At 60.6% G+C, this 57,671-nt stretch carries 49 protein-coding genes (1 of these 49 running past the window's edge); 22 read left to right on the top strand and 27 right to left on the bottom strand.

Annotated features, from left to right (window positions below):
• From VH599_17545 to VH599_17525, 5 genes are all read right to left on the bottom strand, one after another.
• Positions 1-779 carry the beginning of an FAD-dependent oxidoreductase gene (locus tag VH599_17545; protein HEY7350127.1) on the bottom strand. Its footprint begins 1,042 nt before the window's first position, so 779 of the gene's 1,821 nt are visible here — the first part of the coding sequence; its start codon is at positions 777-779; its stop codon lies beyond the left edge, outside the window.
• A 296-nt stretch (positions 780-1,075) separates the two neighbouring features.
• Positions 1,076-2,536: a lysine--tRNA ligase gene (gene lysS, locus VH599_17540; GenBank protein HEY7350126.1), complete on the bottom strand. Its 1,461-nt coding sequence runs from the start codon at positions 2,534-2,536 to the stop codon at positions 1,076-1,078.
• A 212-nt stretch (positions 2,537-2,748) separates the two neighbouring features.
• Positions 2,749-3,234, bottom strand: coding sequence for a DUF5654 family protein (locus tag VH599_17535; GenBank protein HEY7350125.1), 486 nt, complete (start codon positions 3,232-3,234; stop codon positions 2,749-2,751).
• A 141-nt stretch (positions 3,235-3,375) separates the two neighbouring features.
• Positions 3,376-3,843: a transcription elongation factor GreA gene (greA, locus tag VH599_17530; protein ID HEY7350124.1), complete on the bottom strand. Its 468-nt coding sequence runs from the start codon at positions 3,841-3,843 to the stop codon at positions 3,376-3,378.
• A gap of 120 nt (positions 3,844-3,963) precedes the next feature.
• Positions 3,964-4,761: a biotin--[acetyl-CoA-carboxylase] ligase gene (locus VH599_17525; GenBank protein ID HEY7350123.1), complete on the bottom strand. Its 798-nt coding sequence runs from the start codon at positions 4,759-4,761 to the stop codon at positions 3,964-3,966.
• Between the two features lie 696 nt (positions 4,762-5,457).
• Between VH599_17525 and VH599_17520 the strand changes: the two genes are divergently transcribed.
• From VH599_17520 to VH599_17495, 6 genes are all read left to right on the top strand, one after another.
• Entirely contained in the window at positions 5,458-6,057 is a 600-nt protein-coding gene (locus tag VH599_17520; protein HEY7350122.1) for an IS607 family transposase, read from the top strand.
• Positions 6,041-7,294: a transposase gene (locus VH599_17515; GenBank protein HEY7350121.1), complete on the top strand. Its 1,254-nt coding sequence runs from the start codon at positions 6,041-6,043 to the stop codon at positions 7,292-7,294. The genes VH599_17520 and VH599_17515 overlap by 17 nt, the downstream gene beginning before the upstream one ends.
• A gap of 154 nt (positions 7,295-7,448) precedes the next feature.
• A complete protein-coding gene (locus VH599_17510; GenBank protein ID HEY7350120.1) occupies positions 7,449-8,213 on the top strand; it encodes an alpha/beta fold hydrolase in 765 nt (254 codons plus the stop codon).
• A 156-nt stretch (positions 8,214-8,369) separates the two neighbouring features.
• Positions 8,370-9,170 (top strand): zinc ribbon domain-containing protein, encoded by an 801-nt coding sequence (locus VH599_17505; GenBank protein HEY7350119.1) that lies wholly within the window; start codon positions 8,370-8,372, stop codon positions 9,168-9,170.
• Between the two features lie 35 nt (positions 9,171-9,205).
• Complete coding sequence (locus tag VH599_17500; GenBank protein HEY7350118.1) at positions 9,206-10,132, top strand: ADP-ribosylglycohydrolase family protein; 927 nt, start codon at positions 9,206-9,208, stop codon at positions 10,130-10,132.
• Between the two features lie 206 nt (positions 10,133-10,338).
• Positions 10,339-10,776, top strand: coding sequence for a BlaI/MecI/CopY family transcriptional regulator (locus tag VH599_17495; protein HEY7350117.1), 438 nt, complete (start codon positions 10,339-10,341; stop codon positions 10,774-10,776).
• A 98-nt stretch (positions 10,777-10,874) separates the two neighbouring features.
• Here VH599_17495 and mnmE read toward each other — a convergent pair whose 3' ends face one another.
• The 4 genes from mnmE to VH599_17475 are packed head-to-tail and all read right to left on the bottom strand — an operon-like array spanning position 10,875 to position 15,107.
• Positions 10,875-12,362 (bottom strand): tRNA uridine-5-carboxymethylaminomethyl(34) synthesis GTPase MnmE, encoded by a 1,488-nt coding sequence (mnmE, locus tag VH599_17490; GenBank protein ID HEY7350116.1) that lies wholly within the window; start codon positions 12,360-12,362, stop codon positions 10,875-10,877.
• A 15-nt stretch (positions 12,363-12,377) separates the two neighbouring features.
• A complete protein-coding gene (locus tag VH599_17485; protein ID HEY7350115.1) occupies positions 12,378-13,370 on the bottom strand; it encodes a tetratricopeptide repeat protein in 993 nt (330 codons plus the stop codon).
• A 36-nt stretch (positions 13,371-13,406) separates the two neighbouring features.
• Complete coding sequence (locus VH599_17480; protein HEY7350114.1) at positions 13,407-13,988, bottom strand: Uma2 family endonuclease; 582 nt, start codon at positions 13,986-13,988, stop codon at positions 13,407-13,409.
• 42 nt (positions 13,989-14,030) lie between these two features.
• Positions 14,031-15,107, bottom strand: a complete 1,077-nt coding sequence (locus VH599_17475; GenBank protein HEY7350113.1) for a ThiF family adenylyltransferase — start codon at positions 15,105-15,107, stop codon at positions 14,031-14,033.
• Positions 15,108-15,360: 253 nt separating this feature from the next.
• On the opposite strand from VH599_17475, the gene VH599_17470 reads away from it, so the two are divergent.
• The 4 genes from VH599_17470 to VH599_17455 all read left to right on the top strand — a co-directional run bounded on the left by VH599_17470 (position 15,361) and on the right by VH599_17455 (position 18,662).
• On the top strand, positions 15,361-15,834 hold the full coding sequence (locus tag VH599_17470; GenBank protein HEY7350112.1) for a response regulator: 474 nt from the start codon (positions 15,361-15,363) through the stop codon (positions 15,832-15,834).
• Positions 15,835-15,864: 30 nt separating this feature from the next.
• Positions 15,865-16,389: a response regulator transcription factor gene (locus VH599_17465; protein HEY7350111.1), complete on the top strand. Its 525-nt coding sequence runs from the start codon at positions 15,865-15,867 to the stop codon at positions 16,387-16,389.
• A 143-nt stretch (positions 16,390-16,532) separates the two neighbouring features.
• On the top strand, positions 16,533-17,888 hold the full coding sequence (locus VH599_17460; protein HEY7350110.1) for a glutamine synthetase family protein: 1,356 nt from the start codon (positions 16,533-16,535) through the stop codon (positions 17,886-17,888).
• Positions 17,889-17,897: 9 nt separating this feature from the next.
• The gene (locus tag VH599_17455; GenBank protein HEY7350109.1) at positions 17,898-18,662 is read left to right on the top strand and encodes a glucose 1-dehydrogenase; all 765 of its coding nucleotides are present in this window, start codon (positions 17,898-17,900) and stop codon (positions 18,660-18,662) included.
• A gap of 27 nt (positions 18,663-18,689) precedes the next feature.
• On the opposite strand, the gene VH599_17450 is transcribed toward VH599_17455, so the two are convergent.
• The 7 genes from VH599_17450 to VH599_17420 all read right to left on the bottom strand — a co-directional run bounded on the left by VH599_17450 (position 18,690) and on the right by VH599_17420 (position 28,992).
• A complete protein-coding gene (locus VH599_17450; GenBank protein HEY7350108.1) occupies positions 18,690-19,661 on the bottom strand; it encodes a polysaccharide deacetylase family protein in 972 nt (323 codons plus the stop codon).
• Between the two features lie 26 nt (positions 19,662-19,687).
• Entirely contained in the window at positions 19,688-21,379 is a 1,692-nt protein-coding gene (locus tag VH599_17445) for a serine/threonine-protein kinase (GenBank protein HEY7350107.1), read from the bottom strand.
• A gap of 71 nt (positions 21,380-21,450) precedes the next feature.
• Positions 21,451-23,229 carry a serine/threonine-protein kinase gene (locus VH599_17440; GenBank protein HEY7350106.1) on the bottom strand — a complete coding sequence of 593 codons (1,779 nt, stop codon included), beginning with the start codon at positions 23,227-23,229 and terminating at the stop codon, positions 21,451-21,453.
• Between the two features lie 458 nt (positions 23,230-23,687).
• A complete protein-coding gene (locus VH599_17435; GenBank protein HEY7350105.1) occupies positions 23,688-25,232 on the bottom strand; it encodes a serine/threonine-protein kinase in 1,545 nt (514 codons plus the stop codon).
• A 102-nt stretch (positions 25,233-25,334) separates the two neighbouring features.
• Positions 25,335-25,943: a DJ-1/PfpI family protein gene (locus tag VH599_17430; protein ID HEY7350104.1), complete on the bottom strand. Its 609-nt coding sequence runs from the start codon at positions 25,941-25,943 to the stop codon at positions 25,335-25,337.
• Positions 25,944-26,101: 158 nt separating this feature from the next.
• A complete protein-coding gene (locus VH599_17425) occupies positions 26,102-28,285 on the bottom strand; it encodes a thioredoxin domain-containing protein (GenBank protein HEY7350103.1) in 2,184 nt (727 codons plus the stop codon).
• A gap of 317 nt (positions 28,286-28,602) precedes the next feature.
• Positions 28,603-28,992: a hypothetical protein gene (locus VH599_17420; GenBank protein ID HEY7350102.1), complete on the bottom strand. Its 390-nt coding sequence runs from the start codon at positions 28,990-28,992 to the stop codon at positions 28,603-28,605.
• A 378-nt stretch (positions 28,993-29,370) separates the two neighbouring features.
• Between VH599_17420 and VH599_17415 the strand changes: the two genes are divergently transcribed.
• From VH599_17415 to VH599_17390, 6 genes are all read left to right on the top strand, one after another.
• Positions 29,371-30,564, top strand: a complete 1,194-nt coding sequence (locus tag VH599_17415) for a transposase (protein HEY7350101.1) — start codon at positions 29,371-29,373, stop codon at positions 30,562-30,564.
• A 32-nt stretch (positions 30,565-30,596) separates the two neighbouring features.
• A complete protein-coding gene (locus VH599_17410; GenBank protein ID HEY7350100.1) occupies positions 30,597-31,205 on the top strand; it encodes an MBL fold metallo-hydrolase in 609 nt (202 codons plus the stop codon).
• Positions 31,206-31,252: 47 nt separating this feature from the next.
• Positions 31,253-32,449, top strand: coding sequence for an acetate/propionate family kinase (locus VH599_17405; GenBank protein ID HEY7350099.1), 1,197 nt, complete (start codon positions 31,253-31,255; stop codon positions 32,447-32,449).
• 2 nt (positions 32,450-32,451) lie between these two features.
• The gene (locus VH599_17400; protein ID HEY7350098.1) at positions 32,452-34,884 is read left to right on the top strand and encodes a phosphoketolase family protein; all 2,433 of its coding nucleotides are present in this window, start codon (positions 32,452-32,454) and stop codon (positions 34,882-34,884) included.
• A gap of 71 nt (positions 34,885-34,955) precedes the next feature.
• Complete coding sequence (locus VH599_17395) at positions 34,956-36,830, top strand: hypothetical protein (GenBank protein HEY7350097.1); 1,875 nt, start codon at positions 34,956-34,958, stop codon at positions 36,828-36,830.
• 22 nt (positions 36,831-36,852) lie between these two features.
• Positions 36,853-37,155, top strand: a complete 303-nt coding sequence (locus tag VH599_17390) for a hypothetical protein (GenBank protein HEY7350096.1) — start codon at positions 36,853-36,855, stop codon at positions 37,153-37,155.
• A 2-nt stretch (positions 37,156-37,157) separates the two neighbouring features.
• On the opposite strand, the gene VH599_17385 is transcribed toward VH599_17390, so the two are convergent.
• On the bottom strand, positions 37,158-37,385 hold the full coding sequence (locus VH599_17385; GenBank protein ID HEY7350095.1) for a hypothetical protein: 228 nt from the start codon (positions 37,383-37,385) through the stop codon (positions 37,158-37,160).
• 314 nt (positions 37,386-37,699) lie between these two features.
• Here VH599_17385 and VH599_17380 point away from each other — a divergent pair, with 314 nt between their 5' ends.
• Positions 37,700-39,124 (top strand): hypothetical protein, encoded by a 1,425-nt coding sequence (locus VH599_17380; protein HEY7350094.1) that lies wholly within the window; start codon positions 37,700-37,702, stop codon positions 39,122-39,124.
• Positions 39,125-39,242: 118 nt separating this feature from the next.
• Here VH599_17380 and VH599_17375 read toward each other — a convergent pair whose 3' ends face one another.
• Positions 39,243-40,340 (bottom strand): hypothetical protein, encoded by a 1,098-nt coding sequence (locus VH599_17375; GenBank protein HEY7350093.1) that lies wholly within the window; start codon positions 40,338-40,340, stop codon positions 39,243-39,245.
• A gap of 552 nt (positions 40,341-40,892) precedes the next feature.
• Here VH599_17375 and VH599_17370 point away from each other — a divergent pair.
• From VH599_17370 to VH599_17360, 3 genes are all read left to right on the top strand, one after another.
• On the top strand, positions 40,893-41,756 hold the full coding sequence (locus VH599_17370) for a bifunctional DNA primase/polymerase (protein ID HEY7350092.1): 864 nt from the start codon (positions 40,893-40,895) through the stop codon (positions 41,754-41,756).
• Positions 41,757-41,944: 188 nt separating this feature from the next.
• The gene (locus VH599_17365; protein ID HEY7350091.1) at positions 41,945-43,096 is read left to right on the top strand and encodes an acyl-CoA dehydrogenase family protein; all 1,152 of its coding nucleotides are present in this window, start codon (positions 41,945-41,947) and stop codon (positions 43,094-43,096) included.
• A complete protein-coding gene (locus tag VH599_17360) occupies positions 43,096-44,277 on the top strand; it encodes a CaiB/BaiF CoA-transferase family protein (GenBank protein ID HEY7350090.1) in 1,182 nt (393 codons plus the stop codon). Before VH599_17365 ends, VH599_17360 begins: the two co-directional genes overlap by 1 nt.
• A gap of 170 nt (positions 44,278-44,447) precedes the next feature.
• On the opposite strand, the gene VH599_17355 is transcribed toward VH599_17360, so the two are convergent.
• The 4 genes from VH599_17355 to VH599_17340 form a co-directional block, all read right to left on the bottom strand.
• Positions 44,448-45,386 (bottom strand): metal ABC transporter permease, encoded by a 939-nt coding sequence (locus VH599_17355; protein ID HEY7350089.1) that lies wholly within the window; start codon positions 45,384-45,386, stop codon positions 44,448-44,450.
• A complete protein-coding gene (locus VH599_17350) occupies positions 45,383-46,288 on the bottom strand; it encodes a metal ABC transporter permease (protein HEY7350088.1) in 906 nt (301 codons plus the stop codon). Before VH599_17350 ends, VH599_17355 begins: the two co-directional genes overlap by 4 nt.
• The gene (locus VH599_17345) at positions 46,269-47,192 is read right to left on the bottom strand and encodes a metal ABC transporter ATP-binding protein (GenBank protein ID HEY7350087.1); all 924 of its coding nucleotides are present in this window, start codon (positions 47,190-47,192) and stop codon (positions 46,269-46,271) included. Before VH599_17345 ends, VH599_17350 begins: the two co-directional genes overlap by 20 nt.
• Positions 47,193-47,285: 93 nt before the next feature.
• On the bottom strand, positions 47,286-48,272 hold the full coding sequence (locus tag VH599_17340) for a zinc ABC transporter substrate-binding protein (GenBank protein HEY7350086.1): 987 nt from the start codon (positions 48,270-48,272) through the stop codon (positions 47,286-47,288).
• A 458-nt stretch (positions 48,273-48,730) separates the two neighbouring features.
• Between VH599_17340 and VH599_17335 the strand changes: the two genes are divergently transcribed.
• Positions 48,731-49,228: a transcriptional repressor gene (locus VH599_17335; protein HEY7350085.1), complete on the top strand. Its 498-nt coding sequence runs from the start codon at positions 48,731-48,733 to the stop codon at positions 49,226-49,228.
• Between the two features lie 20 nt (positions 49,229-49,248).
• Here the strand turns inward: VH599_17335 and VH599_17330 are convergent, their stop codons facing one another.
• From VH599_17330 to VH599_17310, 5 genes are all read right to left on the bottom strand, one after another.
• Positions 49,249-51,153: a HAMP domain-containing sensor histidine kinase gene (locus VH599_17330; protein HEY7350084.1), complete on the bottom strand. Its 1,905-nt coding sequence runs from the start codon at positions 51,151-51,153 to the stop codon at positions 49,249-49,251.
• A 115-nt stretch (positions 51,154-51,268) separates the two neighbouring features.
• Entirely contained in the window at positions 51,269-52,774 is a 1,506-nt protein-coding gene (gene glpK / locus VH599_17325; protein HEY7350083.1) for a glycerol kinase GlpK, read from the bottom strand.
• Between the two features lie 36 nt (positions 52,775-52,810).
• Positions 52,811-53,497, bottom strand: a complete 687-nt coding sequence (plsY, locus tag VH599_17320; protein ID HEY7350082.1) for a glycerol-3-phosphate 1-O-acyltransferase PlsY — start codon at positions 53,495-53,497, stop codon at positions 52,811-52,813.
• 121 nt (positions 53,498-53,618) lie between these two features.
• On the bottom strand, positions 53,619-55,139 hold the full coding sequence (locus VH599_17315) for a carboxylesterase/lipase family protein (protein ID HEY7350081.1): 1,521 nt from the start codon (positions 55,137-55,139) through the stop codon (positions 53,619-53,621).
• Positions 55,140-55,358: 219 nt separating this feature from the next.
• Complete coding sequence (locus VH599_17310; protein HEY7350080.1) at positions 55,359-57,281, bottom strand: beta-L-arabinofuranosidase domain-containing protein; 1,923 nt, start codon at positions 57,279-57,281, stop codon at positions 55,359-55,361.
• Between the two features lie 198 nt (positions 57,282-57,479).
• Between VH599_17310 and VH599_17305 the strand changes: the two genes are divergently transcribed.
• Positions 57,480-57,671 (top strand): selenium-binding protein SBP56-related protein (locus tag VH599_17305; GenBank protein ID HEY7350079.1); only part of this gene is annotated, 192 nt, incomplete at its 3' end.

Below are 57,671 nucleotides of genomic sequence, written 5' to 3'. Positions count from 1 at the left end.
ACGCGCTTGCCGACATAGACCGGCTCGCCAAAGTTGACTTTCTCCAGGAACGGCAGGCCGCTCATCACGCCTTCCAGATCGTGGCCGGGGACAAGCTGGCGCTTGTCGTCGGTCATGTCGTTGGACATCTGGCAGCCAGCGGCGATATACACGGCGTCATACTGCTTGAGCAGGTCGGTGAGCGAGATGTCCTTGCCCACCGTCGTGTTCATGACCATCTTGACGCCCATGTCTTCCATGTACTCGTCGCACTCTTCGATGGTGACATCGCGCGGCAAACGCCAGATGGGGATGCCGCCAACCATCATACCGCCTGCCGTTGGGTAGCTGTCATAGATGGTGACGGGATAGCCCATGAGGCGCAGATCGCGGGCGCAGGCCAGGCCAGCCGAGCCAGCGCCAATAATGGCAACCGTCTTGGTTTTGGTGATAGGCGGCGTCTCGGCGCGGTGCCGGTACTCGCGGTGGTCGGCGGCGGCGCGCTTCAGCCAGCAAATCGTCACCTGCCGGCCATCAATCTTGTTGCGGCGGCAGACCGGCTCGCAGGGCTTGGCGCAGGTGCGGCCCAGCACGCCAGGCACGACATTGGCGTTGCGATTGAGCAGGTAGGCTTCGTCAAAGCGGCCCTGGGAGATCAGACCGATGTAGGTCGAGACATCGGTATGCGCCGGGCAGCCCACCTGGCAGGGAATATTGGTTTTGTACCAGTCTGGTTCCCAGCTTTCCGACTCATATTTGAGTTCTTCTTCCTGGTTTTCATTGTTCTCAATTTCGGCCATCAGGCGTCTTCCCTTTCCGGTGGCAACAATGTGTGCAATGGGCGGGTATCTATGGGCTGGCCCGCCATATACCCATCCTTCTTAAGAAGGTATTGCTCACGCTTGCGGGTCTGTATTGGAAGAAAGAGCAAGAATGACAGCATACATACTGTACTCTGTTCTGCTCGCAGGTGTGAAGCGGTGTGTTGTCGGAGAGTTGATCGCCCTATCACTCTCCAGGCAATGCGGCAGAGAGCCACTATTCTATTGGAAAATATACCACAGCGCGCCTGGCCGCGACAAGAGACGCCGGGCGGTCAGTCGCGCAGGGTGGGGAAGAGAATGACATCCCGAATGGTTTCCTGATTGGTCAGGAGAATGGCGAGCCGGTCAACGCCGATGCCCAGGCCGCCTGTGGGCGGCATGCCATGCTCCAGCGCCTCCAGATAATCTTCGTCCAGCATCTGCGCCTCTTCATCACCCCGCGCGCGCTGGCGCGCCTGGTCCTCGAAGCGGGCGCGCTGTTCCAGCGGGTCGTTGAGTTCGGTATAGGCGTTGCCCAACTCGAAGCCCGCGACGAACGGCTGAAATCGCTCCACCGTGTCGGGATCATCTTCCCGCTGCTTGGCAAGCGGCGACACATCCAGCGGATAGTCCGTCAGGAAGAGCGCCTGCTTCAGCGGCGGCAGCCCTTTCTTCATCATTTGCCCTTTCAGATCATCAACGAGCTTGCCCCAGCCTGCCTTCTCATCTACCTCATAGCCCTGTATTCGCATGACTTCTGCCAACTCGTCACGCTCTCGGTAGCGGTTGACATCAACACCCATGAATTCGGCAATGGCTTCGCGCAGGGGCATGCGTATCCAGGGCGGCTCCACGTTCACCTCGAAATCCTGATAGGCGAAGCGTGTCGCGCCCTTGACCTTGATGGCAATTTCGGCGATCATCTCTTCGACCAGCCGCATCATGCTCAGGTAGTCGCCGTAGGCTTGATAGCATTCCATCACCGTAAAGTCAGGTTGATGGACGCGATCAATGCCCTCGTTGCGGAAGTTCTTCCCGATCTCATAGACACGCTCGATGCCGCCCGCGATGAGCCGCTTGAGATACAGTTCTGTGGCGATGCGCAGGTAGAAATCGCGGTCCAGCGCGTTATGATGCGTGATAAATGGTCGCGCGCTTGCCCCGCCATAGAGCGGCTGAAGCGTCGGTGTCTCCACCTCTAGAAAGCCATGCGTGTCCAGATAGTGGCGCATGGCGCTAATGGTCTGGCTGCGCGCCACAAAAACAGGCAGCACTTCGCTGCGGTTGGCAATGAGATCGAGGTAACGCTTGCGATAGCGCAGTTCGACATCCTGCAAGCCGTGGTATTTGGCGGGCAGTGGTTGCAGCGCCTTGCTCAGCAGCCGGTAGCGGTGGACCTTGAGGGTGCGCTCGCCCATTCTGGTGACAAACAGATGGCCGCTGGCCTCGATGAAATCGCCGTTATCCAGGCGGCGCACGCCGGTATAGGCTTGCTCGCCCAGATCGTCGCGCCTGAAATAGACCTGCATGCGCCCGCTGCCGTCTTCGATGTGCATGAAGGTCGTTTTGCCCATATCGCGCGAAAGGACAATGCGGCCTACCAGGGTAATCTCGGCTTCTTCCGCCTGGAGGGCGTCAAACTGGTCCAGGGTTTCCTGGATGGTATGGGTGCGTTGGGCGTGCGTTGGGTACGGGTTGACGCCTTCGGCCCGCCAGGCGCTCAGCTTTTCTAATCGAACTTCTCGCTCTTCCATTCTACGGTTCGCCTCGCTCTTAATTGTGCAGTTGTCGTCTTCTTGAGAGGTTTTAGGGGTGTTGCAGAGAGATCATGTTGTATTGTATCACCGCGCCCTTTGCGAGTTCTCCTAAAAAAGCGGGCGGCGCTGCACGTTATCGGCTGCCCTGGAAAAAGAGAGGCCGAGGCGTTAGCCTCGGCCTGCCCAGGAATAGACGCTGAGGAACTGGTTCACCCTTCGATGTGTCCACCATCGCCAATTATTGATTTCTTGCCCCACCGGCCATTCAGCTTGCCGAGGTAATAGATAACAATCACGGCAATCAAGGTGACAATAACGGCGTAGATGAGTGTTCCGACTACCTGACTCCCTGCATTAGGAACATACTCTTCAATAAGGGCCTTGATGGCCTCGTTCCAGGCCAGTGCGGCTACCAGACCGAAGGCTGAGGTTGCCAGCGTGGTCATGGTTGCGAGCAAAACCCTACCAGCGTCTTTGCTCTGACTTTCAAGCTGCTTGACCTGGCTCTGCAACTGCTTGATCGTCTCTGCCTGCTGCAAGGCGCTCATCTGCGTGCCTACCTGGGCGACCAGGCGATTGGGCGTTGACCTTTTGGCCCCTGGCTTGCCAGCCTGTTGGGCTGCGGCTGCCTCATGATGCGCCGCTGCCTCGGTGGCGGTAACAGGCGTCTGCCCTGTCATCGGATGCTCATCCATTTGAGAAAGAGTCTCCTTTCGATGAGGGGGTAAATGTTGAGCAATGAAAAGCAGAAAAAATATCGGAGGCGGTTTGCCTCCGATATAGTATAACATGGCCTGTCTACTCGCGGAAGAGGTTCGCGGCGACAACCGCCCGATTTACTCCAGGTCCAGTACCGTATAGGTACGCACGCCGCTGGGCGTCGAGACCGTCACGCTGCTGCCAACCTTGCAGCCCATCAGCGCCCGCCCCACCGGCGACTCGTTGGAAATCTTCCCCTTGGAAGGATTGGCCTCGATGGGGTCAACAATGTCATAGCGGAACTCGCGGTTGTCTTCGTTGCGCAGGTGAACATGAGACCCCAGGGTGATCTCCTGGCCGCCCTGTTTGAGTTTCAATTCCTTGGCCGACGCCAGCACCCATTGCAGCCGCGCGATCTCGCTTTCAATCCTGGCCTGCTCATTCTTGGCCTCTTCATAGGCGGCATTATCCGTAACATCGCCCGCCTCTCTGGCATCGTGAATAGATTCAGCGATCTCTGGCCGCTTAATGGTAAGCAGATATTCCAGGCGCTGCGCGTTTTCTTGTCGGCCTTCCGGTGTCAAATAAACATCCTGCGTCTCCATGTAACCTCCTTCTCTGGCGGTTCCCCTTCCGCCAGCAGCAGTGTCAAGAGCAATCAGCGCCCCATTGCGCTGATCTGGTGCGCTGGCTGAATGACGCCAGGCGCTGACGTGATCGCTGCGCTAGCGCATCTCGACATCGCCCCAGGTGATCTGAGTGGTGGCGCCATCCAATTGACGGACCAGCAAGGCGCCATCCCCGTCCACTCCAATTGCCATCCCCTCGATAAGCCGCTCTCCCTGCTGGATGCGGACCCATCGCCCCAGGGTGGAGAGATGATCTCGCCAGTGTTTCCAGATACGCCAGGCGCCATCGGCGCCGCCGTGTTGGAGCATCTCGTAGCCCTCGTCGAAGCGTTCCAGAAGGACGCCGATCAATCCTTCACGGTTCACGTTCTCGCAGCCCTGCTCCGCTATGGTGGTTGCGCGCTCGACAAGTTCCGGCGCCTCCTTCTTGAACGAACCATGCACATTCAGACCAATGCCCACCACAGCGCAGAGACGATCATCGGCCCCACTCGTGGTTTCAATCAAAATGCCGCAAATCTTCTTCCCCGCAACCAGCACGTCGTTCGGCCATTTAATCTCCGGGTCCAGGTCGCTGGTGAGCGCAATCGCCTCGCGCACAGCCAGGGCTGCGCACATGACCAGGAAATGCGCTGGAAACGTGGGGTAGACGATGATGGAAAGCAGCGCCTGCTGGCCTGGCAGGGCTTGCCAGTGTCGCCCCTGGCGTCCGCGCCCGCCTGGCTGGTCATCGGTCAGCACAACGGTGCCCTCGGCAGCGCCCTCTTGCGCCAGCGTGAGGGCCAGCGTGTTGGTGGACTCGATGACGGGTCGGTAGACCAGCGTTTTGCCCAGGTGTGTGTTATGGAGGTTGTTTTCTATGTCTGCGATATTGAGCAGGGGAAAACTATCCATGAGAGCTTGCGCTTTCTGTTCACCTGTTCTGTCGCCTGTGTGGCTATCCATCTCTGTATCCCTGGACTGGCTTCGCGGAGAGAATGTTTCCACTGTTTCTGCGAAGTTATTGTATCCTTTTTACCCTACCCATATCGGGTTGAATGATTGGGAACCAACAATGAGACGAGCAAAGCCAGACCGGAATGCCCGCAGCAGCCGGGGGGACCGGAAGAGGATAGAACGGCCAGCGCCAGATTCAACGAGCGCCTGGGTGAAAAACGGCTCCGCAGAGCTGCGGAGCGGTGGCACTACAAGCATCATGCTACAGAAAGAAGCTGCGAGAGAGAAAGACTGGAGAGAAGGCGTTTTAGCCTTCTCTCCAGGCGTGCCGCGCAGGCAGGGGCGTTTGCCCCTCCGACTCGGCAAAAGATACTGGCTAGCGCCAGAACCCTCCGCTCAGGGTAGGTGCGTGGCGAGTCGCCGTACTGCCTGCGCAGCGTATAGGTTCACTCATGCTTTGCACCACCTCCTTTCGTTGGCGTAATCATACCCTGAAAATGCTCTGGTGTCAAGGGTAAGAGCATCCTTCTGTGCCTTTGCGCCGAAAGATATTGCTGGCATTGCAGAAAACTGGTATTATAAACGTTCGCAAGATGCATAGTCTATTCTAGCATATCCTTGACTATCCTTACAAGGCTGTGCTAGAATAAGGACATGAAACTTGCTGACTACGCTAAACAGATGGGTGTGCGCTATGAGACAGCCTGGCGCTGGTTCAGGGATGGCAAAATCCAGGGCCAGCGTGTCGGGCCACACACCATCATCATCACGGAAGGGCAGGCCACGCCGGAAGAGAAGCCACGCCGTGTTGCTATTTATGCCCGCGTCTCCAGTGCCGAGAACAAGCCCAACCTGGATAGCCAGGCAGAGCGGCTTGTGGCCTATTGTGCCGCCAAAGGCTATCAGGTCGCCAAAGTGGTAAAAGAAGTCGGCTCTGGCGTGAATGACGCCCGGCCCAAACTGCTGGCGTTGTTGGAAGATCAAGCCATCGGTCTGATTGTGGTCGAGCATAAGGACCGGGCGACCCGTTTTGGGTTTCGCTATCTCGACACGCTCTTACGCAGCCAGGGCCGCGCTATTGAGGTGGTGAACGAGGCCGTGAATGGGCAGGAAGACTTGTTGGCGGACCTGACAGCCATTCTCTACTCGTTTACGGCGCGGCTCTATGGGCAGCGGCGGGCCAAACGCAAAACGGAAAGCATTATCCGCAGCTTGGAAGCAGGCGAAAGTGAGGCGGATGATGCAACGGACTGAGCAGCACAGCATCAAACGTTCGGACCCCCGCTTTGCCCCCATTGACGTGGCAGCCTTTGCAGCGAAGAATCTCTACAATGCCGCGCTGTATCTGGTCCGGCAGTCCTTCATCTTTGAGCACCGCTATCTGCCGTTTGAGACGGTGTATCATCAGATGAAGGGCCATGAGGCATACAAAGCCTTGCCTGCCAAAGTCGCTCAGCAGGTGCTTCGCTTGCTGGATAAGAACTGGCAGAGCTACTTTGCTGCCTGTGAAGCCTACCGGGAAGACCCGTCCAAGTTTCGCAAGCACCCGAAAATGCCGCACTATAAGCACAAGACCGATGGGCGGTACGCCCTGGTCTACACGATTCAGGCGCTTTCCCGGCCCGGCTTGAAGCGTGGGCTGATTCAGCCATCCATGCTGCCTATCACAGTGCAAACGCGGGCCGCCCATATCGCCCAAGTCCGCATCGTGCCCCGTATCGGCTTCTATGTGGTCGAAGTGGTCTACGAATGTCAGGAAGCGGCCCCATCTGGCAATCCTTCCCTCTCCGCAGCGGTAGATATTGGCGTAGACAATCTCGCGGCGCTAACCTCAAACAAGAAGGGCTTTGTGCCCCGGCTTGTTAACGGGCGTCCGATCAAGTCTACCAACCAGTTCTACAACAAGCGCAGAGCGGAACTGCAAGAGGCATTAGGCACGACGGGTACAACGGCCCGCATGGAGCGCTTCACCGCCAAACGCACGCGCCGTATCAATCACTACCTGCACACCGCGAGCAAGGCGATCATTGCCCTGCTGGTAGCGGAGGGGATAGGCACGCTGGTGGTGGGCAAAAACCCTGGCTGGAAACAGGAAGCGGAGTTAGGCCGGGTCACCAATCAGCACTTTGTTGGATTGCCCCATGCCCGCTTTATCGCCATGCTGGAATACAAAGCAAAGCTGGCAGGCATTCGCTTTGTGCTGCAAGAGGAAAGCTACACGAGCCGGACCAACTTCTTAGACAGCGACCCCATCCCCACCTACGACCCCACGCGCAAGGAGCCGTCGGTATTTAGCGGCAAGCGCATCAAGCGGGGCCTGTATCGTGCCAAGGATGGGCGCTGCCTGAATGCGGATGTGAACGGGGCGTACAACATCTTGCGGAAAGCACTCCCTGACGCTTTTAGCAAGGGGATAGAGGCGCTTGTAGTTGCGCCCGTATGGTTAACGCTTGCCTGGTCAGTCCAGCCCTGTGTGCTGGGGGCGGCGTGAACCGTACCAACCAATCAGTAGTTCGCTATTGGTTTGGAACTATAAAACCACCAGCCCTTTGCTAACCCTGCTACCTGAAGCATCGTAATAACTACTGAAAAACGCTGCGCCAGAGGGCGCAAGCAGAAGCCCCCTTTTCCTGAAAGGACTGTTTGTGGCACGCTATGCAATTACCCCGGCAGAAGAAATTGCCGTTGGACCCAATGAAGTTCCCGCGATGCTTATTCGGCCTCGCGCCGACGGCCCCCAGCCCGCCGCTGTTATTCAGCATGGCTATGGGGCGGATAAAACCGATCTGCTGCCGCTGGGCGAATATCTGGCCGAGCGCGGCTTTATGGCGCTGCTTCCTGATGCCTGGGGGCATGGCGAGCGCATGCCCTTGCACGGCCCCAGCTATCTGAATACCCTGAGCGCCGATTTTATTGCCGAGACAGTGATTCGCAGCGCCGATGATATGAAAGCCTGCCTGGATTATCTCAGCGCGCGCCCGGATGTGCGCTCTGACGCCATCTCCGTTGGCGGCTTTTCAATGGGCGCGGGGATCGCTTTGATGACGGGCCTGCGTGATGCGCGCGTGGCGGCGGTAGTCTCGCTGGCCGGAGCCTCGCCCCAAGACCTGTTGCTGCTGCGCTTGCCGGGGCTGCCCCCGCCGGGCGAAGAGCTTCGGCGCTGGGCTGCTGCGCAAGACCTGGCCCACGACCTGGCGAACTATGCTCCGCGCCCACTGCTGCTGATTCATGGTCGCCAGGATGATATGGTTTCGCCCCAGGCGTCGCAGCGCATCTATGACACGGCCCTGCCGTTCTATCAGGATCATCCAGATCGGCTGGCGCTCAAATGGTATGAGGTCTCGCATATGATTACAGTACCCATGATTGTGGATGCGGTGGAGTGGATTGCGCCTTTTTTTGATCGCTAACGCGCGGCTTGCCCTGCTTTGCATGCTGGCTCAAATCGGCTATAATAGGCGAAGCCTGGCTCTGACCTGTCGGCCCACGACACCTGCCCAGGCGCTTGAGCATCCTGTTCGCCGCTCTGCGCGCTCTGGCAGAGCGGGCGATGAGGGAGTGTGTGTATGGGTTCTGATCCTTCGGCTCCACCGTGTCCCCGCTGCGGCACGCCATTTCCTATCACAGCGCGCGTTTGCCGTAGCTGTGGGCTGACCCAGGAAGTGGCGCAAGACCCGTTCTGGCGCTCATCTGTTGCTGCTGGCAATCAGCCGCAGAGCCAGTCTAACGCGGCTCAGCAGCCTTATGGGGCTGCGCCGCAGCCCGGAGACCCCTTCGCGCATGCGCGGCGCGGCCAGTCCTATCAAGCCTATTCAGCCGGTTACGCCGATGAACCGCCGCCCAAACGCCCCTTCTGGCGCTCGCTGTGGGCGCTGATGGTGGTATTTTTCCTGCTGCTGCTGGTGGTGGGTGTCAGCGCCTTCGCCATCTTTTACTATCCGAGTCTGTGCGCTGTCCAACAGCGCAATGAACTGCGCCAGGATATTCCGCTGCCCTGTGGCATCACGTTTCTCAAGCATCTGGACCGCTCCGCTAGCGGCACCACCGGCCCAGGCTCCGAGGAGTGGGTGTACACCGTGGATAGCCAGACCCCTGCGCAGATTGCCACCTTTTATCAACAGAGACTGACTAACTCGGAGTACGGTTGGACTTTGCCCTCTGCCGTCCAGGGAACAGAAAGTGACGCCGTTCTGGGCTGCAAAGCTTCCACTGTTACGTTGATCAGAGGCAGCCAGCAGTCGGTGAAAGAAGGTGAGTTTGTTTTTGATCCGCCAGCCAGAGGCTCGCTGCTGCTCATTATTCTGGCGCCGCTGAAGAATCTCGCCCCGCAGATACAGCAGGCATGCACATTGAGCCAGGGGGCATGATTTGAGGGGCGGCGCTCCACTGCTGAGGAACAGGTATGTCTGGAACATTGCCCTCTCTTGATCGCTGTCAGGGGGTGCTGCTGGGGCTGGCGGTGGGAGACGCGCTGGGCGCGCCGCTGGAGTTCAAGGGGGCTGAAGAGATTCTGCGCGACTACGGCGGGCCGGTGCGCAATATGCTGGGCGGTGGGTTTCTCGGCTGGGGCCTGGGCGAGTGGACCGACGATACAGCGATGGCCGTCTGTATCGCTGAAAGCATTCTTTCTCAGGGACGCTTTGATCCCGCCGATGTAGCCGAACGCTTTCTGCGCTGGTTTCAATCCGGCCCCCGCGATGTCGGCAATACGATCTCCGTTGCCATGCGCGCGCTGGCAAGCGGAGAACGCTGGGACCGCGCTGGCCGCTGGGCGCATGACCACCTGGGCGGCAGAACGGCGGGGAATGGGGCGATCATGCGCTGCGCGCCGATAGCCTTGCTGGATTACCGGACCCCTGAACGCCTCATGGAAGATAGCCTGAATAGCGCGCTGATCACCCATTGGGACGAACGCGCGCGCTATGGGGCCGCCGCGCTCAATCTGGCGATAGCCGCGCTGATTCAAGAAGGACCGCCATCAGGTGCGCTGCGCAGTGCGGCTGATGGCGTGCGGGTGGCCTGCCCGGAGGTGGCAGCCCTCTTTGAGACTGCGGGCGCGGGCGAACGCGCCGATCTCTGCCCCAGCGGCTTCAGCAACGATACGCTGCGCCTGGCCCTCTGGTGCTTTGTGCGCACCGAAAGCTTTGAGGAGGCGCTGATCGCCGCCGTCAACCTTGGCGGGGATGCCGATACCGGCGGCGTGGTCTGTGGCGCGCTGGCCGGCGCGCACTATGGCCTCTCGGCTATTCCGGCCCGCTGGCTGGAGCCGCTGCATGACCGCGAGCGGCTCTTGCGCCTGGCCGCGCAGATTGCCCGTCTGGCTGGCTAGTAAAATGGCCTATCTCCCTGCCCGAAGAGTTGACTCTCTGCCGCTCCCATGCTATACTCGCCCCACGAGAAAAGAACGAATGAGCTACTGGACGGATGCCCGCTTGCAAGCTGCCTCGCCAGAAACGTAGGCAGCCCCGGCGTATCTGTTGAGTGGCGCCAGCGATTGAAATAGGCAGCCGAATTAAGAGAGGGAGCCAGGGGATTATGGCACAGGACATCAAATTGGCCTTTCGACCCGACCGGCAGGGTATGCAGAAGCTGCTCGGCGAGCTGGAAGCCGAAGTGATGGAGGTCGTCTGGGAACGCGGGGAATGCACTGCTCGCGTCGTCCATGAACACCTCCAACACACCAGCCGCTCCCTGGCGTACTCCACGATCAAGACGGTGCTGGAACGCCTCTCTGAGAAGCGCCTGCTGTCGCGCCAGAAGGTTGATAACGCTTACGTCTATCGCCCCGCCTCCAGCAAAGCCGAGTTCACGACGCGCGCGATGCAGCGCATCGTTGATAGCCTGCTTGACAGCTTCCCTGAGCCGGTAGTTGATCACCTGCTCTATCGCATTGACCACGCGACGCCTGAGCAGCGCAGGCGCCTGGAGCATCTGGTGGCCCGCGTGCAAGCGACCCAGCGTAACGGCGCATGAGCCTTTTCTGTGTAGCGCCGCCTTCCAGGCGGCTCGACTATTAGCCGCCTGGAAGGCGGCGCTACAAGTGACAACCGCTGGCATTCAGGGGATGTGGTTCACTTCCCCAGGCAGAAATCGTGGAAGATGCGCTCCAGCAGGTCTTCGGTGGCGGTTTCGCCGGTGATTTCGCCCAGCGCGTTGGCCGCGCCATGCAGGTCTATAGCGACGAAATCGAAGGGCAGCCCTTGCTGAAGCGTTTCCAGCGCCCCGCTGAGATGCTCTGCTGTGCGGCGCAGGGCGTCGCGGTGGCGCGTGTTTGTGACCAGCGCCTCTTCATCGGATGCGCGTCTGACCTGCCCGGCCAGCGCCTGGGCGCGCATCTGCTCCTCCAGCGCCTCCAGTCCGTCCTGCGTAATCATCGAGGTGCGCACGACGGGCGCGTCCGGCCAGTGAACCGTCGCCTCTCTCTCCGCAAGCCGCTGCGGCAAGTCGCTTTTGTTGAGGACGACGATGACTGGCCGCCCGGCGCGCGCGCCGTCGGCCTCTGACGCCGGATGGCCGCGCGCCTCATCCTGAAGCGCGGGGTCGCTGCGGCCAAAGCCCAGGGCATGCAGCGCCGCGCTCACCGCTTCGTCCCGTTCGTTCAGGGGTTCGCTGGCGTCCAGCACCAGCAGCACCAGATCGGCGGCGCGCGCGGCGGCGCGGCTGCGCTGCACGCCGATCTGCTCGATGGGATCGCTGGTTTCGTTGATGCCAGCCGTATCAATCAACTGTACAGGAATGCCGCGCACGTTGGCGTACTCCTCAACGGTGTCGCGGGTCGTTCCGGCAATAGGGGTGACGATGGCGCGCTCGGCGCGCAGCAGGGCGTTGAGCAGGCTGGACTTGCCGACATTGGGCCGCCCGATGATCGCCACGCGCAGCCCCTCTCGATAGAGACGCCCCTGTTCTGCCCCGGCCAGCAGCCGCGCCACCCGTCCCGCTGCGGCTTCGATGCTGGCCCGCAGACGCTCAGGCTCTGGCGCGGAGACATCATCGGGAAAATCAATGCTGGCCTCGATCTGCGCCAGCGCGCCCAGCGTATCCTGGCGCGCCGCCTGGACCTGCTCCGAAAGCCGCCCGCGCAGTTGCGCCAGCGCCAGACTCAGGCTCTCATCGGTGCGCGCGCCGATCACGTCCATGACTGCTTCGGCCTGAGCCAGATCGATGCGGCCATTGAGGAAGGCTCGCAAAGTCATTTCGCCAGGATTTGCCAGCCGCGCGCCCTCACTGAGCGCGGCGTCCAATATGCGGCGCAAGACGAGCGGCCCGCCATGCCCTTGAATCTCGACCACATCTTCGGCGGTATAGCTGTGGGGGCCGCGCATAAAGGCCAGCAGCGCCTCATCCAGCGTCTGGCCTGTGCGCGGCTGAATAGCATGACCGTAATAGAGCCGGTGTGATTCCGGCTGCCAATCGGCGGCGTCCTGATGCTTGCCGGAGCGGCGGAAGATGCGCCGCGCAATCGCCAGCGCCTCTGGCCCGCTGACGCGCACGATGCCGACGCCCCCGATGCCAGGGGGCGTCGCAATGGCGGCAATCGTATCGTTGGCGTTTGTTTGCATAATGAATCTATGATGCTAGCTGTTGTGCTCCAGCCTGGCAATTCCTTCCAATTCCCTGGAGGCGACTCCCATTGCCCATTGCATATCTATCTCTTTTGCCTGATCGTATGCCTGCTCGAAATACGAGCGCGCTTGAGCAAGTTCCTGCTGCTGTTGATACAAGGCGCCAAGCGAGAGCATACAGATCATTTGCGCGACAGGCGTATCCAGCTCCTGGGCGATGGCATAGGCCACCTGGTAATGCGTTGTCGCCTGGGGCAGATGCTGCTGCGCCAGGAGCACATCACCAACGGCAATGTGGGAGAGCGGGAGCAGGATTTTGTAACCGGCGCCTTCCCGCAAGGTCAGCGATTCTGTAAACAGGGTCAGCGTCTTCTCAAGATCGCCCGCTTCCTGAGCGAGACCCGCCAGATGGCGCAGGGCATAGGATTGCTCGATCTGGTAGCCACTCTCCTGGGCAATCGCCAGCGCTCTGGTATAATAGCTTTCCGCTTCGCCCGGCTGCTGCCAGCGTTCATGAATCAGGCCGATATAAAATAATGACTCGGCAATACCCCGCCGATCTTCCAGCTTCTCTCGCCGGGCCAGAGCTTGCTGAAAGTAATCCAGGGCTTGTGTATAGTCGCCTTCGCTGCCATGCACCGTCTTGTTGTAAGCCGCTTGCCCAAGGAGCTGAAGCGCGTCTGCGCTGCCGCCCTCATCCCCGATGGAGGTTGCCAGCCCCTGGGCGCGCAGCAAGGTGGAGGCCGCAGCCTCATAGCCACTGTTGGCATAAAATCCTTTGGTAACGAGCAGCTTGCCTTGCTGAAGCAGCAGCTTTGCCCGGCTGTCGTCCAGCCTCTGTTCTTCGGCTGCATCTTCCAGGAGCAGGGCGCCAGCTTGGAGGGCGGTGAGAGCCGCATCCAGCTTGCCCAGACGGTAATAGGCTTCGGCGATCTCGCACACGGCGCCGATAGCGGTTTGATAGTCCTCGATGAGTCTGTCGAGAGAAGCGTCAGATGCTGTCAAAAAGAACCTCCTGTTCAATGGCTGTCAATACCTCGATCAGTCCTCTGCCGACCCTTCTGAGAACACCACGTCTCGATAAGCCTCGGCAACGGGAAAACGCACGCCCAAACTTGCCAGTTCCACCTCATCGCCTGGCCCAAAGGGATGCAGCGTCCAGAGGCTATCGGTCTCGCGGCGATAGACCTCTATCGCCTGGCGCTGCGTGTCCACCAGGACATATTCTTGCAGCGTCGGGCAGGCGCGATAGTACCCAAACTTCCTGCCCCGATCATAGGCTTCTGTGCCGGGGGAGAGGACTTCAACTGCCAGGCGCGGATACTGGATGGTATCGGCCTGCCCGCGATCTCGCGGATCGCAGCTTACCGAGGCATCCGGGTAGACATAGCGCGTCTCGGATAGACGGACCCGCAAATCAGAGTTATAGATACGGCATGGGTCGCTCAGGCGGCTATGGATGGCGCTCATCATATTGAAACTGATGGTGGCGTGATCGGCGGTTCCCCCGGCTAGCAGATAGGGGTGGCCGTCAATAAACTCATAGCGGGCCTCGCTGCTGCTGCGATCAAGAGCCAGATAGTCCTCGATGCTCATCGCTGTTCGATGCGGTTCAGCAACCATCGTATCCTGCCTTTCGGTTTAGCTGGGGTCACGCGCAGTCGGCTACGCGCCGATATAGCGGGCGTAGAGCGAGCGGGCGATAGCCTGATCGTCGGTGCCTTTGATGATCGCGCGGGCATCGGGAAAGACGGTGAACTCGTAGCCATCCACGCGGAAGCGCAGCAGGAAGTCGTTGAAGTTCACTTCGCCCACTTCGCGCAGCCGCTCAGCCAGCAGCGCAAAGTTCATCGCTGGCGCGTCGTGTCCATTGTCGGCGCGACGCGGCGGGCGCACCTGCACAGCGTTGCGCCCACAGAGCGACGCGCTCTGCCCGCCGCTGGCGTCGTCAAGAAATTCGTAATGGCCCTGGCCGCAGACAGGACAGTCGGGCATGCGCGGGATTTCCATCTGGTCCTGCGTATTTTCCCAGAGGTCCATCCAGAGCATGGCGCGGTTGATCTTTTCTGCCCGGCCCAGCAGGATTTTGAGGGCTTCGGTGGAGGCAATCGAGGCGACAGCGCCGACGATGCCGTTGAGGACACCAGCCGTATCGCAGGTGGGCGTCGTGCCGGGCAGGGGCATCTCCGGGAAGACACAGCGCAGGCAGGCCGTATCGCCTGGCAGGATATTCATGGTGACGCCATAGGAGGCGATTACGCCGCTGTAAATCCAGGGCTTGCCCGCTTTGACGCAGGCATCGTTGAGCAGATAGCGCGTCTCGAAATTATCCGTACCGTCCATCACCAGATCGACGCTGGCAACGATGGCCTCGATATTATCTACGTTGATGTCTTCGGCCAGCGCCGTAATCTCGATTTCAGAATTGATGCGCCGCAGCCTTGCGCTGGCGGCAATGGCTTTGGGCAGGTTGCGCGCCAGATCATCTTCATCGAAGAGTACCTGACGCTGGAGGTTGTTGGCCTCGATAAAATCGCGGTCCGCAATCGTCACATGGCCGACTCCGGCGCGCGCCAGGTTATTTGCCAGCACTGTACCCAGCGCGCCGCAGCCAATAATCGCCACGCGCGAGGCGAGCAAGCGCCCCTGGCCTTCGCGGCCAATGCCAGCGAAGAGCGTCTGGCGAGCATAGCGGTCCGCTAGAGAGGGAGGAGCAGTATCTGGTAGTATCTTGTCATTCATAGGTCGGCTCTGCCTCGCTGATGTGTGCGCCAACGTATGCGAACGCATTACGAAGGATGCCTGCGCGCCTTCGAGCAGGAAACGGGATAGAACGATCTTTCCACACTGCTCATTGTAACACAGTGGCATCCAGAGAACTGAAGATTTGGCGGCTGATGTGAGCTATGCTACAATACGGACACGATGAGTCCACTCTCTTGTGGCGCGCGTCTTTGCGCGGCAGCTTCCGCAAGGGGCGGCAGAGGAGGAACTTGTGTCACAGGCGCCATCTGATACGCCGGGGGATAGACGCCAGCCGAACAATCCTAAAAAGGTGCTGGTGATTGACGACAATCCAACCATTGTCGAACTGGTGAAATACGCCGTTCATTTGCAAGGGAATTACGAGGTGGTGGCGGCGTATGATGGTGAGGAAGGGCTGCGGCGCTTTTATCAAGAACGTCCCGATTGCGTGATTATTGATGTCAAGATGCCGCGCATAGACGGCTATCAACTGGTGCGCTGCCTGCGCGGAGATGCCAACAGCGCGCAGGTTCCCTTGATTATCCTGAGTGCGATGATTCGAGAGGAAGACCAGGCGCGCGGCTATCTTTCAGGGGTTGATGAATACCTGACCAAGCCGTTTAAGCCAGCGGCCCTGGGCGCTGCGCTGGAACGTGTAATGAAGATCACCGCCGAGCAACGCTATCAACGTATGCGTGATCTTGCCGCGCGATACAGAGGCTAGACCAGCCAATTTTACTGTTGAGGATGAGCTATGGAGCAGCAATCAAAGACACGGCAAGAGGCCCAGCAGGAGTCAGTGCATCAGGGGGAGTGGCAAATGGAGAGTGTCCTGTTTGTTGATCCAGAGAGCGACATGCACGAACAGATGGAGCAGATGCTGCAAGACCTCTTTGTGCTGCGCCATGCCAGGACGGCAAGAGAGGCCTGGGACGCGCTTGGGCGCCAGCTTCCGGGCCTGATGATCAGTGAAGTGGACTTGCCCGATCAGAACGGGCTGGAACTCTGCGAGCAGGTGCGCGCCAATCAGGCAGCCGCCGGTCTGCCGATTCTGCTCTTGACGACGCGCGCGGGGATCGGCGATAAAGTCGCCGGATTTATGGCCGGGGCAGATGATTATGTGGTCAAGCCAATTGATCCGCGCTTCTTTAGCGCGCGCGTTCGCTTGCTCTTCCGCTTGAAAGCCCTGGACCAGAGGCCCTCGCAGCAGGGCACCCTTTCGCCTCCACCCTCTCCCTCTTCGCCTCCGCCCCAGCCAGAAGACTTTCAGGGAGAATAATCGCCTTGTAAGCGTTGCTCCTCTCGGCTATAGTTATGCTACTCGATACGATGGCGAATGGCAGCATCCCTTTATTTTCGTTCGCTTGCTGACACCCTGGCGCAGAGGTCGTATACCCGGTGCAAGAGGAGGAGCTTATGGCGATGGCAGCCGATATTGAGCGTATCATTCAGGAACATCAGATTCATACCGTCAAGATTGGTATGCCGGATATGGACGGCGTGTTTCGCGGCAAACGGGTACCGCGCGATAATTTTCTCGCTGGCCTGGACGACGGTTTCGCCCAGTGCGATGTCCTCTTTGGCTGGGATATTGCCGAGGATTTGATCCCCAATTTGCGCTTTACCGGCTGGGATACCGGCTATCCTGATGTCTGGATGAAGCCCGATCTCTCCACCTTTGGGATCGTCCCCTGGGACACAGGCGTTGCCCAGGTGATCTGCGATTTTGTGGGTGAGCATGGCGAACCGATCACCATCTCGCCGCGCGCTGTCTTGCAGCGCGTGATAGACCGCGCGGCGGCGCGTGGCTATCTGGTGGAATTGGCGATTGAGCTAGAGTTCCGCCTCTTCCGCGAGACGCAGCAATCTCTGCGGGAGAAGCATTGGCGCGATCTGACGCCGCTTAGCCCGACCAATAGCTGCTATAGTGTCTTCCGCTCCAGCGGCGACGATTTTCTGCTGGGGCCGATCATGCGCCAGATGAACGAGGCGGGCATTGCCGTGGAAGGCTATAACCGCGAGCATGGGCCGGGGATGTATGAGATGAACCTGCATCACGCGCCAGGCGTGGCCGCCGCTGATCGAGCGATGCTTTTCCGCAACGGGGTCAAAGAGATTTGCACGCAGAGTGGTATGACGGCCTGCTTTATGGCGAAGTGGAATCACGAACAGGATGGCAGCAGCGGCCATTTGCACCAGAGCCTCTGGGACGCCGCTGGCAAGAATATTTTCTACGACCAGGCCGCGCCCCACCATCTCAGCGACGCGCTGAAACAGTATTCGGCGGGCGTGCTGAAGCTGCTGCCCGATTTCCTGGCTCTGTACGCGCCCAATATCAATTCGTATAAGCGTTTTATGGTGGGGACATGGGCGCCGACGACAGCCACCTGGGGCATCGAAACGCGCACGACGGCGCTGCGCCTGGTGCCAGGCGCGATGAAGGCGACGCGCCTGGAAAACCGCGCGCCAGGGGCCGACACCAACCCCTATCTGGCAATGGCGGCTTCGGTGGCGTCGGGCCTGTATGGGCTGGAGCAAAAGCTGGAGATGCCCCCGGCGGCGCGGGGCAACGCCTACGCGCTTTCAGCGGAGGAAGCGCCGCCCCTGCCGCGCACGCTGGAGCAGGCGATTGAGCGTTTCAATCGCAGCGATCTGGCGCGCGAGTTTTTTGGCGAGGAGTTTGTCGAACACTATGTCGCTATGCGCCGCTGGGAAGTGGAGTGCTACAATAAAGTGGTTGATGAATGGCAGCGCGAACGCTATTTCGAGATGGTCTAGAGGATACGCATGCGATTAGCCAATAAAGTAGCGATCATTACCGGCGCGGGCAGCGGCATGGGCCGCGCGGCGGCGTTGCTCTTTGCGCGTGAGGGCGCAAAAGTGGCGGTGGCCGACCTGGACACGAAAACGGGCGAAGAGACGGTGGCCGAGATTCGCTTGGCGGGCGGCGACGCGCTGTTTGTGCCGGTGAACGTGGCCGATGAAGCGCAGGTGCGGCGCATGGTCGCGGCGACCGTCGAGCGTTTCGGGGCGCTGCACATCCTCTATAACAATGCGGGCATCATGCCTGCCGATGACGGCTCTGTCACCGATATAAGTGAGCAAACGTGGGATAAGGTGCTGGATGTGAACCTCAAAAGCGCCTTTTTCTGCTGCAAATACGCTGTTCCTGAGATGGTGAAGACTGGCGGCGGCTCGATCATCAATATCGCCTCGTTCGTCGCGCTGCTGGGCTGCACTGTGCCGCAGGATGCCTACACGGCCAGCAAAGGCGGGATGATCTCGCTGACGAAATCGCTGGCGGTGCAATATGCCAGGCAGGGGATTCGCGCCAACGTCATCTGCCCGGGGCCGATTGAGACGGCGCTCTTGCGTACCCTCTGGACCAGCGAGGAAGAGCGCAGCAAGCGGCTGAACCGTATCCCCCTGGGCCGCTTTGGCGCGCCGGAAGATATTGTCTATCTGGCGCTCTATCTGGCCTCCGATGAGGCAAGCTGGACCACCGGAGCCGTGATGGTCGTGGATGGCGGCATCACTTCTCATTATTTCTGAGCGCGTCTGGCAAAACTGGCGCGTGGGCTATTGCGTGTACCGCCGCCGTCCCTGGCGGCGAACCGCTGGCCTGAGCAAACGTTCGCGCTGACAAGCAGCCTTTGCCTCTGCGCCCCCTTCGCCAGCCTCCCTGCTGGCGCCGCACGCGCAAAGCTGCTCTTTAACCGGATTTGGTTTGAGACTCTCCTGAGCCAGTTGAGCGTTGCTGCCTGACGTCAGGTGGACCAGCAGTTGCGGGATGGTCACAAAGGTAAAGCCGCGCTTCTGCAATTGTTCGATGATGGTGGGCAGCGCCTTTACCGTTTGTGAGCGGTCCCCACCGCCATCGTGCATCAGAATGATAGCCCCGTTCTTCGCGTTGACGCGCACCGTACTGATGATGGAGCCGACGCCAGGGCGCGCCCAATCATGGGGGTCAATGTTCCATAAGATCGTCGAGAGCTTGAGCGAGTGCGCGATGTCAAGTACCTGGCGATTATAGGCTTCGTAGGGTGGGCGGAACACATAGGGGTGAACGCCTGTCACCTGCTGGATGATATTGCGCGTATTGGTAAGCTGCTGAGTGATCTGATGGGCGCTCAGCGTGGTGAGATCGAGGTGATTCCAGGTGTGATCGCCCACTGCATCCCCAGCAGCCACCACTGCGCGCGCCAGATCGGGATAACGCTGCACCCATATACCCAGCATAAAGAAGGTTGCCAGGACGTGATAGTGCTGGAGGACATTGAGGATCGCGCGGGTGTAGCCAGCGGAAGGGCCATCATCAAAGGTCAGGGCGATTTCGTGCAGTTTCGGATTGCCATGCGCCGCCAGATACACCAGCGGGGGCGGGGGCGTGGGGGTTGGTGTGGGCGTAGGTGTGGCGGTTGGCCTGGCTGGCTGCTGCGCCAGACTCGATGGTCTGCTGTCGCTAATGACCAGCAGCGTCAGCAGCACAGCAACTAAGATAGCAAGAAACAGAAAGCGGCGATAAAACGGCGGCGGTTGGCGAGCAGCCATAGGTCGCCTCCTTGATCAATCAGGATTCAGGTCAGGAATGTGAAGCTCTGCTCCATCTGTGTGAAGTACTGGCGGCGATTGCTGTCAAAGCTGCCTGTGGTCGAGGCGTAAGAGAGCAGATAGAGCTGGCCCTTATAGACTATCGTTTCGACGATGGCGTGAGCGATGCCGCCAAAACTGTCGCACTCCTCCCGTGTCCACTGCTGCCCGGCGAGAGTGACGGTGGTGTGGCCGTTGGTGGTAGCCCCAAAGACAACGCAGAAAGCGTCGTCGTTGGAGCCGGTATCTGATGATTGCGCAGAGCCACCGTTGACGACTTGCACCACCTGGCTCGCCGGTCCGTCGAACTCTTCGCCTGAGCCATTCACCGTAATGGCTGCCTTCATTGACCAGCCGGACGCAGTTGGATAAATGATGCTGAAGCTGTGATCGGTGTGCGTGTAGAGCTTGAAGCCAGTTGGGATCGGCCCTGTCGTCGGTGTGGGCGTCGTCTGGAGGTTTGCGCCGAGAGAACCGAAGGGGCCGTTCCCCGTCAGGCCGAGCGCGAGCAGCATACCGCCCAGCAGCACGACCAGCGCCAGAGCCGAGATCAGCGCGATCAGGCCGGTTTTCTTCTTCCGGGGCGGCGGCTTTATCGGAAGCGCCGGGCTGACAATGGGCTGGCTCGACGGGGCCATGCTCCCAGGCGGCGGGCCATAATTGCTGGCGGGCCTGGTGTCATAGGAGCCGGGGGAAGATGCTGGCGTGGGCGCCGCGCTGCTCTGCTCGTAGGGGGTCGCCAGGTCAGCGTAATGTGACGACGCGGGCGGGGGAAATGACGCCCCCGCCGGCGGCTGGATAAATTGGTTTGATGGCTGCCAGGCAGGCGCGCTTGACGCCGGAGAAGAAGCGGCTTCTGCCTGGGCCTCCTGTACGGCTCGCGCCAGCGCCTGGGCGCTCTGGAAGCGTTCATCGCGGTCTTTCGCCAGCGCCGTTTGCAGCGCCTCCACGATGCGCGGGGAAAGGCTGGGGTTGAGCGTGCGCGGATCGGGCAGGGGCGCGGTGGTGTGCTTCATCAACACCTGAAGCGGGGTGCTGCCTGAATAGGGGACCGAGCCGGTAAGCATCTGGTAGAGGACAATGCCCAGGCTGTAGATGTCGCTGCGCGTGTCGGCCTGCCCCATCGCCTGTTCCGGGGCCATATATTCGGCTGAGCCGACGCCCGCTCCGGTGGCCGTAATCGTCTTTTCGCTGCGATCACGGGCGATGCCAAAATCGGCCAGCAGGACGTGCGTATGCTGCTGCAAAAGGACGTTCTGCGGCTTGATGTCGCGGTGGATGATGCCCTGGCTGTGGGCGTAGTGGACCGCGCCGCACAACTGGGTGAACAGAGGCCGCGCCTCTTCCAGAGGCAGCGGCCTGTTGCGCTGCCTGATGAGATCGCGCAGCGTGCCTTCGCGGACGAGCGGCATCACCAGATAGAGCGCCTGGTCTTCTTCGCCAAACTCGATGAGCGGCAGGATGTTGGGATGCGAGAGGCGCGAAATGGACTGGGCTTCGCGCAGAAAGCGGGCGCGAAACTCTTCTTTTTCGCTGAAGCCGGGGCGGATTACTTTCACGGCGACCTCGCGGCTAAAGGCGGTCAACTGCCTGGCGCGATAGACTTCGGCCATGCCGCCGCTGCCGATCTGCTCGACCAGTTCGTAATCCCCCAGGCGCGTCCCCTCTAGTCCTGCCATAGAACGTCTTCTCCTGGCTGAGTGCCAGCATCATAGTGATGAACATTAGCGCCTACTGATGAGAGCAGGGACTAGACGGTATAAACAAACTGCCATAATGGACTGAAAGACCCCTGGCCCCCTGAGCCTACGGATGCGACCTTCCAGCAGCCCGCTTGCTTGCCTACAAAGTCGAATGTGTAGCTGGTTCCGGTTACCGTTACCGGTGAGTAGGCGGTAAGTGGATCGGAGCACGAATTGCCTCCCGCGAAGTAGATTTGTACGACGTATGAAGTTGCGCCATACACAGATCGCCAGGTAAGGGTGGTTGTACGAGGGAAATTACTGAACGACGCCCCATTCGCTGGGGAGAGTAGCGCTGGCGGTGGTGGAATGGCTGGTGGCGTTGGAGTATGCGTCGGCGTTGGCGTCGGCGTGCGCGTCGGGGTTGGCGTGGGCGTTGGTGTGGCGGTGGCCGTCGCCGTCGCGGTGGCTGTCGCTGTGGGTGTGGCTGTTGGCTGAGCCGTCACCGTCACGCCGCCCTGATTGGCGGTCTGGCCGTTGGATTTTGAGCCAAACAGGCCATAGGCGACGGCCACCGAAGAGAGAATCACGGCCAGGACCAGCGCGCCTATCAGCGCGGCAATGAGCGGGCCACGCCTGCGCCGGGGACCGGACGGCGGAGGAAACTGGCCCCCGCCAGCATAGGGCGGCGGGCCAGCGCGCCCCCGCTGCTGCCAGCCCGCGCCGGTCATTGCCGCTCTGCCGCCTGTGGTATTCCAGGTAGGCTGATCGTAGTCTGCCCCTTCAGGCGAAACGTTGGCCCAGCCTGCGGGCGGTCCCTGGCGGCCAGTCGCGCCGGTCATGCCGCCTGGCCCGACCGGCGCGGGGCCGCTGGGAAACTCTTGCGGCGGCCCCTCAACCGGCATATCCCTGAAATCCTGTCCATGCCAGGTGGTCTGTTTAGTCAGCGACTTGGGTGGGGGCGCAATCGAGATCGGCGGCTGATGAGCGCCAGCGGCTCCAGCCGCGCCCGCCGCTGCATCGGGCCGCACTTGCTGGACCGCGCGCCCCAGCGCCTGCGCGCTGTGAAAGCGACGATTCGGGTCTTTCGCCAGCGCGCTTTGCAACACCTGCACGATCTCGGCGGGCAGGCTGGGGTTCAACAGGCGTGGATCGGGCAGCGCGTCATTGGTATGCTTCATCAAGACCTGGAAGGGGGTGCTGCCCGAATAGGGGACGGAGCCGGTGAGCAACTGATAGAGAACGATGCCCAGGCTGTAGATGTCGCTGCGCGCGTCGGCCTGGCCGATAGCCTGTTCTGGCGCCATGTATTCGACAGTGCCAATGCCCGCGCCTGTGGTCGTCATATGCTGCGTTTCTGCGGTATCGCGCGCGATGCCAAAGTCAGCGAGCAGGACATGGGAGCGCCGCTGAAGCAGCACGTTCTGAGGTTTGATGTCTCGATGGATGATGCCTTCTTCGTGGGCGTACTGTACGGCCTCGCACAACTGGGTGAAAATAAGGATGGTTTCATCCAGCGCCAGCGGGCCGTTGCGCTGCTTGAGCAGATCGCGCAGCGTACCCTCGCGGGCCAGTGGCATGACGAGATACAGCGTTTCGTTTTCTTCGCCAAACTCGATGAGCGGCAAAATATTGGGATGCGAGAGCTTGGAGACAGCCTGGGCCTCTCGCAGAAAACGCTCACGAAATGAGCTATTTTCGCTGAAACCCACGCGAATGATCTTGATCGCTACCTCGCGGCCAAAGGCGGTAAGCTGCCTGGCGCGATAGACCTCGGCCATCCCGCCGCTCCCAATCCGCTCGATAAGCTCATACGCGCCCAGGCGCGTCCCTTCCAGGCCAGCCATACAAAACCCTCCTGCCCGCAGCAGCGATACATACCGTGAGCCGCTCTACCGGCTCTGTATTTTTGCAGGTTTGATTATAGCATACCTCTGTTAGCCTGTCTGCGAGATCGCTCACTATTTCGGCATGCCGCACCCGGATGGAAGCAGCATACTTGTAGCGCCGCCGTCCCTGGCGGCTGAACGCTCGCCGCCAGGGACGGCGGCGGTACACGCGGCGGCCTCTTGCGTGTACCGCCAGCCTCCGTGCTGGCGCGGGCGGGGGTGTGGCGCAGCCTGCGCCCGCTGCCCCTCGAACAACTCTCAGGGAAAGCGTGCTGTCGCAGCGGCGCTACAGATGATGAGGGGCCAGGGCCGCCTTAGAGCGCCTCACACAACCTCCGCACGAGCAGGGGCGGGGTTGTAGCGCCGTCCTTCCAGGCGGCAGGGGTGGGGCCAACCGTTGGTTTTGTGAGGCATTCTTATGAGCCAGTCGTTGGGGTGGGCGATTCCGAAGGCGTTGTAGGGCCAGGTGTCGGGCTGGACTCAGGGGACGATGGTGGGCTGGGCGATGGGCCAGGCGATGGCGTAGTCGGCGAAGGCTCCGGTGTGCCTGGCGACGGAGACGGAGACGGGGAAGGCTCTGGTGTGGTTGGCGATGGTGATGGCGGCGGATATGTTGGCGTTGGTGTCGGTGTATTGGTTGGCTGCGACGTGGGCGTGGGCGATGGCGTGACTGGTTGCCCGCCAGAACTGCCTGCGCTGGGGCGCAGCCATCCCAGGCCGAAGTAACCATAGGCAATGGAAGAAACGGCGATCACTAAGACGAGCGCGACGATCAGCGCGACCAGCAGCGATCCGTGTCCGCGCCTGTGGTCGTGGTCGTCGGGCGGGCCTCCTCCTCCGGGCGGCGGGCCATCATAGCCGGGCGGCTGACCACCGCCAGCCTCATGGTGTCGCCAGAAGTCGTCCTGTCCGGCCCAGGTGGGCGCGTCGTGCCATGCCTCTCTCTGAGGGGGCTGACCGGGCCAGCCGCGTTCGGCTACAGGCGGTATGACCAGCGGCCCAGCAGGAGGCGCTCCTGTGGGCGCCGCGTTGCCGCTCTGATAGGGTCGAGTCGCCAGGGTTTCTGACGATGCTGACGGGATGGCTCCTGGGCCGCCCGGCCAGATGGCCTGACCAGCAGCCTGCGGGAATTTGATGATGCCACTCGCTTGCTGAACGGCCTGCCTGAACGCCGCTGCGCTCACGAAGCGGTCCTGCGGTTCTTTTGCCAGGGCTATCTGGAGCGCCTGAACAAGCTCAGTTGAGAGGTTAGGGGCATACCTGCGCGGGTCGGGCATAGGCTCGCTCGTTTGATTGAAGAGGACATGCAGGGGTTCGCTGCCTGAATAGGGCGTTGCCCCCGTCAACATCTGGTAGAGAACGACGCCCAGGCTGTAGATGTCGCTGCGCGCGTCGGCCTGGCCGACGGCCTGCTCAGGAGCCATGTATTCGATAGCGCCAGGGCCAGCTCCGGCCAGCGTCATGTGGCTGGCGAAGCGGTCACGAGCGATGCCAAAGTCGGACAGCAGGACGTGGGAGCCTCGCTGAAGCAAGATGTTCTGCGGCTTAATGTCGTGGTGGACAATGCCCTGATCGTGGGCATATTGCACCGCATTGCAAAGCTGCGCGAAGAGCGGCATGGCTTCGGCGCCTGGGAGCGCCTCGCCGCGCCGCTGGAGCAGGTCGCGCAGCGACCCTTCATGGACGAGCGGCATCACCAGATACAGTGTCCCGTTTTCTTCGCCAAAATCGAGCAGGGGTAGGATGTTGGGATGCGAGAGCTGCGAAATGGCGGTTGCCTCGCGCAAAAAGCGGGCGCGAAACGTTGGGTCTCCCGTATAGTCTGGACGGATCACTTTCAGCGCGGCTTCACGGCCAAGGGCGCTCAGTTGTTTGGCGCGGTACACTTCGGCCACGCCACCGCCACCAATGCGCTGGATTATTTCATAGGGTCCGAGTCGCGTGCCTTCTAAACCAGCCAAAGAATATGATGCCTTCCCGCCTCGCGGAGAGGGAATACGCTATACCATAATCACCTGCTTTGTGCATCCGCTGTGCCAGCGTCTTCTTTTGCTGGCCCCTGGCTAGGCGCTCTCTGCTGCTGCGGGGATGTACTCCATCTGGCGCGCCGTCTGGCGAGCAAGGTCATCTCCATGCAAGCGCGCGACGAGATGCAGCGCCATGTCTATGCCCGCGCTGATGCCAGCGGAGGTGACAATGTTCCCCTCGTCAATGTAGCGAATATTCTCAAGGACCGTCGCGCCGGGCAGGCTGGCGCGCAGGCGCTCGATGCTGCCCCAGTGGGTGGTGACGCGGTGGCCCTCCAGCAGCCTGGCCCGACCCAGCAGGAAAGCGCCTGTGCAGACAGAGGTAGTAAGCTGCGCGCGCGTGGCCTGGCTGCGAATCCAGTCAATGAGCCGGAGGTTCTCGGCCTCGCGGCGCGTACCCCAGCCGCCCGGAACGACAAGCAGGTCAATGGGCGGATGATTGTCGAGGCTGTAATGCGGCTGAACGAGCAGCCCGCCGACGCAGCGAATGGGCTGCCCATCGGCGCGCTCGGCCAGCGTAAAGACGGTGAGCGGCGGCTCTTTGTTAGCCGCTTGCGCGAGTTTGGCGGCCACTGAGAAGACCTCGAAAGGGCCGCAGAAGTCCAGCACTTCGACATCGTCAAAGATCAAGATGCCGATATTCATGTAGTCATCTCCTCTTGGTCGGATTGGCTCAGCCCCGCTGCCTCCAGCGCGGCGTCGAGACGGTCAGATCGAGCAAAGCGCGCTACCTGGGAATGTTTCACGTGAAACACTGACGCTAGCTTCCTTTCAACTCACTTTTGCAAAGGGAGTTTGGACCGTCACGCCGGATGCCTTGATTGTAACTGTTCAGCCAGCGCCTCTGGCGCGGTAACGGGCTGCTTGCAGGCAAAGTTCTGGCAGACGTAGGCGGTGGCTGCGCCGTCTCGCTGTGGACGCTCTTGCAAGAGCGGAACAGTATTGATCGCTGTGGTGTCGTCTGGTCTGGCGACGGCCAGCACCAGATTGGGCCGGAACTGCCGATTGACGACATCGAGCAGGGCGCGCGTGTCGGGCGCAGCGGGATCGCCGATGACAGCGACTTCGTGGACCGGGCCGATCAGGAAATCCAGGGCGATCAGCATCTGGCTGAGGGCGCTGGGATGTTCGGCCATTGCCGGAACGAGCGGGCGCAGGATGGTTTCGGCGCGAGCGCGATAGGCGTCTTCGCCGGTATAGGCGGCCAGGCGCAGCAGCAGTTCGACGGCGGAACTGTTGCCGGAAGGCGTAGCGTTGTCCATCAGTTCTTTGGGGCGGCCCACCAGTTCTTCGTGGTCTTTGCCGGTGCTGAAAAAGCCGCCGTCCGTTTCGTCCCAGAAGAGATCGATCATCTGGTCGGCCAGTTGGCGCGCTGCGCTGAACCAGCGCGGGGTATGTGTGGTCTGATACAGTTCAAGCAGGGCGAGCGCGAGGTTGGCGTAGTCCTCCAGGTAGCCTTTGAGTTTGGCCTGCCCGTCCCGATAGCTGCGCAAGAGCCGCCCGCTGCTGTTCATAGTGGCGAGCAGGAAGTTGGCGGCGCGTTCGGCGCTGGCGCGGTAGTCGTCGCGGCCCAGCACGCGCGCGGCCTCGGCAAAGCTGCGCAGCATCAGGCCGTTCCAGCCGGTAAGGATTTTGGTGTCCAGTCCCGGCCAGACACGCTCCGAGCGTCGCCTGTACAGCACCTCGCGGCCCCGCGCCAGCGCCTGCTCCAGCCGTTCGACGCTGACGCTTTGCTGCTCTGCGATCTCTTTGAGCGCGTGATCAACGTGCAGAATGTTTGTATGCTCGAAGTTGCCGCGCTCAGTAACATCGTAGAAGGCGCAAAAGAGCGCGCCGTCTTCTTCGCCCAGCGCGGCCTTGACTTCCGCCGGAGTCCAGAGATAGAACTTGCCCTCGACGCCTTCGCTGTCGGCATCCTGAGTGGAATAAAAGCCGCCGTCCTGGCTCAGCATCTCGCGCTGCACGTAATCCAGCGTTTCCTCGCAGATGCGGCGATAGAATGGCTCGCCCGTGATCTGATAAGCGTGCAGATAGGCGCGGCTGAGCAAAGCGTTGTCGTAGAGCATCTTCTCGAAGTGCGGCACAAGCCAGCGATCATCAACGGCGTAGCGATGGAAGCCGCCGCCGATCTGATCATAGATGCCGCCGTTCGCCATCATTTCCAGGGTGAACTCGACCATGCCCAGTTCGGAGTCCCTGGGGCTGGCTGAGGCGCTTTTGTCCTGCTGCGTGGCGCTGGCGGTTGTCTCGGCGTCTTGCGCGGCCCGGCGCAGGCGCTGATGCAGCAGGAAATCCAGCGACATCGGATGCGGAAACTTGGGCGCGCCGCCGAAGCCGCCATGCGTGCCATCGAACGAGGCGGCGAGCCGCCCGACGGCCTCTTTGAGAGCAGCCTGCCCGCTGGCAGCGTCTTCCTGGCCGATCTCGCCAGCAGACGCCTGCTCCAGCCGGACGCGGCGGCTGTAGAAGTCGCGGAACTGCGCGGCGGTCTCCTCGACCTGCTCGCGCTTGTTGCGGTAATAATCGCTGATGCGCTGCAAGAGCGTGGGGAAGCCGGGCATGCCGTAGCGGTCTTTGGGCGGGAAGTAGGTGCCGCCGTAGAAGGGCAGACCCTCCGGCGTGAGGAAGACGGTCATGGGCCAGCCGCCGCTGCCGGTCATGGCCTGGACGGCATCCATGTAGAGGGCGTCAATATCCGGGCGCTCCTCGCGGTCCACCTTGATACTGACAAAGTGTTGGTTCATCAAGCGAGCCGTCTCTTCGTTCTCGAAGCTCTCAGCAGCCATGCGGTGACACCAATGGCATGCGCTGTAGCCTACACTCAGCAAGATTGGCCTGTCTTCTGTCTTTGCTTTTGTCAGCGCCTCCTCACTCCAGGGATACCAATCAACGGGGTTGTGGGCATGCTCAAGCAGATAAGGGCTGGTTTCATGAATCAGCCGGTTCGTATGACGAGGCTTGGTGTCTATATGCTCCTGATTGCTCATCGGGTTCTCTCCCTGTCCAGCCCTTGTAGGATTTCAACTTGCTCTTTCTTCTATTTCCCGCATAGTAACAAGCCTAGCACAAACTCTGAGCGCAGGGCAAGGAGGTTTCCTGGCAGGCCAGGGCTATGCACAAGCCCGCTGGCGGCTGAAGGCCACGCCTGGAGGCTCTGCCGCAAAGGCCGCCTGCGGCGACGGGTGCTTGCGGGAACCCAGTCCCGCATTCTCGCTCCCGTTGGTCGCTCGCGCACCCGTGCCTGCGCGGCCTGGGACGAAGACGCCGCGCAGGGCTGGGGGAGCCTTCGGAGGCAGGCAAGAGGTTATAGATGTGTAGGAACTTCTAGAGACCGTCTGAACCAGAACCTATCTCGCCTGTGCTGGATCAGGCGCTTCAGCCGTTGCAGCCAACGCTGGATATGTCCTGTGGTCTGTGCTGGTTGGGGCTTGGGGAATGGCGCCAGAGGACGCTCAAACAGCCAGGGTTCAGGCATCAGTGTTTTCACCAGACCGTGAAGAGAGAGAAAGCTGAGCACGTCGCGGATTTCAGGGTGGGGGCAGCGGGTAGCGTCGGACAAATCAGCTACCGTAACCGTGCCATCACAGCGATAGAGGATGTCTTGCTGAAAGAGGGAGAGGGGGCGCACGTGATACCTGGCACAGAGCGTGCGCTGATAGCGTAGGGTGAAATCAAACGTTCCTGTAGTCTGCATGGGCATGGTTCCTTTCCGATGCTTGCCATGCCCACGCGCCATAGGCTACAATAGCCATACCGGCGCGTGGGTTCTTTACGGGTTCTCGCGGGTTGGTACTGTTGGCCGCTTAGGTACCTGACCCGTATCTAAGCGGCCCGTGAATTATCAAGGGGCGCGTAAAACCTCTGCCTTCAGGCATGGGGATAAAAGCGCCCTGGTTGCGGTTGACATAGAGGCCCATCATGTGCTACAATAGGTACATGAAACGGTCTACACATTTTCGCCTAACTGAGGATGCCAGGATGCTTTTGGAGCGACTGGCAGCAGCCGATGGGATTTCCCAGACGGCAGTGATGGAACTGTTGATTCGTGAGGCCGCCCGCAAGCGAGGTATCCGTGCTGATACTGGAATACAAGCTCAGGACCAATCAGGAAAGCCGCGCCGCGATTGATGAAGCCATCCGCACCACGCAATTCATCCGCAATAAGGCTATCCAGCTGTGGATGGACACGCGGGACACGAATGCCTATGCTCTGAATCAGTACAGTGCCCAACTCGCAAAGGAGTATCCCTTTGCGGCCCGCCTCAATTCGATGGCCCGGCAAGCCAGCGCAGAACGCGCCTGGCAATCTATTGCCCGCTTCTATGACAACTGCCAGACGAAGAAACCCGGCAAGAAGGGCTATCCCCGCTTCCAGAAGGATAACCGTTCCGTTGAGTACAAAACCTCTGGCTGGAAGCTGGAACCGGACGGCAAACGTATCACCTTCACCGATGGACACGGCATTGGCACACTCAGACTGATCGGTACGCGCTCTATCGAAACCTTTCCCCTGGCTCAGATCAAGCGCGCGCGTCTGCTCAAGCGTGACGATGGCTACTATGTGCAGTTTGCCGTCCAGGCAGACCGAAAGACTCCGCATGAGCCGACAGGGAAGCAGATCGGCATTGACGTAGGGCTGAAAGCCTTCTATACCGACTCGGACGGCCAACAAGTAGCCAATCCCCGCTATCTCCGCAAAGCAGAAACGAAACTCACGCGCCTGCATCGGCGCGTCTCGCGTAAGGTGAAGCGCGGGAAAAACCGCAAGAAGGCGATCAAACGCCTGGCAAAAGGCTATCTCAAGGTCAGTCGGCAGCGTAAAGACTTCGCCGCCAAGACGGCAAGTGCGTTGGTCAGGTCTAACGACCTGATTGCCTATGAAAACTTGCAGATTGCCTCCCTGGTCAAGAATCACCATCTGGCGAAGAGTATCAGCGATGCCAGTTGGGGGCTGTTCCTCACTTGGGTGCGCTATTATGGCGGGCTGCATGGTATTCCCATTATGGCGGTCTCCCCACACTACACCAGCCAGGATTGCAGCAGGTGCGGCGAACGGGTGAAGAAAACGCTCAGCATGCGTACTCATGTCTGTCCTTCCTGTGGCCTGGTGCTGGACCGCGATCAGAATGCCGCCCTCAATATCTTAGAACTCGCTCTCCGTACCGCCGGGCAGGCGGGAACGGGCAGCCGCAAGGCTGCGAACGCTTCTGGACAATCAACCGCTGGTGGACGCAGGAAGCTGCGATCTGCTAAGTTGGCTGGCTGAAGGAAGAATCCCCTTGCGTATAGCTTTGGGGAGTGTCAATTCGTGAGGCCATGCAGCAGGCGGGCGTCCCATTTGAGAGGCTCAATACTATTATTGTAACGCACCAGGACTTGGACCATATTGGCAGCTTGCCAGTTATGCTGAAGGAAGCGCCGCAAAAAGTCGAAGTCTTAGCGAATGAAATCGAAAAGCCGTTTATTCAGGGCGACCAGAGGCCGCTGAAATTAACGCCGCAGGCCATCGCTCAGGCGGTGGCCGCTTTACCGGCTGAGATGCCGGAGGAGGCGCGCCAGGCATTTCAGGCGAGGCTTGAGAACCCGCCAAGGGCTGCCGTAGACAAAACGGTTGCGGATGGCGAGGAACTGCCGTACTGCGGCGGCATTACCGTGATCAACACGCCGGGCCACACGCCTGGGCATATCTGCCTGTATCATCGCCAGAGTAAGACGCTGATCGCCGGAGACGCGCTGAGGGTGGTGGATGGGCAGTTGCAGGGGCCGAGCCAACAAGCAACACTTGATATGCCGCTGGCCCTGGAGTCACTGAAAAAGCTCGCGCGGTACGACATCGAAACGGTTATCTGCTATCACGGCGGCCTCTATCGCGGGGAAGCGAACCAGCGCCTGGCCGCATTGACCTGAGCAAGAACAACGACAGACGCTCAGGCGATCTGGAAAGAGACATGAGGATGTCTAACCGGCAAAGCAGACGGATTTTGACGATCAACACGGGTTCGTCCAGCCTCAAGGCGGCGCTCTACGACCTGGACAGCGAGGAACGGCTGCATATCTCGGCGCAGGTGGAGCGCATCGGCCTCTCCGGCAGTCGGCTGCGTATTGCTGACGACAGCGGCGCGACTCTGCTGGATGAGCGGCGCGATCTGTCTGACCACGCGGCTGGCTTGCAGATGGTATTTGACGGGCTGCGACAGCGCCAGCTTGATAGTAACCTGGATGCGATAGGGCATCGGGTGGTGCATGGGGGCAGCCGTTACAGCGAACCACATCTGATTGATGCTAACCTCTTAAACGCACTTCAAGGGTTAGTCTCTATTGATCCCGATCATCTGCCCCAGGCGATCAGCGCCATTCAATCTGCGCAGCGGGCGTACCCTGCTCTACCCCAGGTGGCCTGCTTTGATACAGCCTTTCACCGCAGCATGCCCCGCGTCGCGCAGCTCTACGCGCTCCCTCGCCGGTTGGCGGATGAGGGCGTGCTGCGCTATGGCTTTCACGGCCTCTCGTATGAGTACATTTTGCGCGCCTTGCGCAAGGAAGACGCTGGCGCGGCTGATGGGCGGGTGATTATCGCGCACCTGGGGAACGGGGCCAGCATGGCCGCTGCGCAGGGCGGCGCGAGCGTTGAGACGACAATGGGCTTCAGCCCTACGGGCGGGCTGGTGATGGGTACGCGCTCCGGCGATCTGGACCCTGGCGTGCTGCTCTATCTGCTGGCAGCGCAAGGCATGGATGCTGCTACAGTGAGTAAGGTGGTCAACCATCAAGCGGGACTTCTAGGCGTCTCAGGAACGAGCGCAGACATGCGCGATCTGCTGGAGCGGGAAGCTTCGGACCCGCGCGCCGCCGAGGCGATTGCGCTCTTCTGCTATCAGGCGAAGAAGTTCCTGGGGGCGCTGGCGGCTGCGCTGGGCGGGCTGGAGACATTGATCTTTACCGCCGGGATTGGTGAACGTGCCGCCGTTGTTCGCCAGCGCATCTGCGCGGGGCTGGAGTTCCTGGGCATTACCCTGGACCCGGCGCGGAATGAAGCGCACGCGCCGATCATTTCCCGTGATGGGGGGCCTGCCGTCGTGCGCGTGATGCAAACGAACGAAGACCTGATGATCGCCCGACATACCTATCGCCTGCTTTCACGAGGGAATTAACCATGCTTCAATTTGATACCACCATCTCCAGTACGGTTCGCGGGCACGGCAAAGTCCCCCAGCCGCCAGCAGCCCCGGCCAAAGGGCCGCTTTCAGCAGAACTGCTGGATAAGATGCAGCGTTACTGGAGCGCCGCCAATTATCTGACCATCGGACAAATCTACCTGCAAGACAACCCCTTGCTGCGTGAGCCGCTTACCCCGCAGCACATCAAGCCGCGTCTGCTGGGCCACTGGGGTACGTCGCCTGGCTTGAGTTTCATTTATGTCCACCTGAACCGGCTCATCAAAGAGCAGGCTGTGGATATAATTTACCTGGCCGGGCCGGGTCATGGCGGTCCGGCGCTGATAGCAAACGTCTATCTGGAGGGGACATACTCCGAAATCTATCCAGACATCCCGCAGAACAGCGAGGGGCTGCGGCGGTTATTCCGCCAGTTTTCGACGCCCGGCGGCATCCCCAGCCATGTCAGTGTCCCCACGCCCGGCTCCATTCATGAAGGCGGTGAGCTTGGCTATGTCCTGACCCATGCCTTTGGCGCAGCCTTCGACAACCCGGACCTGATCGTCGCGGCGGTGGTGGGCGATGGCGAAGCCGAGACGGGGCCGCTGGCAGGCTCCTGGAAGGGGACCAGCTTCCTCAATCCCGCGCGAGATGGCGCGGTGCTGCCCATCTTGCATCTCAACGGCTACAAAATTGCTGGCCCAACGGTGCTGGGCCGTTCAAGTGACGCGGAGGTGCGCGGCATCCTGGAGGGCAACGGCTACGCGGTTTATTTTCTCGAAGGCGACGATCCCATGCGGCTGCATCAGGAGTTTGCCGCGACGCTGGATAGCTGCTATGCTCAGATTCGCGCCATTCAGCGGGAGGCGCGGGCGAAAGGCGTCTCCGGGCGGCCACGCTGGCCCGCGATTGTGCTGCGCACGCCCAAGGGCTGGACCGGACCAAAGGAAGTGGATGGGCTGCCGGTGGAAGGCACGTTCCGCGCGCATCAGGTGCCGCTGGGCAAAGTGCGCGACGATCCGCGCCAACTGGCCCATCTTGAAGCCTGGATGCGCAGCTATCAGCCTGAAGCACTCTTCGGCCAGAACGGCAGGCTGATTCCTGAGTTGGCCGAACTCGCGCCAGAGGGCGAGCGCCGCATGGGCGCGAACCCGCATGCCAACGGGGGCAAGCTGCTGGTAGAACTGGACGTGCCCGATTTCCGCGACTACGCGCTGCCGGTGAAGCATCCGGCGACGGAGCAGCATGAGTCCACGCGCCAGCTCGGCAAGCTGCTGCGCGACATCTACGCGCGCAATGCGCAGCAGGCGAACTTCCGGCTGTTCTGCCCCGATGAAACGACCTCGAACCGGCTGGGCAATGTCTTTGAGGTCGAAAATCGCTGCTTTGTGGGCAAGACCATCGCTATTGACGATCATGTCTCGCCCGCTGGCCGGGTGATGGAAGTGTTGAGCGAACATCTCTGCGAGGGCTGGCTGGAAGGCTATCTGTTGACCGGACGGCATGGGCTGTTTGCCACCTACGAAGCGTTTGCGATGGTGTCGGCTTCGATGACGGTGCAGCATACGAAATGGCTGGAAGAAAGCGTCAGGCTGCCCTGGCGCGAGGCGATTGCCTCACTCAACGTCCTGCTCACCTCCACCAGTTGGCGCAACGACCACAACGGCTTCAGCCATCAGGGGCCAGGGCTGATTGATGTGATGCTCTCCAAGCGTGGGACAGTGGCGCGCATCTATCTACCGCCCGACGCCAACTGCCTGCTTTCGGTCGCCGATCACTGCCTGCGCAGCCGGGATTATGTGAACTTGATTGTGATTGACAAGCAGCCTCAGTTGCAGTGGCTGGACATGGAGGCAGCCATTGAACACTGCACGCGGGGCGCTTCGGTCTGGCAGTGGGCCAGCAACGACCAGGGCCAGGAACCCGATGTGGTGCTGGCGTGCGCCGGAGACATCCCCACCCTGGAGACGGTGGCGGCGGCCTGGTGGCTGCGCCAGCGTGTTCCTGAGTTGAAGGTGCGCGTCGTCAACGTGGTGGACCTGATGACGTTGTTCCCACGTATCTTTCATCCACACGGCATGGATCAAACCCGGTTCGTTGAGCTTTTTACCGCTGAGAAGCCGGTCATTTTTGCCTTTCATGGCTATCAACGGGCGATTCACGAGATTGTGCATGGGCAGCCCCATGCGGAGCGGTTCCATGTGCGCGGCTTCAACGAGCAAGGGACCACGACCACGCCCTTTGATATGGTGGTGATGAACGGCATGAGCCGCTATCATCTCTGCATCGAGGCGCTGCGGCGTGTGCCGCGCCTGCGCGAGCAGGCTCAGGGCTTGATGGCCGAGTGCAACAACCTGATAAACCAGGCGGTGGCCTACTCGCGCGAGCATCTGGAGGATATGCCAGCGATCAGCAATTGGGCCTGGACTTGAGAAGATTTGCAGCGGCGCTGCTTCCTCTGGCGTGATATGATGGGTGAAAAGATGAGTCGAGGAAGCGCCAGGTGGCAGCACATTCTTCAGATGTATCCGGCGGCCCTCAATGTCCTGTTTTCATTTTTAAGCTGCGCCGCAACATTGCTCTCGAAGGGGATTTGCTGCTGGCGCGCATGGAACTGGAAGCGTTCCTGCCTGGGAAAGTGGAGACTCTGGACCAGATGCGCGATGCCCTGCGCCTCGCGCCGCGCCTGGCCGGGTTACAGGGGTTCGGCGCGCTCGATCACCTTGCCCGCCCCAGTGGAACGCAGGGGTATGTGGCCTGGGGGCCGCTCTCTCGGCTCTCGCGCCTGGTCCAGCGCGTTTCCTTTATCCAGCGTATCTACTGTGTCGCGCCGGACTCTCAGGCTGCGCGAGAGGCGCTGGCTGAGCGTCTGGAGACGCTGGGGCCGGTCTTGTCGTACCGTCTGGCTGAGGACCAACTGATTATTCAGGCGCTGCCACATTACGCGCTGATCGAACTCTCAGATGTGATCGCCAGGCACTCGCGGGGCATTCTGGATACGAAGCGCAATCTGACGCTGGTTCTGGATGCCATCCTCGAAAGAACCGGCGACCACCAGGCGACGAAGCTTGCCAGCGCGGCCCTTTCGGCCCAATCAACGACCTCGCATTTGTCGCACGACATCCACTATTACAAAGCCAAGTTCTTTCCCCGTATGGCGCGCGCCATGCTCAATGTGTGCGCGATCCGCCTGGGAGAAGGCCCGCATCGCGTGCTCGATAATTTTGTGGGCAGTGGAACGACGCTGCTGGAAGCCTCGCTGCTGGGGATGCCGGGCGTCGGGCTGGACATTGATCCGCTGTCGGTGATGATCGCCCATGCCAAGCTCGCGGCGGTCCACCTGGAAAGCGCGCTCCTGGCGAGCGAAGCCGCTGCGGCCATCGCTCGACTCGATGCGCGGGCATCGGGGCAGCTTTCTTTATTTGATCCCCTCATTACGGAGACGCCTGACAGCGCCATCACGTTTCCCGCCTGGCTGATGAAAAACCGCCGCATGTCTGCGGAGATAGCAGGCAGGCTCAGCGCAGACATCGCGCGCATGCAGGTGGCGATTGCCGGGTGTGATCCCCGCGTGAGCCATGTGTTTCGCGTCCTGATGTCGGATGCCATTGCGCGCAAGATTCGTATGCGCTTTTTAGGGACGGGCGTTGGACGTTTCTCTCTGACCTTTGCGAAGGCGTCGCTGACCCAGATGTTTAGCGTATCGTTAGCGCATTATGTCAAGGTGGCGGCCACCTGCGAGTGGCTGCGCCAGACGATTCACCTGGCCTTTGCCGATACCGAGATCGTCGCCGCTGATACGCGGAATATCCCTGAGCAGGTGGGGCGATTTGATATTGTCGTGACCTCGCCTCCCTATCTGCCCGCGTCCAGCGGCAGAGAAAGCTATGCCAAAGCGCGCGCGCCGTCCCTGATTGCCCTGGAAATGAGGAATCATGTGGATGTGGACGATCTGGTTGATGATGCGATAGGCTCGATGGATGGCGGTGGGATAGGCTCTGATGAACTGACCGCTGAAGAGCGCCGGGTGGTGGATTGGCTGCGTCAGGATGAACTGCGGGCCATCAAAGCGGAGCCGACGGCGCGGTACTTTTTAGATATGCGCCTGACGTTCGAGCAGATGTACCGGGCGCTGCTGCCTGGGGCGCTGGCGGTGGTGGTCAGCGGCAAAACCAGCACGTTTTATCAATTTGCGACACGCGATCCGCTCCAGGTTGTCAACGTTGCCGAGATACTGGCCGATGAGGCGGAGCGGAAGGGCTTTGAAGTGGAAGCACTCCACGATATACAATTAGATAAAGCGAACCGAAACGCGCGCCCGCGCTCACTTGACGCGTACTATGAGACGCTGATCGTCTTGAGAAAGCCGACGCTGTGACCCTGGCGAGAGGAAACACTGGATGTATAAGCAAGGTATCCCTGATATTGATCTGTTCATTGAACAAGACTCGGAACGGACGCCAGAACCCCAGAAGTTTTATGTTATCCACCAGGGTCAGGTTCTGGCGAGCTTTACGACACTGAAAGGCGCGACCAAAAAGTATCAGCAGGTGAAAGAAGCCATAGGATTTACCCCGCGCGCCCCGGCGGAGGCTGAGCAGGCGGATATGGCGACGGTGATGGCTGAGGAGTGGATGAGCCGAACCGAACTCTACTGGTCGCAATCCTCATCGCATCGGCCCACCAATAAAGTTCGCCGCTGATGCTATCTCGAATCGCGCTGAACGCTGCGGTACGAGCGGAACGTTCGCGCCCCAGGGCCACGTCCGCGCTGGCGCAGCGTCTCGCCGCCAGGGACGGCGGCGGTACAGGCAACCCATGTTGGCATGCGTGTTTCAGATGAGCAATCCTCCTGGGGCAGCGGCGCCCCTCCCCCTTCGCGGTTCCACCAATTATCGGGGGTCACTTGTAGCGCCGCCTCCCAGGCGGCCACCGCTGCGCCAGGGTGAGCGTGCGCCCTCCAGGCCAGCGGACCAGCAGGCCAACGCTGGCCGCCAAGATGGCGGCGCTACAGGTGATGCCGCCCGATAGGTGGTGGAACCGGCTCTTCGCGCAGGCTCTTGCCAGCTTGCGATTCCTCAGTTATGCTAAGGGCTGTGGAAACACTGCTGCGGCTGGTCAGCCAGATCGCAGTGATCCTGGCGCTTTCCTGTTGCTCCTCGCGCGCTGAGGCTCAGGATGCCTCGCCCACCAAAGCAGATCAGTAAGCGGGGAAAGGTCGTCTGATGGTAAAGGAGACTGATAGCGATGCCTGACATCCGGTACGTTTGCCTCTCTGATCTGCATCTTGGCGCAGATAACAGCGTGTTGACCGCCATTAAACCCGGCTCGATAGACGTTGAGACCGCTCAAGCCAGTCCGGCGCTGGTCCAATTTGTCGCCTGTTTACGAGAGTTGATTGCGCATAATACCAGTCCCGAAAAGCCCCGGCTGATCCTCAACGGGGATATTCTGGAGATGGCGCTGTCGGAGACCAATACGGCGGCGATGGTCTTTGAGCGTTTCGTCGAGCTTATTTTTCCCGAAGATGGCGAGGCGCTTTTTGACAAGCGGCTGCTTTATATCCCCGGCAACCATGATCATCACATCTGGGAGAGCGCCCGCGAGACGCAGTATGTGAACTTCATTACCCGCATTCCCCCAGGGACGCCTCTGGCGGCCCCCTGGCATACGACCAAAATGGTTGCGCCCGATTTCGTGCTGGAGCATTTCTTGACCAATCTGCTGCGCCGACGCCCGCATCTTTCGGATGCGGTGGTGGGGGTGGCCTATCCCAATTACGCGCTGTTCAGCCGCGATGGGCAGCGGTGTGTGATCTTCACGCATGGTCATTACATTGAAGGCATCTACTCATTGATGAGTACCTTGAATACGATGATTTTTCCTGATCGCGTGCGGCCAAAAGTGGTGTGGGAGGTGGAGGCAGAAAACTTTGCCTGGCTTGACTTCTTCTGGTCAACGATGGGCCGCTCCGGCGATGTGGGGCGTGATATTGGCCTGCTGTACGATAAGCTTCAGGATAAGCATCAGGTTGAAAAGTTGATCGAAAACTTTGCGGGCAGCCTGGTGAAGAAATATAACCATCTAAAATGGGCGGAAGGCATCGAAACGAAGGGACTGGCGTGGATTCTGGACTTGACACTTGGCAGAGTAGCCGGCCTGGAACGACACGAACCAGAGCAGTTGTTGAGTCCCGACGCGCAGGAGGGGCTGCACTGGTTTCTGGAGGGCCCGCTGCTTGAGCAGTTGCAGATCGAGAGCAAGCAGGCTGCTATGCCGCCGAATATGGCGCTGGTCTTCGGCCATACGCACAAACCCTTTCAGCAGCAGATGCGCTTTGCTGGCTTCCCCGAGCAGATGAGCGTGTATAACAGCGGCGGCTGGGTGGTCGATCACCGCGAGCCATCGCCGATCTATGGGGCAGCAGCCATCCTTCTCGATGAACACTTGCAGGCTACCTCGCTGCGGCTGTACAACGAGACCGTCTCACCGGAAGATTATACGGTGCAGGTCGAGGCTACTGCCCCCCAGGGCAGCCCGATCAATACCTTTTACGAGCGCGTCAAGGCGCTTGTAGAGCCAGCGAGCGACCCCTGGCGGTCGTTTTCCCAGGCGGTGGCTGAAGCGGTGCAACTTCATGCCAGGGTGTTGGAGACCAAGATTAATCTCTAGGGCGCCTGGGTTCGTGCGCCAGCCGCTCGTTTGCTCTCCAGGACATTCCTCCAGGGTAGCGAACTCACAGCGATGAGACAGGAGGTAACGCGCTGAGGGTTCCCTGTTGGGAGGTCTTTTATCTGGTCTGGAGGAACGCCAGGTCTTCCTGAGATGGTGGATGGAGGACCAGTTCCTCTACCAGCGCCAGCGCCGCCGCCAGATCCGTGAGGTCAAGCACCTCTACGGGCGAGTGTGAGTAGCGTCGCGGCAGTTTGATTTCGAGCGTGGCGATGCCTCCGGCGGCGAGGTGCGCTGCGGCTGCATCTGTGACCCCGCCAGGAGCGATAGCAAGCTGATAGGGCGCGCCGATACGTTCGGCGGCGCGGATCAAGACATCGCGCGCCGCGTGCGGCAGCAGAAATCCGCCCGAGTTGGAATTGGATACCGGCGTGAGCAGAGCGCCCCGACCAATGCGGGCGCTGTAGGCCAGATGGCGGGTATCGGGTGTGCCAGTTGCAGGGAAAGTGTCTACGACAATGGCGAGATCAGGCTTGAGGCGGGCGAAGGCAGCGATGGCTCCGCGCAAGCCTACTTCTTCCTGTACGGCTACCAGGGCGGTCAGCGTGCAGGGGAGCGGCTGCCCATGCCGCCGCCGCAGCAGGTGGAGGAGGAGGACACAGCTCGCGCGATTATCAATCCCCTTGCCAGCGACGCGCGTTCCCGCCAGGCTCCGCAGTTCAGAGAGAACCACAACCGGATCACCAATGCGCACGCCGAGGGCGGCGACGCTGGCCGCATCATCAACTCCCAGGTCCACGTAGAGATCGGCGAGGGCGACGCCTTTGCCCTGCTCGTCGCGCGCGGTCAAATGCCCGGAGCGAGCGCCGATCACGCCAGGATGGCCTGCGACCCATACGGCGCGCCCTTCCAACAGGCGGGGCTGTACGCCGCCCAGGGGGGCCAGCCGCAGGAACCCGTCAGGTTCGATGCTCGCTACAGCGGCGCCGATCTCGTCGGCATGCGCCGAAACCACGAGATGCGGCGTGTCAGCGGGTCCGGCGCGCGTGGCTGCCAGGTTGCCCATATGATCGACGCTCACGCTATCAACCAGCGGGCGAAAGAGTTCGCGCAGCCGGGCAATGACGGGCTGCTCTGCGCCAGAGGGCGCGTGCAGGGCAGTGAGCGCGGCTAGATCTGTTCGGAGCGCGTCGAGTGTGTCAGGGTCGTGCTGCATGGGGTTCTCCTTGCTGTAGTGCGTTGTTCTTCTGTAGGCATGCCTCCCGCATGGGGAGGCGCAAGCGTCGTGGCTTGTGTTGAAGATGGCGTCATTATACCCCGGGGCGGTTCCACCAAAAAGCGGGCCACTTGTAGCGCCGCCCCCCTTCGGGAAGGGCCGCTTGCCTCGGCTGGGCCTCGGCATTCTCGCTCCCGTTGGTCGCTCGCGCGTCCCTCCTGGCGGCTCAACGCTGGCCTGCTGGCGCCGTGGCCTGGAGGGCGAACGCTCGCCCTGGCGCAGCGGTGGCCGCCTGGAAGGCGGCGCTACAAGTAACACACCTCGCTTGCTAACACCTCATGTTTGGTGGAACCCCGGCGCGCGGACCCCTTGACTCCTGGCTGCTGCTGAGGTATGCTGGTAATAGAACAAACGTTTCTGAGCTACTTTCAGGTTTCGCTGCCTCGATCCATAACTTGGATGAAGAGGGCTTCATCACTTCGCCGGTCTGTTTGTGTTGGCGCTCGTTTGTTTCAGGATGATCGCTTCGTGTAGGCGAAAGGGGGCCATCGCATAGGCATTTCCCCCGGAGAAGCTGCGCTGGCGTATGCGGCGCGCGGCTGGGCTGTGCTGCCGGTACATACGCCGCTTCCGCGCGGGTGTTCGTGTGGGCAGGATTGTGGACGCAGCGCGGGCAAACATCCCAGGACAGCACACGGCTTGAAAGACGCTGCCCTGGAGCCTGGGATCATCCGGGCGTGGTGGCGTCGCTGGCCCAACGCCAATGTCGGCATTGTGACCGGCAAGGAGAGCGACCTGGTGGCGCTCGATGTGGACGCGCGTTACCAGGGCGAGGAGTCGCTGGCGGCGCTGGAGGCTATGTATGATCGCCTGCCAGGCACGCTTACCGCTCGCACTGGTGGGGGAGGCCGCCATTTGTTCTTTCGCCATCCAGGCGGGAGCGTTCACAATATTGCCCGGCTCTTTGGGCTAGAGGGTCTGGATGTACGCGGGGATGGTGGTTATATTGTGGCGCCGCCGTCGCGTCATCTGAGCGGACAGTATTACGCCTGGCAGGACGAAGCGCGCCCGCTTGCCGAACTGCCAGAGTGGTTGTCTTCCCTGCTGGCCCGCCACACAGACCCCAATCGTCAGGGTGTGCGCACCTATCCCCAGGCGCCCCCAGGAGAAGCCGAGCCGTTCTGGCTCAGCCAGGCGCTGGAACGGGCGCGCCCAGGGAACCGCAATGTGACGGGATACTGGCTGGCCTGCCATTTGCGCGATGACGGGGTGAGCAGAGAGGCCGCCAGGGCGGTCCTCCTGCGCTACGCGGCGCAGGTTGTCGCTGGGGATCATCCCTATCACGCCCGCGAGGCGCTCGCCAGCCTCCGCTCAGCCTATCGGCATCTGGTCCCTGAGCCGACGCTGCGCACTTAGAAGAAGACGACACCAACCCCTCGCGCATATCGCGCGCGGGCTATCCAGGCGGATAGCTCGCGCTGGCCGTTGTATACTACATACGGCTGCTATCATAGTATTCTCCGAGGGTAAACACCATGTTCTCATGAGGCCGTCTCCGAGACAACAGCGCCTCTTCTTTCTGTGGAAGGCAACGGTGAAGGAATATGACAGAATTGGAAGCTGACATACGCGCGAGCGTGCGGAAACTGTGTGAGCGTTTCGGGGATGGCTACTGGCGCGAGATGGACGAGCAGCGCGCCTACCCGGAAGCGTTTGTGCGGGCAATGACCGACGCTGGCTATCTCGCGCTGCTGATTCCCGAAGCCTACGGCGGATCGGGGTTGGGCATCAGAGAAGCCTCTATCGTGCTTGAAGAGGTCAATCGCTCCGGTGGAAATGCTGCCGTCTGCCACGCGCAGATGTACATCATGGGGACGCTTTTGCGTCACGGGTCAGCCGAGCAAAAGCAGGTTTATCTGCCGAAGATTGCCGCCGGGGAACTGCGCCTTCAGGCGTTCGGGGTTACGGAGCCGGATGCTGGCTCCGATACGACGAGCATCCGCACGACGGCTGTGCGCGCGGGCGATGGGTACGTCGTCAACGGGCAGAAAATCTGGACATCGCGCGTCGAGCATTCTGATCTGCTCTTGCTGCTGGCGCGCACGACGCCGCTCGATCAGGTCGCTCGCAAAACCGAGGGACTCTCGCTGCTCCTGGTTGATTTGCGCGAAGCCGTCGGAAGGGGGGTGACGATCAAGCCGATCCGCACGATGATCAATCATCACACGGCAGAAGTATTCTTCGACAATGTGCGCGTCCCGTTCGAGCATCTGATTGGGGAAGAGGGCAAAGGGTTTCGCTATTTGCTTGACAGCTTGAATGCCGAGCGCATTCTGATTGCGGCGGAGTCTTTAGGCGACGGCTACTGGTTTGTCGAGCGAACGGTACGGTACGCTAACCAGCGCGTGGTGTTTGGGCGGCCCATCGGGCAGAACCAGGGGATTCAGTTTCCGCTGGCGCAAGCCTATGCCCATATTCAGGCCGCTGATTTGATGCGTTTTCGCGCGGCTGACCTTTTCGATAGCCAGGCGGCCTGCGGCGCTGAGGCTAATATGGCGAAATTGCTGGCGGCTGATGCGGCGTGGCAGGCGGCCAACATCGCGCTGCAAACGCATGGAGGCTTCGGGTTTGCCGCCGAATACGACATCGAGCGCAAGTTTCGGGAAACACGCTTGTATCAGGTTGCGCCCATCTCGACTAATCTTGTGCTTGCCTATATTGCGCAGAATGTCTTGAAGCTGCCGAGGTCGTACTGATGAAACCGCTTGATGGCATCACGGTAATCTCTCTGGAGCAGGCTATCGCTGCCCCTTTTGCTTCTCGTCAGCTTGCTGATCTGGGAGCGCGCGTGATTAAGATCGAGCGCCCGGATGGCGGGGATTTTGCCCGGTACTATGATACGAGCGTCAAGGGCATGTCGAGTTACTTTGTGTGGACCAATCGCTCGAAAGAGTCGCTGACGCTGGACCTCAAGTATCCTGAAGGGCGGGCCATTCTTAGGCGCCTGCTGGCCGATGCCGATATATTTCTGCATAATCTCGCGCCTGGCGCGGTTGATCGGCTGGGTTTTGGGGCAGCGGCCCTGCGCGAAGCGTTTCCGCGACTGATTGTGTGCAGCATCTCCGGCTATGGCGCGTCTGGACCCTACCGCGATAAAAAAGCGTATGACCTGCTGGTGCAGGCGGAGAGCGGCTTGCTCTCGATCACCGGAAGCGGAGATACGCCCGCGAAAGCAGGTATCTCGGTGGCCGATATTGGGGCAGGGATGTACGCTTTTTCGGGTATGCTGGCCGCTTTATTCATGCGAGCGCAGACAGGGCAGGGAACGACGCTGGAGGTATCGCTGCTGGAGGCGCTGGGCGAGTGGATGGGCTTTCCGGCGTATTACACGGCCTACAGCGGCCAGGCTCCGCGCCGAAGCGGCGCGCACCACGCGACGATTACGCCCTATGGCCCGTTTGCGCTGGGGGATGGGTCCGCTCTGCTTATAGCCGTCCAGAATGAACGCGAATGGACGCAGTTCTGCGAGTGGGTGCTTGGTCGGCCTGAACTGGTTCACGACGCGCGCTTTGGCTCAAACGCCTTGCGCCTGACCCATCGCGCGGAGCTTGAGGCGCTGCTGCAAGCACGCTTGCTGGAGATGACAAAGGAGCAGGCGATAGCTTCGCTGGAGCAGGCTCAGATTGCCTATAGCCAGATGCGCACGATGCAGGAGTTTCTGGACCATCCCCAATTGAAGGCGCGTCAACGCTGGCGTGAAGTGGACTCGCCTGTTGGGACGCTCCAGGCGCTGCTTCCTCCTATAACGTTTGAGGGCGTTGATCCTGTCTTCGGCCCGATCCCTTCGCTCGGTGAGCATACCGAAGCGATCTTGCAAGAACTGGGGTTCAGCGCAGAACAGATTGCCGGATTGCGCGAACGGCTGGTGATTGCTTAGCATAGCGCCGCAGGCGCAGGTAGCAGGCGGTTAAAACCACGTCTAGGGGCTACGCCACCAAACCCGTCTGCTGGGAACCCGCCCGCATTGGCGCAGCGTCTCGCCGCCAGGGACGGCGGCGGTACAGGCAAACGCCCGCAGGCGCGGTTTTAACCGCCCGCTGCTATTCATCAGCCTCCCCGACCTCTGCCAGCGGTGAGCGTGGGGTTCAGGCGGCGTGTCCAGAATGCGCGAACGCGCTGCGCCAGCAGGACCAGCAGATAGGTGAAGAAAGCGAGCGCGCTGATGAGGAAGCTGACGGGATAGGAGGTATAGAAGGCGATAGTCAGGCCAGCCCAGGTGAAGGCCAGCGCCAGCGCCGCCGAGAGGGCCAGCGCGGCGAAGGGGCGCGTGAGGAGCCGCTGGGCGATGGCCCCCGGCGCGACCAGGAGGGAGAAGATCAGCAAGACGCCAACGGCCTGAACAGCCTCAGCAACGGTAGCTCCCAAGAGCGCCAGAAAGGCCAGCCCCAGCAGGCGTGTGGGTACCCCGCGCGCCGCTGCTGCATCGGGATCGAGCGAAGCAAAGAGCAGCGGGCGCGCGATCACCAGCAGGGCCAGTATAGCTCCGATGCCAACCCAGGCTGCTATGCTGGCCTGTTGATTGGTGAGACCAAAGATCGTTCCGAAGAGGACGTTGATCCCGACAGAGCCGTTGGAGCCGCTGGCCGTCGAGGTATAGATGCTTAAGAAGAGGACGCCTATCCCCAGTACCCAGGCCAGGACTGTGCCAATGGCGACATCGCGCGCCCGCGCGCGCTCCCCCAGCAGGCCAATCCCAAGCGCGGCTGCGATGACAACGCCGAAGAGGCCCAGGAGCAAGTTGACGCCCAGGACGGCAGCGCCCAGCGCGCCCGCAAAGGCGACATGGGAGAGTGCATCGCCTGCAAAGACCTGATGACGCATGATGACGAAGTAGCTGACCAGCCCGGCAGCCAGGGCAATAGCCGTTCCCGCCAGGAAGGCGTAGCGCATAAAATCATGCTGGAACATTTCCTGGGCATCCGCAATGAGGTTAGGGGAGAAGGGCGGGATGACCGAGAGCAACGCCGCGCCAGCTTTCTCTCTCATGCCATGTCCCCCTTCTGCGCGGCCTGCTTGTGCTGCGCGAGCCAGCGATGCCAGGCGCGCGCCAGCCGGACCAGCGCGTAAGCGCCAAAAGCAAAGCTGGTAATGAAGAAGCCAATCGGGTAAGGGGTGAAATAGCCGATAGCCAGCCCGCTCCACGTGAAGAGGAGCGCCAGGACGACTGATAGCCCGATGGAAAGCGCGGGGCGGGCGGTGATCTGCTGGGCAATGGCGGCAGGCGTCACCAGCAGGGCAAAGATCAGCAGGACGCCGACGACCTGAACCGCTTCGGCGACGGCAAAGGCCAGCAGCGATAGAAAGAGTATGGAGAGGAGGCGCACCGGCACGCCTTGAGCCGCCGCGACTTCGGGATCGAGGGAGGCAAAAAAGAGCGGGCGGGCAATGACCACCAGCGTCACCAGGGTTGCCAGGGTGGTCAGGGCGATGGGGCCGAGATCGCGGTCACTGACACCCAGCGCCGCGCCAAAGAGGAGCGAGTAGATGCCCGTCGTATTGTTGGCGTGGGAGAGGCGCACGAAGAGCAGCCCCAGCCCCAGGCTGAAGGCGAGGACGATGCCGACGGCGCTATCCTGGCCCTTGACCTCGCGGGCGCTGAGTGCGCCGATCAAGAGCGCCGCGCCCAGGCCAAAGGCCAGCAGCCCAACAACCGGCGACAGGCCCAGCAGCGCCGCCCCCAGCGCGCCCGGAAAGCCCACCTGGGCCAGCGTATGACCAGCAAAGCTCTGGCTGCGCAGCGTCATGAAATACCCGACGGCTCCGGCCACGATAGCCACCAGCGTCCCCGCCAGGAAGGCGTTTTGCATGAAGTGGTAAGTAAAGAGCTGTTGCAGATCGGCCAGCAAATCCCAGGAGAGCCGGACATCATCAGCGAGGGCGATGAACACGATAGCTGACCTCCTCTGGCTGCCCGACAACCACCACGCGCCCGTCTCTGGTCCGCAGTACTTCGATAGGGGCGTCATAGAGCCGCGAGAGCGTCTCGGAGGTGATGACCTCCTGCGGCGCGCCGATGGCGGTCTGGCCGCGCCCGATATAGATGACCCGATCCAGATAGGGTAGGATGGGATTGACATCGTGGGCCACGAGCAGCACTGCTACTTGCTGGTCCTGGCTGACGCGCCGAATCAGCGCGGCGACGATCTGCTGGTTGTTCAGGTCCAGGCTTTCGAGCGGTTCATCCAGTAGCAGCAGACGTGGCCGGTTTACAAGCGCCTGAGCGATCAGCAGCCGCTGCTGCTCACCGCCGGAGAGTTCGCCAATAGGCCGATTGGCGTAGCTGCTCGCGCCTACCAGTTCGATAACCTCTTCGACTCGCGCCGCTGCCTGGCGGGCGCATTTGTCGCCGCCCCAGAGACGCCGCAGCCCTGGCAGGGGAATCCCCCAACGCCGCCCATCCAGGCCGAGGCGCACCACGTCGCGCCCGCGCACGCGCACATCCGCGTCAAAACTGTGGCGCTGGGGAAGATAGCCAATCTGAGCATTGCCTCGGCGCGTGGGCGTTCCCAGCACGCGTACTTCGCCTTCGCTGAGCGGGACCAGCCCTGACAAGGCTTTGAGCAATGTGGATTTACCCGCCCCATTGGGACCGAGAACGGCAATACATTCACCTGAGCGAACCTCGAAGGTCATCTCGCGCCAGATGGCGCGCCCGCCCAGTCGGACCCCGGCGCGCTCGGCGGCTATGACGACCTCGCGCTCTGAAGTGGGGTCGGCAGCCCGCTGGCAGAGCGCCCAGGGGTCGGAAGAGTCTGAGGGCGCTGAATCTGCGCCGGTTGCGATGCGTGTCATGAACGGTCCTCTTATAGGAGATAGGTATTGGGAGCGATGTGTCTCTGGCATCTGCCAGAACAAAAAGGCAGGCCGCGCCCCGTTGATTGCAGGCTACATGCCGGTGGCCTGGGCCAGCGCCTGCTCAAGAGCCTGAAGCTGGGCCGATTGCCATCCCTGGAAGCTGGCGGAGCCTGGGTCCAGGGTTTCGGTCATTGCCACAATAGGAATGCCCGTCTGCTGTGCCTTCGCCTTGAGAGCTTCTGTGTCCGGGGTAGCATTCTGTTTATTATAAACCAGAACCTTGATCTGCTTCTGCGTGATCTGCTGATCGAAGGTTACTTTGTCTGCGGCTGTCGGTTCGATCCCTTCCGAGATGGCTTTCATAAACCCTGGGGGCGAAATCAGGTTCAGCCCCAGGGCTGACGCCAGATACATGAAGAGGCTTTCGGTGGCCCCCACAGGCGTCCCCTGATACTTCTGCTTGATCATGGTGATGAGGTCATGATAGCTCTGGAGTCCTGTCGTCAGGAACTGCTGGTTCTGCTGATCGAAATAGGACGCATCAGCCGCGTCCAGGCGTTTGAGGTCACTGGTAATCTGGTCGGCTATCCGCGTCACATAGTCAGGATTGTACCAAAAATGTGGATTATCGCCTCCCTGTTTGCCCAGGAACTTCCCAACATCCAGTTCGCGGCGTCCGCTGACCGGATTGGCGTCAAGCTGCTGGCGGACCCAGGGATCATAGCCGACCCCGTTGAAGATCACGTAGCCTGCGCTGGCGATGGCGCGGGCGTCAGCGGGGGTAGCCTCGTAATCGTGGGGGTCGGTATTCGGGTTGACAATGATGCTGTTGACTTTGGCGTGGACGCCGCCGATCTGGGCAGCGATGCTGCCCCAGACATTTTCGGCAGCGACTATCTGTATCTTGCCATCACTGGCGCCGTTTGCCGTTGGTATGCCACAGCCGGTCAGGATCAAGAGCAGCGTCGAGAGGGCCAGCAGACTCGCCAGCATGCCTCCCCCCGATTGAGAGACCTGGCGCAGCCCAGGAGACAGCAGGGCGCGCGCGCCAGCATCAGGAACGTGGGGGTGAGACATAGGCTATCTCCACCTATTGGCGGTTCCACCAATGATCGGGGGTTGCCGCTGGTAGCGCCGCCGTCTCGGCGGCCAACGTTGGCCTGCTGGCGCCGTGGCCTGGAGGCGAACGCTCGCCAGGGCGCAGCGTTGGCCGCCTGGAAGGGACGCGCGAGCGAGGCGCAGCCGAGCGAGAATGGCCGCGCCCAGCGCGGTCAAGCGGCCCTTCCCGAAGGGAGGCGGCGCTACAAGTGGCCCCCACTTTTTGGTAGAACCCCTATTGGCAAGCATAGGAACGGCATCACATGTATGATACAATGTATCAGAAACAAAAAGAGCATAGCAGATTTTTTGATGCTTGTCAATGAGATAGTGTCTCAAATGCAGATTGAAGGAAAGAAAGCGGTCAGGGCTTCGGCTCCGCAGCGCGTATCTGTTATAATAGCTTTGCTCCTGTGTTCTTGGCACACGAAGCGAACATGCAGGCAGAAAACGAGGTGTGTCAAGTGGCGGTCACGATAGAGACGATTCTGATGGCTTTCGAGGAGATGGGCTTGCGCAACACGCGGCCTCGTCGCCTGCTGGCCGAGCGTTTAGCTGCGCTGGCAGCGAGCGCGACGGATTTTAGCACGGATGAACTCTGGCACGAGTTAAAACAGGTTGATCCCCGCCTGGGGCGCGCAACCGTCTATCGCACTGTGGAAGTGCTGCTGAGCCAGGGCCTGTTGGATCGCGTGGAGTTTGCCGATGGGACGCACCGCTATCGGGTCTGCGGGGGCAGCCATCATCACCATATCACCTGTACCGCCTGCCATCGAGTCATCGAAGTAGAGACGTGCCTTCCGAGCGCGGTCTTTGCCGCGATTGCCAGCAAGACGAACTTTGCCCTGGAGGGCCATTCAATCGAACTCTTTGGGCGCTGTGAAGATTGCCGCGCAGGAGCAGGCGGGCGTAAAGCAGGAACAGCCTCACACTGATCTCATATCCGGCCTGGCGATCATTCGCTGGCCTGGCCTGGCTTCGCCAGCGGGAGGGTAAACCAGAAGGTGGACCCCTCTCCAGGGGCGCTTTCCAGCCCGACCTGCCCCTGGTGGTGTTCGATGATGGTCTTGCTGATGTAGAGTCCTATACCCAATCCGACTCCCGACCCGCTCTGCAATTCGATCCCCGGCACCCGATGAAATCGCTCCCAAAGGTGGGGCTGCTCCGCGTGAGGAATGCCCGGCCCTTGATCGCGCACCTGGACGAGCGCCTGCGCTTGCTCTATCTGGAGGCTCACCTCTACCGGGGACGCTTCATCCGAGTATTTGAGCGCATTGGTCAGGTAGTTCGTCACCACTTGCCCAAGGCGTTCCGCATCGGCATAGACCAGGACGGGCTGATCGGGCGTGGTCAGGAGGATCGTTCGCTGCGGGGACGCCTGGCGCTGCTCTTCAACCGTTGCCGAGAGCAGCGCCGTCAGATCGGTGAAAGTGAAGGCAAGTTCCAGGCGTCCACCCTGAATACGCGAGGTATCGAGCAGATCGTTTACCAGGCGATCCATGCGATGTGCCTGGTGCAGGGTCTTCTCCAGCGCGCCCTGCGAAGTCAGAGACCGGACGCCACCGGTGGCGCCAGGGGTTGCTGAAGAGGGCGCTGTGGGCTGCATGCGGCGCTGGACCAGTTGGAGGCCCATGATAATCGAGGTCAGCGGCGTCTTGAGTTCATGGCTCGCCATGCCCAGGAAGGTTTCCATCTGCCGATTGGTCTCGCGCATTGCCAGTTCGTTGGCCTGCGCCTCGGCGCGCTCGCGCCGCGCCTGGGCATTTTCCAGAAGGGTGATCCCCTGGCGCACAATGACCAGCAGCCCCAGCCCCAAAATCACCAGGATAGGCGCCATAGGTTGCAGGGGCTGAACCGGCGAGAGAATGGCCCGCATAGCAATCGCTGCGCTGGCGAGCAGGGCGGCCACAAACGGGAAAAGGAACCGCACCGTTTCTTTCAGGTCTTCCTGCTGAAGAGGGGGATTGTTGAGCATCGGCCTCTGCTCTCTCGGTGGGGGAGGCCCACGCTGGCTGCGCCTCAGCCAGACCAGCGCCGCCAACGGTACCATCAGGTAGAAGGCCATCCAGAAGAGATCAGGGGGGGTACCCGCAGTGAAGCCTATCGTGGCGATGAGCCAGGCGACCCAGGAATCGGCAGTGATCAGGCAGAGGATGGCGGCGATCAGCAGCGCCAGAACGATGCGGTCCATCCTGCACTGATGATAGAAGAGTGTGAATGTCAGCCCGAAGAGGATCACCAGATCCGCCGTCGGATAGTAGAGGTTGATAAATCTGCCAAGCGATGATACCTGACTTTGCAAGTAGAGCGGCGCCAGGAGGAAATACCAGGAGAGGGCTGTGACGGAACACATGATCAGCAAGCCATCCAGAATGAGTTTCACTCTGGACCCCCAGGGCCGCCCGCTCGGAATCAAGATGACCGCCAGAAAAAAGAAGGGGTACTGGAGCATAAAGAAAGGGTCGGGAAATGAAGGGAAGGGCGCGTGGTTGGGGAAGAGAATCTGATCTTCTATTGACCAGAGGGTGCGCGCCACCGTATAGGAGAGCAGCGCCACGCTGAGTATCCACCAGGTGCGTGCTTCCGGGTGGTGGTTATCGGCGGCCCATATACTGACGAGCAGCAAGACGGCTAGCTCCGGCCATGCCAGGGCTGCCCGCAGCCAGTCTGTTTCCGGGCTGCTCCAGGTCGGGTGAAGCAGGGTCACGGCGAGTTGAAAGCTCAGCAGCGCGACGATGAAGAGCATGACGCCGATCAGCAACGGGTCATGCCAGAGACGCTGAAGCTGCCCTGGACGCCCCCCGGAGAGAATCTGACCTGGCACTTTGGTATTGGATAGGTTGGGAGAGGAGTATGTCATGGCATTCTCGACTTTTTCTTAAGCGCCAAGCGATACTCCTGCAAGCCACGTACCAGGAGAGGTTGATCTCTCAGAAGCCCTGGGTGAAGAGGCGATAGAGCGTTGTTGGGGAATGCTAGGCTTGCTCCCACTTGAGGGAACGCTCAACAGCCCGCTTCCAACCGGCATAGAGCGTGTCGCGCTGATCGGCGCTCATGCGTGGCTCAAACGTGCGATCCACTGCCCACTGCCTGGCGACTTCTTGCGGGCCACTCCAGAAACCAGTGGCAATGCCAGCAAGATAGGCCGCGCCCAGCGCGGTGGTCTCGGCGACCCTGGGGCGCTGTACCGGCACGCCGAGAATATCCGCCTGGAACTGCATCAGCAGAGTATTCACTACTGCGCCGCCATCCACGCGCAGCGTTTTGACCTGCACGCTGCTATCGGCGCTCATCGCCTCTAAGACATCACGAGTCTGATAGGCGATGGACTCCAGCGTTGCGCGAGCGATATGAGCGGCGGTAGACCCGCGTGTCAGGCCGATGATGACGCCGCGCGCGTAGGCGTCCCAGTAGGGCGCGCCCAGGCCGACAAAGGCTGGCGCCAGATAGACGCCGCCATTATCGGGAACGGATGCGGCCAGGCTCTCCACGTCACTGCTGTTTTTAATGATGCCAAGACCGTCGCGCAGCCACTGCACAGCCGCGCCGGTTACAAAGATGCTGCCTTCCAGCGCATAGGTAAGCTGCGCCCTGGTTGGATCGCCCATACCCCAGCCAATAGTCGTAAGCAAGCCGTTTTGCGATGGCACAGCCTTGCTGCCAGTATTCATGAGCATGAAGCAGCCAGTGCCATAGGTGTTTTTCGCCATGCCAGTTTCAAAACACGCCTGGCCGAAGGTTGCGGCTTGTTGGTCTCCGGCAGCCCCAGCGATCTGGATGGGTCCGCCGAAGAACTCCGGGTCTGTCTCGCCATAGAGACCGCTGGAGGGCATGACCCTGGGCAGCATGGCGCGCGGGACGCCTAATTCGTTGAGGATTACGTCATCCCACTCGCCAGTAGAGATATTGAACAGCAGGGTCCGCGAAGCGTTGGAATAATCGGTGATATGGACGCGCCCCTTCGTCAGACGCCAGATCAGGAAAGTATCCACGTTGCCAAACAGCACTTCGCCGCGCGCGGCCTTTTCGCGCACGCCGGGGATGTTATCAAGAATCCACTTGACCTTTGTGCCAGAGAAATAGGCATCCGTCACCAGGCCGGTGCGAGCGCGGATTTCCTGGTCGAACCCTTTCGCCTTCAAGGCGTCGCAAATAGGGGCTGTCAGGCGACTTTGCCAGACGATGGCATTGAAGACAGGCTTTCCGCTCGCTTTCTCCCAGACAATGGCTGTTTCGCGTTGATTCGTAATCCCAATGGCGGCGACATCGGCAGCAGCAGCGCCTGCTTTGCGCATGGCCTCCTGGGCAACGGCGATCTGGCTTGACCAGATCGCTTCCGGGTCATGCTCGACCAGGCCCGGCGCGGGGTAAATCTGGGGAAACTCTTGCTGAGCCAGACTGACAAGCGCCCCGTTCTGATCGAAAAGGATGGCGCGCGAACTGGTCGTACCCTGGTCTAAAGCGAGTATATAGTGTGCCATAGCTAGCTCTCTTTCTGGCTGAGCGCGGGCATGGTGTCAGACGGGCAAATTCGACGAGGCGTTGGTTGAAGGGGAGGATGCCTGCTTACTCTTCGCCTTTTGCCCGATCTTGGGTTCGGTCCCTGACCGTAATCGGCCAATATTGTCGTAGTGCAGCAGGATCACGATGGCAGGACCGATGACGAGATAGAGCGTGGTGGGCAGGTCGGCCCAGCCGATGAAGCCAAAGATGATGCCGCAGATCATGGTGGAGAGGCTGCCGACAATCGAGCCAAGAGAAACATAGCGCCAGATGGCAACGGTGGCGCCTGTGGTCAAGGCGGCGATGAAGAAGGTGGGTAATGAGAGAACGACCAATGCGCCTCCGCCGGTTGAAACGCCCCGTCCTCCCTTGAATCCAATGAAAATAGGGAAACAGTGACCGATCAGGGCCATGAATGCGGCGAGGGGCGGTCCCCAACCATCTCCCGAAAAGAAGGGTACGACCAGGGCGAGAACCGGCGGCAGTATCCCTTTGGTGAGATCGAAGATGAAGACGATGCTGGCCGGGATGCGGCCAAGCGTTCTCAGCACGTTGGTCGCCCCAATTTTATGGCTGCCATGATCCCGAATGTCAAAATCTTTGCCCCGGAGCAATTTCCCCATCCAATACCCGGCGGGGATCGACCCCCATATATAGCCGATGAGACCTATCAGCAAGAGATGACCAGGTAGACCTGGCATGGTGGCCTCCTTTGTGTTCTGGCGCGTTTGTGTTCTGATGCGTTCTTGTGCAGCTAGTCTGCTCTTGCCTGGGAGAGTGATGCTGGACTCAGATCAGCCGATATAGTACCATAGGCTCCTCTCACTCGTTGAGACTTGGAATCGGAATCCCGCTCCAGGCGCGCCGTAGTTCCCCACCTGGATCGTTTTCCACACGGCAGGCGTGATCGAAGATCATCGTCGCCCGCGTCTCCGAGTCATAGGCAGGCCAGGTGGGCAGGTCACGATAGCCCGGAACTCCAGAGTGAGCGAACGCGAGCCACGCCTCACTCATGTTCTCCGCAAGCGCGAGGCGCTCAGGGCTTTCGCCGGTGAAGCGTATCCCGTACTTGAGATTATCGAAAACGAACGGGATTTCCAGCGCGTGGCACGACTTCAACCTGCCGTTCAACACGGGTGTCTCCCAGGTAAACAGGTACATCCATACCGGAGCCGCGCCCTGAGCGTGTTTGCGTTCGGCCAGCGTAATCGAGTGCATGCGCATCATCCGATCACTCATGAGAGAGGAGAAGAGATCGCCAGGGGACGCCTGGGGGTAGGTATGACGATAGGCTGCGATCAGGGCTGTTGTGGCCTCTCCGGCGAGGGGCTGTACCCGCGCGCGCAGCCCCGCCTCGTCCAGCGTGTCGATCCCTGCTTCAGCCAGCAGGAACAACGTCGCCTCGTCCTTGTTCGTGCCGATGATGAGGGGTATGTGGGCCGAGAGCGCAGGCGCCGCAGGGTCGAAAGGATGCTGGGGAAGCGTCTGCCCATCAACCACCGGACTCCACCCTCGGAGCTGGTTGCTATTGACCCTGGCGTTGGCTGCCAATATCTGCTCGGCTGGCAGCGTACTCAATCGGTCTACGTCTCTTGCCGAGATTTCGAGGCTCTTCAGCAGCTTCTCAGCCTGTTCCGTCGCCTTTGCTCGCGGCAGCATCCGCACCCCCGGACCGCTTTGCACGATGGCCCGGTGAAACAGGCCCGCTGCCGCAGGCATAGCCATCAGGACACTTACCTTGGCTCCCCCGCCGGATTCGCCAAAGATGGTGACATTGCCAGGATCGCCACCAAATGCGGCAATATTGTCGCGCACCCACTCCAGCGCCGCCACCAGGTCAAGCATGCCCGCATTGCCCGATGCGGCATAGGCTTCGCCCGCCAGGTCGCCTAGATAGCAGTAGCCGAACGGACCCAGGCGGTGGTTCACCGTCACCACGACGACATCTCCCCGACGCGCCAGATTGGTTCCATGATAAAAGGGCGCCGACCCCGAACCCATCGTAAAGGCGCCGCCATGACACCAGAACAGCACTGGTCGTTTGCCTCCATCGTCTACAGCGGGTGTCCACACATTGAGGAAGAGGCAATCCTCGCTGTCTGGTTCAGGCTGCGCCTCGCCGATGATCGCCCGCAGGCCCGCCATGCCGTCTGCCGGTTGGGGCGCTCTGTTGCCATACTGGAGCGCATCACGCACCCCGGCCCAGGGTGCGGGCCTGGTTGGCGGGCGAAAGCGATGCTGCCCGCCTGTGGGGCCTCCGTAGGGGATGCCGACAAACTTATGGATAGCGTTGGCGGTAGCGCCCCGGAGCTTTCCGGCAGTGGTTTCAACGATAACTTCCATTGATACTGCTTCCTTTCTTGTCACGCTGTCATCTGGTCGTATCGCCGTCCCCGAAGGAGCTGGCGCAGGCGTTGTTCCAGTTCCTTTGCATATCCTTCAACGGGCATCTCTCCCATCCACCAGCAGCATACCATGAAATATCTGTCTCCTCGTGGCGGCAGCCAGTGCAGGAATATGAGGCTGGATGGGCGAGTGACGTTCTCAGGTACACGCTGCCGCTCAGAGAGATGACCCTATCCAGACACACATCTCTCCAGGGTGGCGATGGTCCCAGGCGTAGTAAGGGATAGCGATAAGTGTATATGGGGAGCGCCTTGCAGGGGCCGCGCGATACAAGGCGTCTGTCCAATCCCCTGTCTCCAGGGCTATGGCATTTCCGCGAATGAGCGTCACACCGCCTAACATGGTGGGAGCAAACTGGCTCTCCAACACGGTAGTCTCTGGTAATCGGATGCGGTGGAGAGGGAGCGGGTTATCAGCGGTTTCCAGGCAATAGACCAGTGGTCCCCGTTGGAGCGCCACGTATCCGGCAGCGGCGCGCACATCGGGGTGAGGGTGCATACGCTCGACGGGCATCTCTAGATGCAGGAGGATGCTGTCGCCAGAGCGCCAGAGACGCTCAATCCGCGCATAGCCTTTATGCAGCGATGGCTCGATAGGAATATCTTCGCCGTTCACGCTCAGATGCGCGTTCGTACACCAACCAGGAATACGTAAACGCACCCCAAACGTCCTGGGTTCCTCCAGTTCCAAACCAAGCCGGATGGCGCCGTCCCAGGGGTAGGTGGTTTCCTGCCGCAGAATGATCTGCTGGTCGCCAAGGGGAATGGCGCTGGTGCTTTGCATATACAGGTGAACAAGAATATCGGTCTCCGTAACGCTATAGGCATAGCCTCCCAGCGACGCGAGTAGGCGAGCGACATTGGGAGGACAGCAGGCGCACTCATACCACTCCTGTCGGTGATGGTTCCCCTGGCTCTCTAACGGATTCTCGTAAAAGAACGACGCGCCATCCAGCGCCACGCCGCTCAAAACGCCGTTGTAGAGGGCTTGCTCAAGCACATCGGCATAGCGGCGATCCATATCGAGCAGGAGCATGCGATGGCTCCAGAGTACCAGCCCAATAGCAGCGCAGGTTTCTGCATAGGCGGCATTGGGTAGATCATAATCTGCTGTGAGTCCCTCGTTATCCGCTGAAGATCCCAGGCCGCCCGTCAGATACATTCTCGTCGAGGTGAGATGCTGCCAAAGACGCTGGCAGGTCTGGAGTAGAGAATCGTCATGTAACTCTTGTGCCAGATCAGCCAGGGCGCAATAGAGATACATCGCCCGGACGGCGTGACCAACCACCTTATCCTGTGCGCGCACCGGCAGATGAGATTGGCAGTACTCGTAGGTCTTCGCCCAATAAGCGGCAGGGTCTTCTCCGCGCGCCCGCGCTTCTGCATCAAAGTAAGATGGCTGCTGCCCGCGTTCCTCAACAAAATAGTGAGCCAGGGAAAGATAGCGTGGTTCTTTGGTTGCCCGATACAGCTTGATGAGCGCCAGTTCGATCTCTGGGTGTCCACAATACCCGCGTCGTTTCCTTTCTGCGCGGCCAAACACGGTATTTATATAGTCTGCATAGCGGCAGGCTACGTCCAGCAGGTCGCGTTTGCCGGTTGCCTGGAAATGGGCGACCGCAGCCTCGATGAGATGTCCGGCGCAATAGAGTTCGTGCCAATCGCGCAGATTGGTCCAGCGTTTTTCTGGCTCCACCGCCGTAAACCAGACATTAAGATAACCATCCGGTTGTTGCATAGCTGCAATTAATGCGATGACCTCCTCCACCAGCGCGCTGAGCGCGGGTTCAGGATGGCTGGCAAGGGTATAGCTGGCTGCCTCAAGCCATTTCGTCACCTCAGATTCCCAAAAGACATAAGGAATCGGCATGTTTCCAGGGGTCCACTCACCTCGAAAGGCCGCCAGATGGCCGTTCCGCTTGAATTGCTCGTATATGAGAGGCAGGCTGCGTTCACGCACGTTTTGCAAGCGGGGCGCCCAAAACCCATCTTCAATGGTGATCGCCGTATGGGCCACTGGGAACGAAGGTTCCTCGGTCGCTTGTTCTCGCTTGGAGCGCGAAAAAGAAGAGGAGTCCATCGGCTATCCTTTCTTCGACAGGCAGGAGGGTGCAAGCATTGTACTCCGCCTCATCGGTTTTTGGAAGAGCAATATGGTGGGCGCTGCTCGTCTTGCCCTTTTGGGCAAGAGATGGCGCTCCTCTTGCAAGACATGGGAAGGTAAGTCTTGTATGCACGTTTTGCCTCCTCATAAATAAAGAGAAGAAAGGGAGCAAATATGTCTTACGCACAACAAGGAACTCATGAAACGGACTCCTGCTGCGGGCCGGGCTATGCCTCGCCGCAAGAGGCGATGCAGGCTGAGCGCGAAACGGTGTTGTACACCGTGGCGCTCTATGGTGGCACCGGCATCCAGGCGCCCGACTATCTGGCGACGGTGGATGTGGACCCCGCGTCGCCCACCTACTCC

The sequence above is a fragment of the Ktedonobacterales bacterium genome (genome assembly GCA_036557285.1).
GTDB lineage: Bacteria > Chloroflexota > Ktedonobacteria > Ktedonobacterales > DATBGS01 > DATBHW01.
Note: the sequence above shows the minus strand (reverse complement) of the source record. Positions and strands in the feature narration are given on the sequence as shown.

Coding starts and splice junctions, on each gene's coding strand:
- VH599_17345 (HEY7350087.1), bottom strand. CDS start 47,192: ATGACACGCATCGCAACCGGCGCAGATTCAGCGCCCTCAGACTCTTCC.
- greA (HEY7350124.1), bottom strand. CDS start 3,843: ATGGAGACGCAGGATGTTTATTTGACACCGGAAGGCCGACAAGAAAAC.
- VH599_17430 (HEY7350104.1), bottom strand. CDS start 25,943: ATGAATATCGGCATCTTGATCTTTGACGATGTCGAAGTGCTGGACTTC.
- VH599_17335 (HEY7350085.1), top strand. CDS start 48,731: ATGCAGGCAGAAAACGAGGTGTGTCAAGTGGCGGTCACGATAGAGACG.
- VH599_17465 (HEY7350111.1), top strand. CDS start 15,865: ATGGAGCAGCAATCAAAGACACGGCAAGAGGCCCAGCAGGAGTCAGTG.
- VH599_17400 (HEY7350098.1), top strand. CDS start 32,452: ATGCTTCAATTTGATACCACCATCTCCAGTACGGTTCGCGGGCACGGC.
- glpK (HEY7350083.1), bottom strand. CDS start 52,774: ATGGCACACTATATACTCGCTTTAGACCAGGGTACGACCAGTTCGCGC.
- VH599_17460 (HEY7350110.1), top strand. CDS start 16,533: ATGGCAGCCGATATTGAGCGTATCATTCAGGAACATCAGATTCATACC.
- VH599_17425 (HEY7350103.1), bottom strand. CDS start 28,285: ATGAGCAATCAGGAGCATATAGACACCAAGCCTCGTCATACGAACCGG.
- VH599_17330 (HEY7350084.1), bottom strand. CDS start 51,153: ATGACATACTCCTCTCCCAACCTATCCAATACCAAAGTGCCAGGTCAG.
- VH599_17355 (HEY7350089.1), bottom strand. CDS start 45,386: ATGAGAGAGAAAGCTGGCGCGGCGTTGCTCTCGGTCATCCCGCCCTTC.
- VH599_17380 (HEY7350094.1), top strand. CDS start 37,700: ATGCCTGACATCCGGTACGTTTGCCTCTCTGATCTGCATCTTGGCGCA.
- VH599_17455 (HEY7350109.1), top strand. CDS start 17,898: ATGCGATTAGCCAATAAAGTAGCGATCATTACCGGCGCGGGCAGCGGC.
- VH599_17475 (HEY7350113.1), bottom strand. CDS start 15,107: ATGAATGACAAGATACTACCAGATACTGCTCCTCCCTCTCTAGCGGAC.
- plsY (HEY7350082.1), bottom strand. CDS start 53,497: ATGCCAGGTCTACCTGGTCATCTCTTGCTGATAGGTCTCATCGGCTAT.
- mnmE (HEY7350116.1), bottom strand. CDS start 12,362: ATGCAAACAAACGCCAACGATACGATTGCCGCCATTGCGACGCCCCCT.
- VH599_17495 (HEY7350117.1), top strand. CDS start 10,339: ATGGCACAGGACATCAAATTGGCCTTTCGACCCGACCGGCAGGGTATG.
- VH599_17445 (HEY7350107.1), bottom strand. CDS start 21,379: ATGGCAGGACTAGAGGGGACGCGCCTGGGGGATTACGAACTGGTCGAG.
- VH599_17480 (HEY7350114.1), bottom strand. CDS start 13,988: ATGGTTGCTGAACCGCATCGAACAGCGATGAGCATCGAGGACTATCTG.
- VH599_17375 (HEY7350093.1), bottom strand. CDS start 40,340: ATGCAGCACGACCCTGACACACTCGACGCGCTCCGAACAGATCTAGCC.
- VH599_17405 (HEY7350099.1), top strand. CDS start 31,253: ATGTCTAACCGGCAAAGCAGACGGATTTTGACGATCAACACGGGTTCG.
- VH599_17340 (HEY7350086.1), bottom strand. CDS start 48,272: ATGTCTCACCCCCACGTTCCTGATGCTGGCGCGCGCGCCCTGCTGTCT.
- VH599_17515 (HEY7350121.1), top strand. CDS start 6,041: ATGATGCAACGGACTGAGCAGCACAGCATCAAACGTTCGGACCCCCGC.
- VH599_17505 (HEY7350119.1), top strand. CDS start 8,370: ATGGGTTCTGATCCTTCGGCTCCACCGTGTCCCCGCTGCGGCACGCCA.
- VH599_17420 (HEY7350102.1), bottom strand. CDS start 28,992: ATGCAGACTACAGGAACGTTTGATTTCACCCTACGCTATCAGCGCACG.
- VH599_17500 (HEY7350118.1), top strand. CDS start 9,206: ATGTCTGGAACATTGCCCTCTCTTGATCGCTGTCAGGGGGTGCTGCTG.
- VH599_17525 (HEY7350123.1), bottom strand. CDS start 4,761: ATGGATAGTTTTCCCCTGCTCAATATCGCAGACATAGAAAACAACCTC.
- VH599_17390 (HEY7350096.1), top strand. CDS start 36,853: ATGTATAAGCAAGGTATCCCTGATATTGATCTGTTCATTGAACAAGAC.
- VH599_17535 (HEY7350125.1), bottom strand. CDS start 3,234: ATGGATGAGCATCCGATGACAGGGCAGACGCCTGTTACCGCCACCGAG.
- VH599_17360 (HEY7350090.1), top strand. CDS start 43,096: ATGAAACCGCTTGATGGCATCACGGTAATCTCTCTGGAGCAGGCTATC.
- VH599_17365 (HEY7350091.1), top strand. CDS start 41,945: ATGACAGAATTGGAAGCTGACATACGCGCGAGCGTGCGGAAACTGTGT.
- VH599_17315 (HEY7350081.1), bottom strand. CDS start 55,139: ATGGAAGTTATCGTTGAAACCACTGCCGGAAAGCTCCGGGGCGCTACC.
- lysS (HEY7350126.1), bottom strand. CDS start 2,536: ATGGAAGAGCGAGAAGTTCGATTAGAAAAGCTGAGCGCCTGGCGGGCC.
- VH599_17520 (HEY7350122.1), top strand. CDS start 5,458: ATGAAACTTGCTGACTACGCTAAACAGATGGGTGTGCGCTATGAGACA.
- VH599_17310 (HEY7350080.1), bottom strand. CDS start 57,281: ATGGACTCCTCTTCTTTTTCGCGCTCCAAGCGAGAACAAGCGACCGAG.
- VH599_17440 (HEY7350106.1), bottom strand. CDS start 23,229: ATGGCTGGCCTGGAAGGGACGCGCCTGGGCGCGTATGAGCTTATCGAG.
- VH599_17450 (HEY7350108.1), bottom strand. CDS start 19,661: ATGGCTGCTCGCCAACCGCCGCCGTTTTATCGCCGCTTTCTGTTTCTT.